This window comes from Pontibacter toksunensis, from assembly GCF_042686245.1.
Taxonomy (GTDB): domain Bacteria; phylum Bacteroidota; class Bacteroidia; order Cytophagales; family Hymenobacteraceae; genus Pontibacter; species Pontibacter toksunensis.
The window spans coordinates 57,672-115,159 of the sequence record NZ_JBHUOX010000003.1 but is presented as its reverse complement, the minus strand read 5'-3'; the positions used below and the strand labels follow the sequence as shown (position 1 = coordinate 115,159).

Annotated in this window: 54 protein-coding genes and 2 tRNA genes (2 of these 56 cut by a window edge); 36 read left to right on the top strand and 20 right to left on the bottom strand. The window is 49.1% G+C overall.

What is annotated here, in order from left to right; translation table 11 throughout:
* Both ACFS7Z_RS05370 and ACFS7Z_RS05365 read left to right on the top strand, forming a co-directional pair.
* Positions 1-682, top strand: partial view of an acyl-CoA dehydrogenase gene (locus ACFS7Z_RS05370; protein ID WP_377482022.1) — the 3' portion only. The gene continues 458 nt to the left of window position 1, outside the view; 682 of the gene's 1,140 nt are visible here — the last part of the coding sequence; its start codon lies beyond the left edge, outside the window; the stop codon is at positions 680-682.
* 159 nt (positions 683-841) lie between these two features.
* Positions 842-1,768, top strand: a complete 927-nt coding sequence (locus ACFS7Z_RS05365; protein WP_377482019.1) for an AraC family transcriptional regulator — start codon at positions 842-844, stop codon at positions 1,766-1,768.
* Here the strand turns inward: ACFS7Z_RS05365 and ACFS7Z_RS05360 are convergent.
* Genes ACFS7Z_RS05360 through ACFS7Z_RS05350 form a run of 3 tightly spaced genes read right to left on the bottom strand, consistent with a single transcriptional unit; the run spans position 1,751 to position 3,538 of the window.
* Positions 1,751-2,515 (bottom strand): geranylgeranylglyceryl/heptaprenylglyceryl phosphate synthase, encoded by a 765-nt coding sequence (locus ACFS7Z_RS05360; RefSeq protein WP_377482017.1) that lies wholly within the window; start codon positions 2,513-2,515, stop codon positions 1,751-1,753. The genes ACFS7Z_RS05365 and ACFS7Z_RS05360 overlap by 18 nt on opposite strands.
* The gene (locus tag ACFS7Z_RS05355; RefSeq protein ID WP_377482014.1) at positions 2,505-3,161 is read right to left on the bottom strand and encodes a hypothetical protein; all 657 of its coding nucleotides are present in this window, start codon (positions 3,159-3,161) and stop codon (positions 2,505-2,507) included. Before ACFS7Z_RS05355 ends, ACFS7Z_RS05360 begins: the two co-directional genes overlap by 11 nt.
* Entirely contained in the window at positions 3,158-3,538 is a 381-nt protein-coding gene (locus ACFS7Z_RS05350; RefSeq protein ID WP_377482011.1) for a phage holin family protein, read from the bottom strand. The genes ACFS7Z_RS05355 and ACFS7Z_RS05350 overlap by 4 nt, the downstream gene beginning before the upstream one ends.
* Before the next feature lie 193 nt (positions 3,539-3,731).
* Between ACFS7Z_RS05350 and ACFS7Z_RS05345 the strand changes: the two genes are divergently transcribed.
* Entirely contained in the window at positions 3,732-4,817 is a 1,086-nt protein-coding gene (locus tag ACFS7Z_RS05345; protein WP_377482008.1) for a DnaJ domain-containing protein, read from the top strand.
* Here ACFS7Z_RS05345 and ACFS7Z_RS05340 read toward each other — a convergent pair.
* The gene (locus tag ACFS7Z_RS05340; protein WP_377482005.1) at positions 4,814-5,320 is read right to left on the bottom strand and encodes a TlpA family protein disulfide reductase; all 507 of its coding nucleotides are present in this window, start codon (positions 5,318-5,320) and stop codon (positions 4,814-4,816) included. The genes ACFS7Z_RS05345 and ACFS7Z_RS05340 overlap by 4 nt on opposite strands.
* Before the next feature lie 451 nt (positions 5,321-5,771).
* Here ACFS7Z_RS05340 and ACFS7Z_RS05335 point away from each other — a divergent pair, with 451 nt between their 5' ends.
* Entirely contained in the window at positions 5,772-6,167 is a 396-nt protein-coding gene (locus tag ACFS7Z_RS05335; RefSeq protein WP_377482002.1) for a YybH family protein, read from the top strand.
* A gap of 521 nt (positions 6,168-6,688) precedes the next feature.
* On the opposite strand, the gene ACFS7Z_RS05330 is transcribed toward ACFS7Z_RS05335, so the two are convergent.
* Positions 6,689-6,761 (bottom strand) — tRNA-Phe (locus tag ACFS7Z_RS05330).
* Between the two features lie 167 nt (positions 6,762-6,928).
* On the opposite strand from ACFS7Z_RS05330, the gene ACFS7Z_RS05325 reads away from it, so the two are divergent.
* The 6 genes from ACFS7Z_RS05325 to ACFS7Z_RS05300 all read left to right on the top strand — a co-directional run bounded on the left by ACFS7Z_RS05325 (position 6,929) and on the right by ACFS7Z_RS05300 (position 14,125).
* Positions 6,929-8,302, top strand: a complete 1,374-nt coding sequence (locus ACFS7Z_RS05325; RefSeq protein WP_377481999.1) for a 4Fe-4S dicluster domain-containing protein — start codon at positions 6,929-6,931, stop codon at positions 8,300-8,302.
* A 193-nt stretch (positions 8,303-8,495) separates the two neighbouring features.
* On the top strand, positions 8,496-9,281 hold the full coding sequence (locus ACFS7Z_RS05320; RefSeq protein ID WP_377482545.1) for a (Fe-S)-binding protein: 786 nt from the start codon (positions 8,496-8,498) through the stop codon (positions 9,279-9,281).
* A 132-nt stretch (positions 9,282-9,413) separates the two neighbouring features.
* Positions 9,414-9,896, top strand: coding sequence for a hypothetical protein (locus tag ACFS7Z_RS05315; protein WP_377481996.1), 483 nt, complete (start codon positions 9,414-9,416; stop codon positions 9,894-9,896).
* An 83-nt stretch (positions 9,897-9,979) separates the two neighbouring features.
* Entirely contained in the window at positions 9,980-11,875 is a 1,896-nt protein-coding gene (locus ACFS7Z_RS05310) for an OmpA family protein (RefSeq protein WP_377481994.1), read from the top strand.
* Positions 11,876-12,021: 146 nt separating this feature from the next.
* A complete protein-coding gene (locus ACFS7Z_RS05305; protein ID WP_377481991.1) occupies positions 12,022-13,191 on the top strand; it encodes an AIR synthase related protein in 1,170 nt (389 codons plus the stop codon).
* 172 nt (positions 13,192-13,363) lie between these two features.
* Positions 13,364-14,125, top strand: coding sequence for a DUF4476 domain-containing protein (locus tag ACFS7Z_RS05300; RefSeq protein ID WP_377481988.1), 762 nt, complete (start codon positions 13,364-13,366; stop codon positions 14,123-14,125).
* A 107-nt stretch (positions 14,126-14,232) separates the two neighbouring features.
* Here ACFS7Z_RS05300 and ACFS7Z_RS05295 read toward each other — a convergent pair whose 3' ends face one another.
* Positions 14,233-14,733, bottom strand: a complete 501-nt coding sequence (locus tag ACFS7Z_RS05295) for a DUF4293 domain-containing protein (RefSeq protein WP_377481985.1) — start codon at positions 14,731-14,733, stop codon at positions 14,233-14,235.
* A gap of 267 nt (positions 14,734-15,000) precedes the next feature.
* Between ACFS7Z_RS05295 and truA the strand changes: the two genes are divergently transcribed.
* From truA to ACFS7Z_RS05275, 4 genes are all read left to right on the top strand, one after another.
* Complete coding sequence (truA, locus tag ACFS7Z_RS05290; RefSeq protein WP_377481982.1) at positions 15,001-15,759, top strand: tRNA pseudouridine(38-40) synthase TruA; 759 nt, start codon at positions 15,001-15,003, stop codon at positions 15,757-15,759.
* A gap of 303 nt (positions 15,760-16,062) precedes the next feature.
* On the top strand, positions 16,063-17,832 hold the full coding sequence (locus ACFS7Z_RS05285; RefSeq protein WP_377481978.1) for an ABC transporter ATP-binding protein: 1,770 nt from the start codon (positions 16,063-16,065) through the stop codon (positions 17,830-17,832).
* A complete protein-coding gene (locus ACFS7Z_RS05280; RefSeq protein WP_377481975.1) occupies positions 17,829-18,350 on the top strand; it encodes a GyrI-like domain-containing protein in 522 nt (173 codons plus the stop codon). The genes ACFS7Z_RS05285 and ACFS7Z_RS05280 overlap by 4 nt, the downstream gene beginning before the upstream one ends.
* Before the next feature lie 91 nt (positions 18,351-18,441).
* Positions 18,442-19,065 carry a TetR/AcrR family transcriptional regulator gene (locus tag ACFS7Z_RS05275; protein WP_377481972.1) on the top strand — a complete coding sequence of 208 codons (624 nt, stop codon included), beginning with the start codon at positions 18,442-18,444 and terminating at the stop codon, positions 19,063-19,065.
* Positions 19,066-19,142: 77 nt separating this feature from the next.
* Here the strand turns inward: ACFS7Z_RS05275 and ACFS7Z_RS05270 are convergent, their stop codons facing one another.
* Together ACFS7Z_RS05270 and ACFS7Z_RS05265 are read right to left on the bottom strand one after the other, a co-directional pair.
* Positions 19,143-19,553 (bottom strand): hypothetical protein, encoded by a 411-nt coding sequence (locus tag ACFS7Z_RS05270; protein WP_377481969.1) that lies wholly within the window; start codon positions 19,551-19,553, stop codon positions 19,143-19,145.
* Between the two features lie 137 nt (positions 19,554-19,690).
* On the bottom strand, positions 19,691-21,475 hold the full coding sequence (locus tag ACFS7Z_RS05265) for an ABC transporter ATP-binding protein (RefSeq protein ID WP_377481966.1): 1,785 nt from the start codon (positions 21,473-21,475) through the stop codon (positions 19,691-19,693).
* Positions 21,476-21,628: 153 nt separating this feature from the next.
* Between ACFS7Z_RS05265 and ACFS7Z_RS05260 the strand changes: the two genes are divergently transcribed.
* The 8 genes from ACFS7Z_RS05260 (at position 21,629) to coaE (ending at position 28,013) form a co-directional block, all read left to right on the top strand.
* Positions 21,629-22,729, top strand: coding sequence for a Glu/Leu/Phe/Val family dehydrogenase (locus ACFS7Z_RS05260; RefSeq protein WP_377481963.1), 1,101 nt, complete (start codon positions 21,629-21,631; stop codon positions 22,727-22,729).
* Between the two features lie 235 nt (positions 22,730-22,964).
* Positions 22,965-24,104, top strand: coding sequence for a transcription antitermination factor NusB (nusB, locus tag ACFS7Z_RS05255; RefSeq protein WP_377481960.1), 1,140 nt, complete (start codon positions 22,965-22,967; stop codon positions 24,102-24,104).
* Between the two features lie 87 nt (positions 24,105-24,191).
* Positions 24,192-24,497 carry a YtxH domain-containing protein gene (locus ACFS7Z_RS05250; protein ID WP_377481957.1) on the top strand — a complete coding sequence of 102 codons (306 nt, stop codon included), beginning with the start codon at positions 24,192-24,194 and terminating at the stop codon, positions 24,495-24,497.
* Between the two features lie 3 nt (positions 24,498-24,500).
* Positions 24,501-25,499 carry an isocitrate/isopropylmalate dehydrogenase family protein gene (locus ACFS7Z_RS05245; RefSeq protein ID WP_377481954.1) on the top strand — a complete coding sequence of 333 codons (999 nt, stop codon included), beginning with the start codon at positions 24,501-24,503 and terminating at the stop codon, positions 25,497-25,499.
* 25 nt (positions 25,500-25,524) lie between these two features.
* Positions 25,525-26,073 (top strand): DUF1573 domain-containing protein, encoded by a 549-nt coding sequence (locus ACFS7Z_RS05240; protein ID WP_377481951.1) that lies wholly within the window; start codon positions 25,525-25,527, stop codon positions 26,071-26,073.
* Positions 26,074-26,110: 37 nt separating this feature from the next.
* Positions 26,111-26,431: a preprotein translocase subunit YajC gene (gene yajC, locus ACFS7Z_RS05235; RefSeq protein WP_377481948.1), complete on the top strand. Its 321-nt coding sequence runs from the start codon at positions 26,111-26,113 to the stop codon at positions 26,429-26,431.
* 28 nt (positions 26,432-26,459) lie between these two features.
* A complete protein-coding gene (locus tag ACFS7Z_RS05230) occupies positions 26,460-27,404 on the top strand; it encodes a hypothetical protein (protein WP_377481945.1) in 945 nt (314 codons plus the stop codon).
* Positions 27,405-27,407: 3 nt separating this feature from the next.
* A complete protein-coding gene (gene coaE, locus ACFS7Z_RS05225) occupies positions 27,408-28,013 on the top strand; it encodes a dephospho-CoA kinase (protein ID WP_377481942.1) in 606 nt (201 codons plus the stop codon).
* A 179-nt stretch (positions 28,014-28,192) separates the two neighbouring features.
* Here the strand turns inward: coaE and ACFS7Z_RS05220 are convergent.
* Positions 28,193-28,267: transfer RNA gene (locus ACFS7Z_RS05220), tRNA-Val, on the bottom strand.
* A 187-nt stretch (positions 28,268-28,454) separates the two neighbouring features.
* Here ACFS7Z_RS05220 and ACFS7Z_RS05215 point away from each other — a divergent pair.
* On the top strand, positions 28,455-30,974 hold the full coding sequence (locus ACFS7Z_RS05215; protein ID WP_377481938.1) for an AsmA-like C-terminal region-containing protein: 2,520 nt from the start codon (positions 28,455-28,457) through the stop codon (positions 30,972-30,974).
* 371 nt (positions 30,975-31,345) lie between these two features.
* Here the strand turns inward: ACFS7Z_RS05215 and ACFS7Z_RS05210 are convergent, their stop codons facing one another.
* The 3 genes from ACFS7Z_RS05210 to ACFS7Z_RS05200 form a co-directional block, all read right to left on the bottom strand.
* On the bottom strand, positions 31,346-32,536 hold the full coding sequence (locus tag ACFS7Z_RS05210) for a mechanosensitive ion channel family protein (protein WP_377481935.1): 1,191 nt from the start codon (positions 32,534-32,536) through the stop codon (positions 31,346-31,348).
* A 9-nt stretch (positions 32,537-32,545) separates the two neighbouring features.
* Positions 32,546-33,772 (bottom strand): Glu/Leu/Phe/Val dehydrogenase dimerization domain-containing protein, encoded by a 1,227-nt coding sequence (locus ACFS7Z_RS05205; RefSeq protein WP_377481933.1) that lies wholly within the window; start codon positions 33,770-33,772, stop codon positions 32,546-32,548.
* A 71-nt stretch (positions 33,773-33,843) separates the two neighbouring features.
* Positions 33,844-34,917 carry an anhydro-N-acetylmuramic acid kinase gene (locus tag ACFS7Z_RS05200; protein ID WP_377481930.1) on the bottom strand — a complete coding sequence of 358 codons (1,074 nt, stop codon included), beginning with the start codon at positions 34,915-34,917 and terminating at the stop codon, positions 33,844-33,846.
* A 127-nt stretch (positions 34,918-35,044) separates the two neighbouring features.
* On the opposite strand from ACFS7Z_RS05200, the gene ACFS7Z_RS05195 reads away from it, so the two are divergent.
* A complete protein-coding gene (locus tag ACFS7Z_RS05195; protein WP_115566850.1) occupies positions 35,045-35,353 on the top strand; it encodes an ArsR/SmtB family transcription factor in 309 nt (102 codons plus the stop codon).
* 136 nt (positions 35,354-35,489) lie between these two features.
* Here ACFS7Z_RS05195 and hemA read toward each other — a convergent pair whose 3' ends face one another.
* Positions 35,490-36,764, bottom strand: coding sequence for a glutamyl-tRNA reductase (gene hemA / locus ACFS7Z_RS05190; RefSeq protein ID WP_377481926.1), 1,275 nt, complete (start codon positions 36,762-36,764; stop codon positions 35,490-35,492).
* Positions 36,765-36,876: 112 nt separating this feature from the next.
* Here hemA and ACFS7Z_RS05185 point away from each other — a divergent pair, with 112 nt between their 5' ends.
* Entirely contained in the window at positions 36,877-38,058 is a 1,182-nt protein-coding gene (locus tag ACFS7Z_RS05185; protein WP_377481923.1) for an ATP-binding protein, read from the top strand.
* Between the two features lie 63 nt (positions 38,059-38,121).
* Complete coding sequence (locus ACFS7Z_RS05180; RefSeq protein WP_377481920.1) at positions 38,122-39,057, top strand: GNAT family N-acetyltransferase; 936 nt, start codon at positions 38,122-38,124, stop codon at positions 39,055-39,057.
* Positions 39,058-39,133: 76 nt separating this feature from the next.
* On the opposite strand, the gene ACFS7Z_RS05175 is transcribed toward ACFS7Z_RS05180, so the two are convergent.
* From ACFS7Z_RS05175 to dusB, 3 genes are all read right to left on the bottom strand, one after another.
* Positions 39,134-41,128, bottom strand: a complete 1,995-nt coding sequence (locus tag ACFS7Z_RS05175) for a Na+/H+ antiporter NhaC family protein (RefSeq protein ID WP_377481917.1) — start codon at positions 41,126-41,128, stop codon at positions 39,134-39,136.
* 176 nt (positions 41,129-41,304) lie between these two features.
* Positions 41,305-42,144, bottom strand: a complete 840-nt coding sequence (locus tag ACFS7Z_RS05170) for a DMT family transporter (RefSeq protein ID WP_449301446.1) — start codon at positions 42,142-42,144, stop codon at positions 41,305-41,307.
* A 196-nt stretch (positions 42,145-42,340) separates the two neighbouring features.
* Positions 42,341-43,336 carry a tRNA dihydrouridine synthase DusB gene (gene dusB / locus ACFS7Z_RS05165; protein WP_377481914.1) on the bottom strand — a complete coding sequence of 332 codons (996 nt, stop codon included), beginning with the start codon at positions 43,334-43,336 and terminating at the stop codon, positions 42,341-42,343.
* A gap of 53 nt (positions 43,337-43,389) precedes the next feature.
* Between dusB and ACFS7Z_RS05160 the strand changes: the two genes are divergently transcribed.
* The 4 genes from ACFS7Z_RS05160 (at position 43,390) to ACFS7Z_RS05145 (ending at position 47,409) form a co-directional block, all read left to right on the top strand.
* Positions 43,390-44,367, top strand: coding sequence for a CPBP family intramembrane glutamic endopeptidase (locus ACFS7Z_RS05160; RefSeq protein WP_377481911.1), 978 nt, complete (start codon positions 43,390-43,392; stop codon positions 44,365-44,367).
* Between the two features lie 41 nt (positions 44,368-44,408).
* Positions 44,409-45,236 (top strand): phosphatidate cytidylyltransferase, encoded by an 828-nt coding sequence (locus ACFS7Z_RS05155; protein ID WP_377481908.1) that lies wholly within the window; start codon positions 44,409-44,411, stop codon positions 45,234-45,236.
* A 92-nt stretch (positions 45,237-45,328) separates the two neighbouring features.
* A complete protein-coding gene (locus tag ACFS7Z_RS05150) occupies positions 45,329-46,603 on the top strand; it encodes a Glu/Leu/Phe/Val family dehydrogenase (protein ID WP_377482541.1) in 1,275 nt (424 codons plus the stop codon).
* A 122-nt stretch (positions 46,604-46,725) separates the two neighbouring features.
* Positions 46,726-47,409: a phosphatidylserine decarboxylase family protein gene (locus ACFS7Z_RS05145; RefSeq protein ID WP_377481905.1), complete on the top strand. Its 684-nt coding sequence runs from the start codon at positions 46,726-46,728 to the stop codon at positions 47,407-47,409.
* A 181-nt stretch (positions 47,410-47,590) separates the two neighbouring features.
* Here the strand turns inward: ACFS7Z_RS05145 and ACFS7Z_RS05140 are convergent, their stop codons facing one another.
* On the bottom strand, positions 47,591-48,073 hold the full coding sequence (locus ACFS7Z_RS05140) for a GAF domain-containing protein (protein WP_377481902.1): 483 nt from the start codon (positions 48,071-48,073) through the stop codon (positions 47,591-47,593).
* A 69-nt stretch (positions 48,074-48,142) separates the two neighbouring features.
* Positions 48,143-49,186, bottom strand: a complete 1,044-nt coding sequence (ribD, locus tag ACFS7Z_RS05135) for a bifunctional diaminohydroxyphosphoribosylaminopyrimidine deaminase/5-amino-6-(5-phosphoribosylamino)uracil reductase RibD (protein ID WP_377481899.1) — start codon at positions 49,184-49,186, stop codon at positions 48,143-48,145.
* 200 nt (positions 49,187-49,386) lie between these two features.
* Between ribD and prmC the strand changes: the two genes are divergently transcribed.
* The 4 genes from prmC to rfbA all read left to right on the top strand — a co-directional run bounded on the left by prmC (position 49,387) and on the right by rfbA (position 53,469).
* A complete protein-coding gene (gene prmC / locus ACFS7Z_RS05130; protein ID WP_377481897.1) occupies positions 49,387-50,241 on the top strand; it encodes a peptide chain release factor N(5)-glutamine methyltransferase in 855 nt (284 codons plus the stop codon).
* 161 nt (positions 50,242-50,402) lie between these two features.
* Positions 50,403-51,437 carry a UDP-glucose 4-epimerase GalE gene (galE, locus tag ACFS7Z_RS05125; protein ID WP_377481894.1) on the top strand — a complete coding sequence of 345 codons (1,035 nt, stop codon included), beginning with the start codon at positions 50,403-50,405 and terminating at the stop codon, positions 51,435-51,437.
* A gap of 1 nt (position 51,438) precedes the next feature.
* Positions 51,439-52,488 (top strand): dTDP-glucose 4,6-dehydratase, encoded by a 1,050-nt coding sequence (rfbB, locus tag ACFS7Z_RS05120; RefSeq protein WP_377481891.1) that lies wholly within the window; start codon positions 51,439-51,441, stop codon positions 52,486-52,488.
* A gap of 120 nt (positions 52,489-52,608) precedes the next feature.
* Complete coding sequence (gene rfbA / locus ACFS7Z_RS05115; protein WP_377481889.1) at positions 52,609-53,469, top strand: glucose-1-phosphate thymidylyltransferase RfbA; 861 nt, start codon at positions 52,609-52,611, stop codon at positions 53,467-53,469.
* Positions 53,470-53,529: 60 nt separating this feature from the next.
* On the opposite strand, the gene chrA is transcribed toward rfbA, so the two are convergent.
* Complete coding sequence (gene chrA, locus ACFS7Z_RS05110; RefSeq protein WP_377481886.1) at positions 53,530-54,702, bottom strand: chromate efflux transporter; 1,173 nt, start codon at positions 54,700-54,702, stop codon at positions 53,530-53,532.
* 138 nt (positions 54,703-54,840) lie between these two features.
* On the bottom strand, positions 54,841-55,815 hold the full coding sequence (locus tag ACFS7Z_RS05105; protein ID WP_377481883.1) for an isopenicillin N synthase family dioxygenase: 975 nt from the start codon (positions 55,813-55,815) through the stop codon (positions 54,841-54,843).
* A gap of 103 nt (positions 55,816-55,918) precedes the next feature.
* Between ACFS7Z_RS05105 and ACFS7Z_RS05100 the strand changes: the two genes are divergently transcribed.
* Together ACFS7Z_RS05100 and ACFS7Z_RS05095 are read left to right on the top strand one after the other, a co-directional pair.
* Positions 55,919-56,764: a hypothetical protein gene (locus tag ACFS7Z_RS05100; RefSeq protein WP_377481879.1), complete on the top strand. Its 846-nt coding sequence runs from the start codon at positions 55,919-55,921 to the stop codon at positions 56,762-56,764.
* Between the two features lie 209 nt (positions 56,765-56,973).
* On the top strand, positions 56,974-57,488 hold the 5' portion of the coding sequence (locus tag ACFS7Z_RS05095; RefSeq protein ID WP_377481876.1) for a redoxin family protein. 604 nt of this gene lie beyond the right edge of the window; 515 of the gene's 1,119 nt are visible here — the first part of the coding sequence; its start codon is at positions 56,974-56,976; its stop codon lies off the right edge, out of view.

The following is a 57,488-nucleotide window of genomic DNA, read 5'->3' as shown; positions in this document are numbered from 1 at the left end:
CAAGAATTGGATCACAAACGGCAGTACCGCTTCTGTGTACATTGTAATGGCGCAGACAGACACGGAGAAGAAGCACCGTGGAATTAATGCTCTGATTTTGGAGCGCGACATGGAAGGTTTTGTAGTCGGCAAGAAAGAGAACAAACTGGGCATACGAGGTTCCGACACACATTCGTTGATGTTTACAGATGTGAAGGTGCCGAAGGAAAACCGCATCGGCGAAGACGGCTTCGGGTTCAAGTTTGCGATGGCGACACTGGCTGGTGGCCGTATTGGTATAGCCGCGCAGGCGCTTGGTATTGCTTCTGGTGCCTATGAGCTGGCGGTTAAGTATGCGCAGGAGCGCAAGGCATTTGGAGTGGAGATTGCAAAGCACCAGGCAATTCAGTTTAAGCTGGCGGAAATGGCGACCAATATTGAAGCTGCCCGTTTGCTGTGCCTGCAGGCAGCCTACGACAAGGACACACACCAGGATTACACAAAATCTGCCGCTATGGCGAAGCTGTTTGCATCCAAGGTGGCCATGGAAACTACGGTGGAGGCAGTGCAGGTGCATGGCGGTTATGGCTTTGTAAAAGAGTACCATGTGGAGCGCTTAATGCGTGATGCTAAAATTACACAAATCTATGAGGGAACTTCAGAGATACAAAAAATAGTAATTTCAAGAGAACTGCTTAAATAAAAAATGTGTTAAATAGCTGTACGTCTGTTGTTTATGCTTAAAATATGCTTTTTCTAATTAAAATTTAATTTTTAAAATTTTTTGAATTTTATCTAGATTAATCTTAGCTTTAGGCCAAAATAAAGGATAAACAGTATAAAAGTTAGTTGGTAAACATACATGGAAGATTATAATAAAATTATTGAATCGCTTGGGGTGCGGTTCATTAAAGCTAAGAATCTGGTGTTGCAGCAGCCTTTTACGGTGCGTAACTACTACGATGTTGGTAACAATTTGATTCTGCTCCATAAGGGCAGCATCTTTTTTGGCAATGAGGAACAAATGGTAGAAGAAGGGGAACTTCTATTTATTCCAGGCGGCCGAAGTACAAAAGTTACCTATGGTCCATCAGGTGAAGGCAAGTCCATCACAAATGATGACCTGATCACAAACAGGGAAAAGTTCTTTAAGAGCAACAACGATCTGGATTTGATCGGTGATGCAGAAGAGAGTCATAGCTATGTGAGCTTCGAAGCAAAAGTATTCGACTCCGTTAACTTCTTTGCCTCTCTGGATCTTCCTGCGTTCCTTATATCTAACAACAGCAAGTTAGCTAACCTTGTTATCAAGGTAGTGGAAGAGAACATGCAGGAACTGCCAGGTAAAGAGCGCCTGATCAACCTGTACACAGAGCAGATTGTAGTGGAGATTGTGCGCCACATCCTGCGCAACAGAATGTTCGTGGAGCAACTGGCAACAAACAGCACCTACTTTAAGGATCCACGCCTCATCGACCTGTTCAACTATATCAAGGAGAACATTGGCGGCGACCTGTCAAACAAGGTTCTTTCCAATGTAGCGAATGTGTCTGAAGACTATGTAGGGCAGTACTTCAAAATGCTAACTGGCATCAATCCACAGGACTACATCGAATACCAGCGTATGGAGCGTGCCGTATTCTTACTGCGCACCACCAAGAAAAGCATCCGAGAGATTGGTAAGGAAGTAGGATACAAAGATACCGCTTACTTCTGCCGTCGCTTTAAGATGATGTTTGGTATACCTGCCGGTAAGATGCGCCGCCGTGAATCAGCGGTGAACATCTAAGGCAACATTATAAGAAGAGACAAGACTAGAAACCTCGGCCAAAAAGCCGGGGTTTTTTTCTATGTGGTTGCCTACCACAATTACATCGGCGCCAGCCTCCAGCGCTGCTTTCGCCTTGTGTGTTGTGTTGATGCCGCCACCTACTATCAAAGGAATGTCCACGGCCTCACGCACCGCTGCAATCATTTCTGAGGCAACTGGCTTGAGGGCGCCACTGCCGCCATCCAAGTAAATATAGCGCAGGCCCAATAGTTCGCCAGCCATGGCAGTGCAGGCGGCTATAGCTGGCTTATCGTATGGGATAGGGGTTGTACTGCTCATGTAAGAAGCGGTGGTCTGGCGGCCGGAGTCTACTAAAATATAACCGGTAGGGTACACCTGCAGCCTGCTTGCCTTTAGCGCCGGAGCAGAAACCACATGCTGGCCAATAAGAAATTCAGGGTTACGGCCGGAGATGAGAGAGAGCAGCAAAATGCCATCTGCCTGCTTGTCTATATGCTGGCCGCTGCTTGGGAAAAGTATGATGGGTGTGGCCGAATTCTCTTTCAGTAACCGGATGATGTGAGACTGGTTATCAGTGGTAATCAAGCTGCCACCAACAAAAAAGAAATCTATGGGGTGAGACGCGATTACGTCAAGAAGGTTCAGGCAGGAAGCCTCCGTCAGGTTGTCGGGGTCGAGCAGAACTGCGAAATGCTTCCTGCCTGTTTTTGATTGTTGTTTTTGTTGATGGTTGTTAAATGGCATCCTCTTTTGGAACGATATACTCCGTTGTCTCTATCTCAGTAACCTCTACTACAGGCGTAGCTGCAATATCGTTATTTTCAGAGACACTGTGTAAGTATTCTTCCAGCTTTTTGCCCGCATAAATCAGCAGAAAAGCAACTGCCTGCTGTGTAAGCATTTTGCCCACCCCAGACTTTGTCAGCCCTTTAGATTTTTGTTTAGTCTTCTTTTTTCCCTCTTCGTGCGTGGTATGCTCGTTCGTGGAGTAGATGTGTTCGGCATGCGGCGTACGCTCAGAGGAGATAGTGTACTCATCCTCCTGCTCATGCATAAGAGAGTCATAGTCAATAATAGGCGTGGAGGACGGTATGTCAATCACATGCCTTTGGTCTGGCGCGACAGCCTTGGCAGCCCTCTTCTTCTCTGCCTTTTTCTTCTTCTTTTCAGCCTTTATGGACTTTACTTTGCTTGCACCGCCACTAATCATGCGTTTGAGCAGGTAACCAGCCAATAAAACCCCGCCAGCCATGGCTGCTTTCTTGCCATACTCCTGTCCCTGGGATTTTATATGATCAACATCACCCATCAGGGCGTTTTTATACTCTTCTTTCTGTCGTTCTAAAAACTCCCGCTCATTGTTAAATAAAGGATTGGATAACTCGCTCATACGTGTGGTTCTCTTTTGTCCGATTTATATATTGTGTTGTCAAAGGATTTGTCCGCTATGCTTTGGAATGCCTTTTTATCTAGGCCTACTAGTAGTATAACCAGAATGATGATGTAAAGGAGGGCTACAATGCCAAAACCCCAGAAAGAGCTGTCCAGCAGTTCGTTCAGGAGCAGGCCCAGAAAAAGGTTAAGGAAGATGAAGCACATGAACGCAATAATACCAAGCAAAGCAAAATGAAGTGTGCTGACGAAAGCAGCTTTTAACTTTTCCTGGATCTCCAGCTTGATGATGTCAATCCTGGTATCAATGTACCCCATCAGGTTCTCTATGAGGTTGGGATTTCGGTCCCGTGTTTCGTTGTCTTGTATTGCCATAGTTTGTTCTAGCTTTTTTTACGCTTAACCTGTATACGAGGGTGTAAGCAAAAATTTACGTAAAGTATAATTAAGTTAAAGTACGTAATGCGTATATAATGTTTATAAGAAGTTAAAAGTGTAGTACGGATTTTGCGATATCTTGTCCGGATTTAGTTAAATTTAACATCGACTTTCTTAGCCTTACACCTGCTTGGAGTACAATTTATATAACGTTTTAGGTATAAGCCCGGAAGCCTCTCTTAAAGAGGTGAAAGTGGCCTACAAGCGGCTCGCGCTCAAGTACCATCCGGACCGCAATCCGGGGAACGCGCGTGCCGAGGAGCTGTTTAAACTCGTGAACAGTGCCTACCAAACGTTGTCGAACCCCAACAAGCGGGCCCGCTATGACATGCGCCTGCAGTTCCAGCGCCAGCAGCAGCGTGCGGTGGTGAAATATGAGGATCCGCGTTTTGCCCGGACACGGCAGCCAGCAGGTGTGTCGGAGCGCCATTACCGAAATATCAGGCGCGACGACAACAAGTTCTCCCGCAAAGACTGGTACATTACGTTTGGTTTTGTGGCCGGGCTGCTGTTCTTTAGTCTGCTGCTGAAGGTAGCCATGGATCATATTACGGGCGAAGACAAGTATAAAACAGCCTTAACCTACATAGAAGACGGCAAGTACAGCAGTGCGCACAGCCTGCTGTCGGATGCAATAGATTTCATGCCAGAGAACGCTGCCGCTTACGAGGCAAGGGCTAAAATAGAGCTGAATGTGTTCGACAACTACTCCTCTGCTCTGCGTGACTTAAACAGGGTAATTGCATTGCGGGAGCGGCCATCGGCGCAGGTGTTCTACATGCGCGGGCGCAGCTACCAGCAGCTGAAGAAATATGAGCAGGCAGAAGAGGATTTAACGAGGGCAATAGCGTTGAACGACACACTTTGGAGCGCACACCTGGCACGGGGAGAGGTGCGGCTGTTTTACCTGAACAAGTATGCGCCGGCCATTGCCGATCTGTCCCTATACCTGCATAACAGCAGCAACAAAGCGGATGTAGTGGCGGCACTGACTTACCGTGGCTTTGGATACTACAAACTGGGAGCGTATGATATGTCGGAGCAGGACTACCGTAGGGCTCTGGCCAGGGATAAAGGAAACGGCCGCGTTTATTACCTGTTGGGGCGCACAGAGATAGAGCAGCAGTCTGACTCAGCGTGTGTGCATCTTTATCAGGCTTACCAGCTGGGTTATTCGGCAGCACTGCTGGAACTGGAGGCCAATTGCCAGAACTAATTCAACTGCAATAACTTCTTCTGTATTTTGGGGCTGTTCCAGTCTAGGGCTCCTAAATAGACAGCCTCCACATCGCCATCCGGAGAAAGTAGATAAGTCATAGGGTACACGGTCAGCGACTGCTCTGCAAGTGGCGTGTTGGCCTTAATAAAGCTGAAGCTATAGTTGTAGCGGTTTCTGAACTTCCTGAGTTTGTCCACAGCTTCGTCTGAAACAGTAAGAAGAGCCAGTTTATCAGGGTGCTGCTGTTGCAGTTTGTCCATGGTAGGCATTTCCTGAATACACGGCTTGCACCAGGTGGCCCACACATTTACCAGCAATACTTTGTCTTCATAATCTTTCAGTGAAACAGCTTTCCCTTGCAGGTCTGTTAGCTGCAGCGCTTTCCAGTCAACGTTTTGTGGCACCAGTTTGTGCAGCATCGTTAAGGAGAAAACTGCAATGATGCCCGCAACCATAAAGCCTGTTGCATAGGCCATCCAAAATATCCTTCTTCTGCTCATGCCAGGTCTAAAGTTGAATTTTCATGAAAAAGAAAAAATAAAGCAGGGTGAGCACGAGCACCGTGCCGATACCCGCAGCCATGCCAGCAAAAATAGCGCTCCATCTAAGTTTATCCATCTCGTTCTTGTTTCTGGTATAACCTGAAATAAACTGAGAAAATTCAATCTAAACCCGTGGCTCAACCAGCGTTAGAAGCACGTAATCTGTGTATTTTATCTATACACTCTGTTTTAATAACAAATTTTTGTGATTTAAGTACTAAATAGAAGAAAAGATGGTTATTCAGCATATAAGTAAAAGCCGATGGCTGAAACTGCACTTTCCCATGGCGGTATGCGCTTTATGATGTGCAGTCATAGAAGTCAATAAAATGTAATTACGTTTTTTAGCTGGCGTCGTGAAGCTTAAAAAAATAACTTATTCAACAAATAGAAGAAAGGAAACTAAACGATGGAGAACGATTCAAACGGTATTCGCAGTGAAATCGAGCGGGCTAACCAGAAGTTCATGGAGACCTTCCGTAGCGGAGATGCTGCGGGCATGGCAGCACTTTATACTGAAAATGGAATGGTGCTGCCTCCAAATGATGGCTTTATAGAAGGCCGCGAGCATATCCAGAGGTTCTGGCAAAGTGTGATGGACAAGGGAGTTAAGTCAGTAGAACTTCGGATACGGGAGGTGGAGCAACTCGGCGATACCGCGTACGAGGTAAGCCGCGCCACTCTTGCACTCGAGAATGGACAGGTGATAGACCAGTCGAAGTATGTGGTTGTCTGGAAGCGCCAAAACGGAGAATGGAAATTGCACCGCGACATCTTTAACAGTAACCTGAAAGCAGAGGGGTAAGCTTTCACGGCTTGCTGGTATGTTGCCTGCATGTTTTGGCTGATGCTTAAGAAAGTACTCGCCTAAGCTGGTTCTTGTATGAACCACACCTGCACGTATAGGGAAGAACGATGCATTCCGCTGCATCAACTATCCATATCGATGCTATAACTTGCTTTCAATTTTATATAGTTCTGGATAGCAGCATATCCTTCTTGTGTATTCACCTCTTAAAGGACCTTTAAGCTGGCCTTTCACTTTCTGCTAACCAGCACTTTCAATAAAACACAACTGCGCCTGCATGGTATCAGCGTAGCGTTGCTTCGGCTGTACGGGTAATATTTTGTCTTCATGTGAGGCGCCCAGAGCTACAGGTAACTTTTCTTGTATGAACAGGTTTATATGCTACTGTGTGGGCAAAGCAGGGAGAATACGCCTTGTGCAGCTTTAGGCAACTAGAGGGTTAGAGGTTGCTTTCCTAAAAGGCACTTGTTCCTTTCAGGAAAGCAAAAAACCCATGCCATTTCTGACAGGGGTTTTCGTGGTGATGAGTGGAATCGAACCACCGACACAAGGATTTTCAGTCCTTTGCTCTACCGACTGAGCTACATCACCAGCTCTAGTTGTGCCCCCTTGTTCCGTAAGGGTATGCAAAAGTAGTAAGGAACTTTTAAGTAGCAAATATTCTGGCGAAAAATATTTTAAAAATGCATCCAGCGTACATTATTCTCAGTATTTGCTATCTTTAGATATAAATTAGTATGTATAACGAATAGTTTGCCGTGATAGGAATAGAGAATATTATCTTTTTGATTGTGGCTGCCATTGGCATAGGTCTGTTTATCTGGCAGATCCAAAAAATCCGCAAAAACGTGTTGATGGGGCGGGATGTAACGCTAAATGACAACCCTTCGGAGCGTATCAATAAGACCTTGCTGGTAGCCTTCGGGCAGCAGAAAATGTTTAAGCGCATGCTGCCTGCTGTGCTGCACCTGTTTGTATATGTGGGCTTTATAGTAATCAATATAGAAGTACTGGAGATTCTGATTGATGGTATTTTCGGCACGCACCGTGTACTTGGTTTTGTGGGGCCACTTTACAGCGGCCTGATGGCCCTGAATGAGATTCTGGCGGCGCTCGTAATCATTGCCTGCGTTATGTTCCTGTGGCGGCGTAATGTAACAAAGGTGCCCCGCCTTTGGAATGGTGTAGAACTACGTGCATGGCCAAAAATAGACGCGAACATCATTCTGGTGACGGAGATTGTGCTGATGTTCGCGCTGTTTGTCTTCAACACGGCAGACATGAAGCGCGTGCAACTGACAGGTGGCGAAGTGGTAGGCTACTACCCCGTCAGCCAGCTCTTTGTCGGGCTGCTCGGAAACGACCCGGAACAGCTTTATGTGATTGCAAAAGTAGGTTGGTGGTTCCATATCTTGGGTATTCTGGCGTTCATGAACTACCTGCCAAGTTCCAAGCACTTCCACATCATCATGGCTTTCCCGAACGTGTACTACTCCAACCTGAAGCCGAAGGGAACATTTTCCACAAACCCGGCTATCACGCATGAAATCAAGGCAATGCTGGACCCGGGCTACCAGCCGCCGGCCCCGGAGGTGGATGCAGAAGGCAACCCGATTATCCAGCGCTTCGGAGCCAAGGATGTGGAAGACCTGACGTGGAAGCAGTTGATGGATTCCTACACCTGCACCGAGTGCGGCCGCTGCACCTCTGTTTGCCCGGCTAACATAACAGGTAAGCTGCTTTCCCCGCGCAAGATTGTAATGGATACCCGCGACAGGATGGAGGAAAAGGGAGAGCATCCGGCAATCTTTGCACCAAACCACTACAAAGAATTAGGCGAAGAGCGGGTTGACGTGACAGATGAGAAAACGCTGTTGCGCGGCTATATCACACCAGAGGAACTCTGGGCCTGCACTACCTGCAACGCCTGCGTGGAGTCCTGCCCGGTAAACATCGACCAGCTGTCCGTTATCATGGACCTGCGCCGTTACCTGGTGCTGGAAGAGTCTGCTGCGCCGGCTTCGCTCAATACCATGTTCACCAACATCGAAAACAACGGCGCCCCTTGGGCTTTCTCTGCTGCAGACCGCTTTAACTGGGCGGAAGAGATTTATGTGCCGAGCAGAAACTAAATGGCTGTATTGCTAAATGGTTAAATTGTTAAGTCCTGTAAAATACTAAAACAGCCATTTAACAATTTAACTATATAACCATTGAACAATCAGCAATAAACAATCAACAACAAACCAAGCAGCGGCGGCTGCAAAAAGTAGATAGATTTCCCTTCAGATGGAAGATAACAAGAGATTAGTGAAAGTGCCTACCATGGCTGAGATGGCTGCAAGTGGCGAAGAGCCGGAAATCCTGTTTTGGGTGGGCTGTGCAGGTTCTTTTGACGACCGTTATAAAAGAGTAACACGTTCCTTTGTACAGATTCTGGAGCATGTAGGTATAAAATACGCTGTGCTGGGTACAGAAGAAAGCTGCACCGGCGATCCTGCCAAACGTGCCGGCAATGAGTTTCTGTTCCAGATGCAGGCAATTACCAACATCGAAGTGCTGAACGGCTATAACGTGAAGAAAATCGTGACGGCCTGTCCGCATTGCTTTAACACCATCAAAAACGAGTACCCAAACCTGGGTGGTAACTATGAGGTTATTCACCACTCTACGTTCCTGCAGCAGTTGATTAACGAAGGCAAGGTACATGTAAAGGGGGGAGAGCCTTTTAAAGGACGCCGCATTACGTACCACGACTCCTGCTACCTGGGCCGCGCCAACGATATTTACGAGGCGCCGCGCGAGGTACTAGCGGCCCTGGACGCAGACCTGGTAGAAATGAAGCGCGTACGTGCAAACGGCCTCTGCTGTGGTGCCGGGGGAGCTCAGATGTGGAAAGAACCGGAGCCAGGCAGGAAAGACGTGAATATAGAGAGAACAGAAGAGGCACTGGCTACTTTAGGTACTGCCGGAAACAGTGTAATTGCCACAGCCTGTCCTTTCTGTATGGTCATGATGAACGATGGCGTAAAGAACAAGGATCAGGAAGAAAACGTACAAGTTTTCGACATTGCCGAACTGATTGCACAGGCAGAAGGGCTTAGTAAATAATTGATGATTGTGAATCGTTAATTGTTTAACATTTGAACTATTAAATTGCTGCTAATATTTCAACCATTAAACAATGCAGCCATTTAACCATCAAGCATTTTAGCAATCATCAAACAACAATCATCAATAAAAATGTACATTCCGTTTAACGAACTGCCACCACATGCGCGCCTTTGGATTTACCAGGCTAACAGGCCCTTAACGGAGGCGGAGCAGGATAAAATAAAACCGATGCTGCAGCGTTTTGCAGAGGAGTGGAGCAGTCATGGGACTGGCCTTCAGGCTTCTGCTGAGCTGCTCCACGGCCAGTTTCTAGCGCTGGCCAATAACGAAACCGCTGCCGCTGCCAGTGGTTGCTCCATAGATAAATCAGTGAACTTTGTGCGGGAACTGGAGCAGCAGCTTCAGGTTTCCTTTTTCGACCGTACCCGGCTGGCGTTCCTGAAAGAGGGGGAGGTAGAACTGGTGAGTATGCAGGAGTTGAAAAACAAGGTAGCGGCTGGCGAGATTAGCAAGAATACATTATACTTTGATACACTAGTAAATAATTACGGAGAGCTACAGGAATCCTGGCCACGGCATGCCGGCAACAGCTGGCTTTCCCGCTATTTCTGATCCGGCAAAACCCTAACCATACTTTGTTCATGCATCAAATGCTGAAATTAAAATCCATAGCGCATCAACTCAGATTCACCGGTATGTTGTTGCTACTCATGCTGGTACTTGGCGGCTGCGGCGCAAGCCAGTACCTTAGCAAAGGCGACAAACGTTTTGAGCAGGAGCAGTTTGAGCGTGCCATAGAATTCTATAAGCAGGCGCTGGCAAACACCAACAACCCTGGAGAGGTAAATTATAAAATAGCGGAGGCTTACCGCCTGTCTAACCGCATAGCAGAAGCAATGCCCTATTACAAGGCAGCGCTCGATGGTAATTTCCGCAGAGAGGATGCCTATTACTATTATGGCCTTGCCCTGAAAGCGAACGGGCAGTATGAGGAGGCGCTGCGACAGCTACAGGACTATGTGCGCGTAGGCACCAGCCCGCAGCTAAAGGCGCTGGCAGCCCGTGAGGTAGAAACACTTGGCACCCTCAGCAACATTTTACGCCTGACCTCGCCTTACAAAGTTGCTAACTTGGAGGCCCTAAACACGGAAGCATCAGAGTTTGCGCCTTATGTACTGAACAATGAGTTGGTATTCTCCTCCACACGTGGCCCTGGAAAGGAATACATGGGCAACGGAGAAGGCTTCCTGAATCTTTATGCCACTACGCTAACAGATTCTGCCGCTGAAATGGGCGGTGCTGTGCGTCCGTACGAAAACATCAACGCAGAGGGAATTCATGATGCCTTGGCCACCTTCACGAATGAGGGACGCACCATGATATTTGCCCGTGGCAATGAAGGCACAAAGAAAGGTCGCCAGAACGTGGACCTGTTTATTTCTAACTTCCGCTCCGGCGCCTGGACAGATCCACAGCTGCTCAGCATCAACGACCCACAGGCTTGGGATTCTTCCCCAGCTTTCTCCCCAGACGGCAAAACACTATATTTCTCCTCAAGCCGCAGGGGTGGCTTGGGCGGAAACGATATCTATAAAACAACCCTTGACGATAATGGTCGCTTCTCAAAGCCGGAGAACCTCGGGCCGGATATCAACACGGCAGGTAACGAAAGCTTTGTGTCTGTAGGGCCGGATGGTACGTTGTATGTTGCTTCTGATGGGTTGCCGGGTTTAGGTAACCTGGATCTTTTCCGCATTGAGAAGGGGAAGCCGGTGAACATGGGGCCACCCATCAACTCGCCAGGCGATGATTTCGGTATCTACATCGGGATGGGCAACATGGGCTTCTTCTCCTCTAACCGTGAGGGCGGCAAAGGAGGCGATGACCTGTACCGTTTTGTGAAGAGCGGCCGCAAGCAGGTTAACTTCTTTGTAGATGGCACACTATACCAGCAGACTGAGGGCACTGGCCAGCGAACGGCAGTACCAAACAGCACAGTAGTGCTGCAGGATGCAAGCGGTCAGAGGTTGCGCACTGCAACAACGGATGCGAACGGGCAGTTTACGTTCGTCCTGGATTCTGCCTCCACCTATTCATTGGTAGCGGAGAAGCCTGGTTTCTTTACAGCCCGTGAGCAGATAACCACAGTAGGGAAAATACCTCCGCAGGATGAACTAACAGAGGAAAATAACGAAGTACGGTTGACAGCTACCCTGGTGCTGAACGAAATAGTGCGGGAGAAGGCGATTGTGCTGGAGAACATTTTCTACGACTACGATAAAGCGAACATTCGCCCGGATGCAGCAGAAGAATTAAACAAACTGGTGCAGATACTGAATGATAATCCAGGTATTTCTATTGAGTTGAGCTCTCACACGGATGCCCGTGGTAGCGATGCTTATAACTTGGACCTGTCGCAGCGTCGTGCCGAATCTGCTGTGGAGTATATTATTACGCAGGGCATTGACCGCTCGCGCATCACAGCCAGAGGTTATGGTGAAAACCGCCTTGTGGTGCCGAACGCCACTACAGAGGAAGAACACCAGCGTAACCGGCGTACCGAATTCAAAGTGGTACGTATACAAGAGTAATCAGTGTAGCGCTACAAACGAGCAGCATGAGGGTAGCCTCATGCTGCTCGTTTTATTTAAATCGAAGCTTCTGTTTTTTGAATTTATACTTTCCGCTGCCGCTAATCTAAAAGCCTTTCTTAAATTTGTAAAAACTACCCTGAGCTATGGAAAACAGATATCTACGCCGTGGCGTTTCTGCCTCTAAAGAAGATGTGCACAACGCCATCAGGAATATCGACAAAGGACTTTTCCCGAAAGCATTCTGCAAGATTATCCCCGATATACTGTCCGGTGACCCGGAGTACTGCGCCATCATGCATGCCGATGGTGCGGGCACAAAGTCGTCGCTGGCCTACATGTACTGGAAAGAAACCGGTGACCTGAGCGTGTGGAAAGGTATTGCTCAGGATGCCGTGGTGATGAACACTGACGACCTGCTATGTGTGGGCGCTACAGATAATATCCTGCTGTCCTCTACCATTGGAAGAAATAAAAACCTGATACCGGGTGAGGTGATTGCAGCCATTATCAACGGTACAGAAGAAGTACTGCAAATGCTCCGCGACAATGGCGTTGGCATCTACAGCACTGGTGGCGAGACGGCCGACGTGGGTGACTTGGTGCGCACCATCATAGTAGATAGCACGGTGACGGCCCGCATGCGGCGCGATGAGGTGATCTCAAACCATACTATTCAGCCCGGAGACGTGATTGTGGGGTTTGCCTCTTATGGGCAGGCAACTTACGAGGACGAGTACAACGGGGGTATGGGCAGCAACGGCCTAACCTCTGCCCGGCACGATGTGTTCCATAAGTACCTCTCTGCCTCATACCCTGAAAGCTATGACCCGGAACTGCCGGTAGACCTGGTATATTCCGGCAACTACAGGCTGACAGACGTGAACAAAGAGACAGGCCTGGAAATGGGTAAACTGGTACTGTCTCCGACACGCACCTATGCACCTATTGTGATGGAGATACTGAAGGAGCACCGCCAGCACATACATGGCATGGTGCACTGCAGTGGCGGTGCGCAAACCAAGGTGCTGCACTTCACTGAGAAGGTGCATGTTGTGAAAGATAACATGTTCCCGGTGCCGCCGCTGTTCCGCATTATTCAGGAGCAGAGCCGTACTGACTGGAAAGAGATGTACAAGGTCTTTAATATGGGCCATCGCCTGGAGATTTACCTGCCGGAGCAGTATGCGCAGGATTTGATTGCTATTTCAAAATCTTTTGGCGTAGAGGCGAAGGTTATTGGCCGGGTAAGGAAAAGCGACAGCAATGAGCTTACCATTCGCAGCAGGTATGGCGAGTTCCATTACGAAGGGTAAAAGCGAGCAAGATAAATTCGATAGCCACAGGTGCACAGCCTGTGGCTATTTTTTTGTGAGGCACATCGCGGGTGGAACGTCCTAACATATCGGAGGAGTAAAATTAGGGGATAGTAATATTCTGGCACAAAACTTGGTTTATCGAAAGTATAAGCTAAAATCTATACTTCCAATGAAAAGAATTCTGCTTCCGCTCCTGCTTGTACTACTGGTCATGCCGGTGATTGCACAAGCTTCTGTTCTTACTTTCAGCGCCGAAAGAGGTGAAGTATTTTATATCAAGCTAAACGGCAAAACAATAAACCATACGCCCACTAATTTTGTGCGCATCAATCACCTGCAACCAGGCAAGCATTATGTGGAGGTAAGGGTCAGGAGCAGACACGGCGTGTACCAGGCTGGGCAAAGGGTACTGGTGCCAAATGGGGTAGAGGCCAACTATGGCGTGCGCACCAGAGGCCGTAAAGCTTACCTGCGCCTTATAAGAGAAATAAGGGTAGTGCCGCCTCCCGTAGTCGTGACCCCTGTACCGCCCCTGCCTCGCTACGATGACCGCTACGAAGAGCGATATGATGGCTATGACCGCGACGACCGGCGGGAACCGCAACAACCACGCTACGACGACTACAATAACAACTGCCGCAGTCTGCTGACGGCACAGGAACTGGACCGGGTGATACAGGCCATGAGCAGCCGTGATTATGAGAGCACTAAGTTGAGCATTGCCAGGGAAGCGGTGCGGAGCGGTAGTGTTTTAGCAGAAGACCTGAAGCGCCTGTTGCAGCAATTTGAATATGAAAGCTCGCAGGTAGAGTTTGCTAAGTTCGCCTATGATTACCTCTGTGACAGAGAACACTTCTATTACATCTACGATGTCTTCCGCTTCGACAGCAGCGTGCAGGAACTGGAGCGCTATAGCAGTGGCCGTAGGTGATTTTAAAATAAAAGAATTAGAAAGTTGAAAGCCGCTCCCGGACATTGTATCTGGCAGCGGCTTTTAACTTTCTAACTCTTAACTTCCTAACTTCCTAACTTCCTAACTTATCGAAGTCTGTCTACCGACCTTACCAGGTCTTCATCCCGCTTGATGAAGCGGTTTGCCAGGGCATTGAATAGCAGTGCGAATACGGGCATAAAGAACCCGGCATGGTAGGAGCCATTGCCGTCAGCCTCTACCATTTCAGCACCAACATAAGTAGAATAGTAAAAGGTAGTACCCAGCAAAGCGGCCAGAAGAAGCGTGTTCAGCAAGCCCAGTTTCATTTGGTTAAGGCGGCTCCTGAACTGGAAAATCTCGTAAGTAGCAATCATTGCTGCTGCAATAGCCAGTAAGCCAATGCCGATGGTACCTTGCTGAGGAAGCGTTCCTGCCCCGGTAGGGTCACCTTCCTCATTCAGAATAACTGATTTGAGGTTCCAGGCAGTTAGCACAACAGTTTCTCCTGTGATGGCATCTGTCTTGGACCAAAGCGGCAGAAACAACATCGACACCACAGCCACGATAAGCAGTAACAGAAATACGGTTTGAATTCTTTGTATCATAAAGGTTTTTTTTACTCGTAAAGAGATGCAAAATTAGACAAAGACCTGTAAAACAAAAATTAGATGCGCAATGCGTATACGCTTAGGCTACCAACCCACCGGGAGGAAAGGTATTTCGGCAGCTTCAGTTAAACAGACCTACAGCATTTCACGTGAAACGCAGGGATATGCCCAGGAACTCGCAGCGTGCACAGTTGCTGGGAGTGTCTGCTGTACAAGTGCGGTAAGCCTGATGCGCCAGCCTTCAGAATTTTATACCTTTGCCGCATGCGTTATTTTTTAGAGATAGCCTACGACGGCACCCGGTTCCACGGCTGGCAGGTACAGCCCAACGCGCTGTCGGTGCAGGAGGTGCTGGACGATTGCCTGAGCAAGGTGCTGCGACAGCCTATAAGCTCTACCGGGAGCGGCCGTACTGATACAGGCGTACATGCGAGCCAGCAGTTCGTGCATTTCGATGTGGAGGAGGAACTGGATACACAGCAGTCCGTGTACCGCTTCAACCGCTTGCTGCCAGCCGATGTGGTGGCGAAGCAACTGTACCTTGTGCCAGACGATGCCCATGCCCGCTTTGATGCCTTTGCCCGCACATATCACTACCATATCTCCCTTGTAAGGAATCCCTTTAAACGCCTTTACGCCTACCATCACAGCCGCCCGCTGGATGTGGAGAAGATGAGCGAAGCTGCCGCAGTGCTTTTGAAGTATGAAGACTTTACCACCTTCAGTAAAGTAAAAGGCGACACCAAACACTACCGCTGTGATATGTATGAAGCCGTGTGGCGGCAGCAAGGGGAGGAGTTGGTGTTCACCATTCGCGCCAACCGCTTTCTGCGCGGCATGGTGCGCCTCATCGTCGGCACGCTGGTGGATGTAGGCCGCGGCAAATTAACGGTGGCGCAGTTCGAGCAGGTAGTGGCAAGCCAGGACAGACGCCAGTCGAGCGGAGCAGCACCGGCAGAGGGTTTGTATCTGGCAAAGGTGGAGTATCCGGAGACAATTAACCTCACCCCAGCCCTCTCCTAAAAACAGGAGCGGGAGTTCTGTTCTCCGAGCGACTGCTCAAAAGACCTCGAAGCGTGCGCAGCTCCTGCGAGTGTCTTAGTCAAGCCTTCGGAATACTTTGAGGATAGAAAAGGGAAGCACAATCACCGAATCAACTTTCACGTTAGTATAGCGGTACCATTTGAAGCCGTACTGCGTAAATCCTGTACATCATACAAATCCTGAAAATCCTGCTCCAAAACCATTAACTTTACAGACGGTTAAAAGAAGGCATGGCTTCGGCTGCGCCTTCTCATCCCTAACCTATAGCGACTTTAAACTACTTTGGAAGATAAACAGAAAAACAGTGGTATAGTATTAGACTCTGATGTGCTGAAGCGGCTGTTCAAGTTTGTGACGCCTTACCTGAGGACCTTTTACTTTATCATTTTCTTAACTTTTGCCTCCGCTATCCTGGCCGCGGTACGTCCTTTCCTGATTCAGTATACCGTAGATAATGATATCCTGAACAACGATTGGGAAGGACTGAACCGCATGTTCGTGATACTCGGCGTGCTGTTGGTGGTGCATGCCATTGTGCAGTACCTGCATACCTATTTCGCCGGCTGGTTGGGGCAAAACGTAGTGCGCGATATACGCATCAAGTTGTATCGCCACATCCTGAACCTGCGCCTGAAGTTCTTCGACAGAACCCCAATCGGTACGCTGGTGACACGCAATGTCTCGGATGTGGAGACACTCTCGGATGTATTCAGTGAGGGGCTGGCAGCCATGATTGGTGACATTCTGCAACTGGTGTTCATCGTGGGCTTTATGTTTTACATTGATTGGGAACTGACGCTGGTGAGCCTTTCAACCTTCCCGATCATGATCATCAGCACCTACATCTTTAAAGAGAAGATAAAAGGCACCTTTCAGGAGGTACGTACGGCGGTGGCAAAGCTGAATTCTTTTGTTCAGGAGCACATCACCGGCATGAGTATCGTGCAGATCTTCAATAATGAGGAGCGCGAGATGGATAAGTTCAAAGAGATAAACAAAGAGCACACCCGCGCCAACATCCGCTCTGTACTGTACTATTCTGTCTACTTTCCGGTGGCGGAAATTATTGGTGCGGCTGGTCTGGGCCTGCTGGTGTGGTATGGTGCCCACGGCGTAATTGAAGACGAAACCTCGCTGGGTACGCTGATGGCCTTTATCCTCTATATCCAGATGTTCTTCCGACCAATCCGCATGATTGCTGACCGTTTTAATACCCTGCAACTGGGTGTGGTGAGTACAGAACGCCTCATGCGCCTGCTCGACAGCAAAGAGATGATTCCGGATAACGGGAGTTATGCACCAGAAAAAATACGCGGCAATGTGACATTCCAGAATGTATGGTTTGCTTATAAAGAGGAAGATTGGGTGCTACGCGATTTAACGTTTGAGGTAAAAGCCGGGCAGACCGTCGCTTTTGTGGGTGCCACCGGTGCAGGTAAAACATCGGTTATTAACCTGCTGAACCGTTTCTACGAAATCAACAAAGGACACATTATTATAGACGGACACGACCTGCAGGAGTATGATTTGAGCGTGCTGCGCCACCATATTGGCGTAGTGCTGCAGGATGTGTTCCTGTTCTCCGGCTCTATTGCTGATAACATTACGCTGGGGAATAAAACTATTACGGAGGAGCAGATCTGGGAGGCCGCAGATTTAGTGGGAGCACGTAAATTTATTGAGCGCCTGCCGGGAGGACTGCACTACCAGGTAATGGAACGCGGAGCCACTTTGTCGGTGGGGCAGCGGCAGCTAATCTCCTTTGTGCGGGCGATGGTATACAGCCCTGAGGTCATTATCTTGGACGAAGCCACTTCCAGCGTGGACTCAGAAACAGAGGAGCTGATTCAGTACGCTATCGACCAACTGATGCATGGCCGTACTTCTATTGTTATCGCGCACCGTTTGTCTACTATTCAGAAAGCAGATAAGATAATTGTGCTGGACAAGGGAGAACTGAAAGAGGTGGGCACGCACGAAGAACTGCTGGAACTGAACGGCTACTATGCACAATTGCACAAGATGCAGTACAAGAACATGATCGACTTATGAAAATATTCTTCTATATAATGGCCGGTTTCGGCATTATCATGCTGGTGCTGTACACGTACATTGGCGGCTTCACGGCTCCGGAGGTTGTTGTAATCACCTCTGAAACAAAGTATGTGGCAGGGCAGCCTTATGAAGGCTCCATAGAAGATGCGGCTTTGAGCAAAGCTTTTCAGCGGGCGGCTGAGGTACTGGAGAAGAAGGAACTGGAGGGCATGCTGGGCAGTATCTACTACAACGATCCGGATAAAAGCGGCGACAGTCTAAAAGCTTTTATTGGCATCATAGTGCCGGATACGAATAACATCACTTTGCCTGCAGGGTATGAACTGCGCACGGTGCCGGGAGGAAGAAAAGTAGTACATGCCGAGGTAACCGCCAACGTAATAGTGGCTCCAAAGAAACTGTACGCCGCTGTTTTTGATTATGCCGAGGAAGAAAACCTGAAGTTGGAGGATTTCTATGTGGAGTGGTTCCCACAAGAGGACATAGGGGTAGTAGAGGTGCCAGTGAGGAAGTAATGTTTGACCTCACAAATAAGGGAAAAGTATATCTTTGATAAACGCAGTAACCGTAACATCAATACGTCGGGCAACAACAGCAAAATATACTTTGGGCAAAAAAGCAGAAGCTAAAAAAGAACAGATACTGCAGTCAGCGAAAGCAGTGTTTGGCAGGTTGGGCTACAGCAAAGCCACGCTAGACGATATTGCCGAGTCTATCGGCATGAAAAAGCCATCCCTGTACTACTACTATGAAAGTAAGGAGCTGCTGTTTATCGAGGCTTTTTCGCAGGAGTGGCGGGAGAGCCTGTCGCGCATCAAGCGTATTGCCGACCAGGAACCAAACCCGCACGATCGCCTGCTGCTCTACATCCGGTCATCGTTGCGCTATTACCAAGAGATTGTGACGCAACACACTATTTCTATCCGCGTGCTGATTGAAACGCGTGTTACCTTTCAGGAGCTGTTCCGGGAGTCGAGGGGCAAAGAATCCAATTACTATGCCTCCGTTATAAAAGAAGGTATCAGTAATGGCGTATTTCTGCCGTGTGAGGCAGAACGGGTAGGCTACTCTATAATGGTCATAAAGGACCTGATCCAGTTTGAAGAATTCCAGCGAGCCGACTTCCACAAACTTCCTTTCATCGACTTTGAGAAAATCGAGCGGGATGTGCTGTTTACTATCTGCCTCATGCTTAATGGAATCAGCAGGGAAAAGTATGTTGATTGCTGAATAGTTAAGAAGGAGGTTGTGAAGGTCCTTCCTGTATTATGATTCAGCAATCAACAGTTGACATCAACAGCCAACACTTAATGTGTGGCCTTGTACTCGTCTAGTTTTGCTTTTAATGCCTCTACATCGGCATGGTGCCCTTTAGCTACCTCTGCGGCATCTAACTCGAGCAGCATATCTTTCATCTGACCCAGGTAAGCAGCCCTGTCTTTTTTTAGACATCCTTTCTGGCCGTCTTTGCAGGTGCCATCTTCGCTCATCGGTTTAAACATGCTGCCCTCGCCGTAAATGAGCCACTGGGGGTTCAGGTCTTCAAAATGTTTTACAATGGCCACCAACTCATCCAAAGCGTAGTTCTGACCGCATATGATGTTAGAAAGGGTTGTTTCGTCGCTGCCAGTCATAGATTTCAACTGCTCCATTTCCAGCTCTTTCAGATTGGTGTAAAACCGGAATCTCTTACCGATTTGTTGTAAGTCAACAGCCATATGTAAAGGGGTTTTAGGTTATTTTAAACTTGCTATACGTGCATATAACAGAATCTGTCCCAAAAAAATCCCTCAAAATGCTTTCCGTTGCCTATGCTGCTTCTGCAAGGGTAAACGGCAGTAAATAAATGGCAAAGCTATTCTGTGTCCTCCGACTGCAGCTGGCGCTCATACAGTACTTTATACAGGCCTTCCTCGTTTATCAGTTCCTCATGCGAACCGTGCTGCACTATTTCCCCGTCTTCCATCACTAGAATACTATCTGCCAGCTTTACCGACGATACCCTGTGCGAGATGATGATGCTGGTGCGGTTGTGCATGATGCGGCGCAGGCTATTGAGAATGGCGTTTTCCGTTTTTGTATCTACCGCTGAGAGGGAGTCGTCGAGGATGAGGATGCTTGGCTCGCGCACCAGGGCCCGCGCAATAGATACACGCTGCTTCTGCCCTCCTGATAGTGTTATGCCGCGTTCTCCCAGCTTCGTTTCGAACTTATCCGGAAAGCGCACGATGTTCTCATACACATCAGCATCTTTGGTAGACTGTACCATCTGCTCTTCTGTGATCTCCGGCAGGCCAAAGCCAATGTTGTTGCTGATGGTATCAGAAAACAGGAAAACATCCTGCGGCACATAGCCAAACTGGCTCCGGAGGCTTTTGATGTTGTAGTCTCGCACATCTATGCCGTCAATCAGAATGCGGCCAGCGGTTACATCGTACATGCGCGGCAGCAGGTTTGCTATGGTGCTTTTCCCGGAGCCAGTGTTACCGATAATAGCCAGGGTCTCGCCATGGTCTATGCTGAATGACACCCGCTTCAGCGCGTGAATATTGGTATCTGGGTAAATGAAGTCTACATTCTCAAACACAATATCGCCCTTAATCGGCTTGCTGATGTTCTTGCGCGATACAATATCATTCTTGGTATCGAGGAACTCGTTAATGCGCTGCTGCGATGCCGCCGCCCGCTGCACCAGGCTGGCTGTCCAGCCCAGGGAGGTAACCGGCCACGTGAGCATGTTCACGTAAATGATGAACTCCGCGATGTTACCTGTAGTAATACTGCCGTTGATAACTTCCTGCCCACCAATATATACCGTAATAATCGTGCTGAGGCCCACCAGGAACAGCACCAACGGGAAAAACAGCGAATTCACAAAGTTCAGCTCCAGCGATTTGTCCCGGTACTTGTTGCTGGCGGTGGTGAAGTTATTATGCGAATCCTCCTCGCGCACAAAAGACTTCAGTACCCGGATACCGGAGAAAGCCTCCTGCACAAAAGTAGTGATGCCGGAAAGGCTTTTCTGTATTTCGTCTGATTTGCGCTGGATAATGTTGTTGACGTAGTAAATGCTGATGGCCAGGATAGGCAGCGGAATGAGCGTGTATACGGTCAGCTTCACGTTCACAGACAACATATACGGAATCACCATGATGAACAGGATAACCAGGTTAACCCCATACATAATGGCAGGGCCAAGGTACATCCGCACGCGGCTCACATCCTCCGAGATGCGCGACATCAGGTCACCGGTATTGTTTTTGCGGTAGAAGCTGAGCGGAAGGCTCTGGTAGTGCGCGTAGATGTCGTTCTTCAGGTCGTTCTCGATCAGGCGGCTCATTACAATAATGGTTTGCCGCACAAAAAACAGGAACACCCCACGCAGCAAAGCCATCACCAGTATAATGATGCCGTACATGAGAATGCTGTTAGCGAAAATATCATATACCAGTTCCTGCTGGTCCAGCCCCTCATACAACCCGTACAGGTTAATGCCCTCCCGTATAAGGTTAAAGGCATGGCGAACCACCTGGGCAGGTAAAATCTGGAAAAAGTTAGAAACAATGGTAAATACAATGCCCAGAATGAGCCTGTATTTATACTTGAGTAGATATTTATTGAGGTAACGTAATGATTTCACAGTATAGATTTGAAGCCTTAGGGCTTTTACGTAGTCTTACAAAGTACTAATTGAAATACAAAAAAAAGAATTAATTTCGCAGCGCGAAGAGGGGGTGGGGTATCTGGTGCCTCATACGCAAAGATAAAACAACCTGTAATCTTATCTTACTAAATGGTCGCATCAAAAGAAGTTAAGTTGAGGAAAGATAAATCGGTCTTTGACCTGGTTTCAGAACACAATCATGAGAAGGTTGTTTTTTGCCACGACAAAGATACTGGTTTAAAGGCCATTATTTGCATACACAACACGGTACTGGGGCCCGCTTTGGGCGGTACGCGCATGTGGTCTTACACTTCTGAGGCGGAGGCGCTGGAAGATGTGCTACGCCTTTCGAGAGGTATGACATACAAGGCGGCTATCTCCGGCCTTAACCTGGGCGGAGGAAAAGCTGTGATCATCGGGGATGCCAAGAAAGATAAGAATGAGGCCCTGCTTCGCAAGTTCGGCCGCTTTATTAAGAACCTGAACGGCTGTTACATTACCGCCGAGGATGTGGGCATGACCACAAAGGACATGGAGTACATCCGGATGGAGACAGAGCACGTGTCTGGTTTGCCTGAGTCTATGGGTGGCAGCGGCGACCCTTCTCCGGTATCGGCCTATGGTACCTATATGGGTATGAAAGCTGCTGCCAAGAAAGCTTTCGGCTCAGACTCACTCGAAGGCAGGAAAGTTTCTGTGCAGGGTGCCGGCCACGTAGGCGCCTACCTTATAGAACTGCTGAAGAAAGAGAACGCCGAGATCTACGTTACAGATATCTATGAAGACCGCCTGCGGGAAGTCTCAAAGAAATTTGGTGCCAAGGTGGTAGGCATGGAGGAAATCTATGACCTTGATGTAGACATTTACTCGCCCTGCGGCCTGGGCGGTACCATCAACGACAATACCATTGATCGCCTGAGGTGCAAGGTTATTGCCGGCTGCGCAAACAACCAGCTGCGAGATGAGCAGGTGCACGGGTCTGCTTTGATGACGAAAGGCATCGTGTACGCGCCTGACTTCCTAATCAACGCAGGCGGCCTGATAAATGTGTATTCGGAGCTGATAGGCTATAACCGCGACAATGCCTATGCACAGACAGAGCGCATTTATGGGTATACCCTGGATATCTTTGACCTGGCCGAGAAAGAAGGAATGCACACCCAGCAGGCAGCCATGAAAATGGCAGAAAAGCGCATCGAGAGCATTGGCAGGGTCCGCTCCACTTTCTAAGAGAAAGCTGCGCCTGTTGCAGAGAAGTAATAGAACCTGAAGTGCTGCCACATCAGCAGCGCTTTTCTTTGTACAGGATCCTGGTTTAACCGGAACTATAGCGGGCTTTCTTTTCTTTAGAAGAAAGCCGTTAAATAAAATTGCCGGGCCGTGACAGCCTGTTTTTAATAGAGATTTTTACCCAATATACGTTCTTTCAAATATGCTTAACCGCAGAACACTACGAATTAAGGCGATGCAGGCTATATATGCCTATAAACAAGCTGTAGGTTCCGATTATCTTCTGGCCTTGGACCAGATAGGCGAGGACTTTGCTCCGGACCTGAACTCCATGGAGGTACAAGACAGAAAGCTGCTGGAAGGCAGAAAGCAGATTGCCATCCTGCTCTTTAAAGAATGGTATGAGACACAGCAATTCGAGACAGAGGAGTCGGACAAGGAGACGATTGATGCGGTAAACAGAGCTATTGTATATTACCAGAACCTCCTTAAAAAGGACTACACGTATTACGGAAACCAAATGCTGAGTGCAGTGGAGCGTATTTACGACCACTACCTGGGCACACTGCAGATACTGGAGGTGCTAGTAAGCCTGATAGAGGAGGAGGAAGAAAAGAAAGCACAGCGCTTTACGGCTGCAACTGGCCCTGATGTAAAGAAGTTTCTGCAGAACCGCGTGGTGCAGCGCCTGCTCCAGAATAAGTCGTACCAGCAGCACATCATCCGTCGCAACATCAGCTGGGGTTCGGATATCAGCGAAATTAGGACTGTTTACAAGAACATTCTGAAGCAGGATGAGGCGTTTCTGAACTACCTGGCACTGCCGGAACCGACCCTTGAAGACGACCTGGAGGTAGTGAAACATATTTTCAAAAACATTATCTTTAAAGAAAAAAACTTACAATCTTTGTTTGAAGAGCAGGATCTGAACTGGGTTGAGAACAAAGCAATTGTAAAGAGTCTTGTAAATAAAACCATCAAGATTTTCGGCGAAGAGGCAGAAGGAGAAGTGCAGTTACTGGACCTGTCAGCCAACTGGGAAGACGACAAAGCCTTTTTTGAGGACCTGTATTTCCAGACCGTGCAGGAGGAGGACAAGTATGAGGCCATGATCTCCGAAAGCGTGAAGAATTGGGATGTGGAGCGTGTGGCAATGCTGGACAAGATCATTCTGAAGATGGCACTTTGCGAGATGCACATTTTCCGCAGCATACCGGTTAAAGTAACCATCAATGAGTACATCGAAATTTCAAAGCTGTACAGCACACCGAAGAGCAAGCAGTTTATCAACGGGGTGCTGGACAAGATGGCACAGGAACTGACCACAAGTGGTGAGATCCGTAAATCAGGCCGTGGCTTAATTGATAATAAATAGCGCAATCAGGGCAAGAGTGACCTCTGCACCGGAATTGCCGTAAGTAAAGGAGAATTCGTCCCTGACGTTAAAAAGCATATACAAACTATGAGTAAAAAGACAACCGTATTAGTGGCTTTCACATCGGGTGCGGCCGTAGGTGCCGTGGCTGGCATCCTTTTTGCCCCTGAGAAAGGAAGAGAAACCCGCTACTGGCTAAGCTACCGCTTAGAGAAATACCGCGACACTTTGGCTGACCTGACGCAACAGCTGATGGCTAAAACTGACAACCTGCCAACCAACGCCAAGTCAGAAGGGCAGCGGGTAATACAGGACGCGAAAGACAAAGCTGAGAAATTACTTGGAGATGTGGATTCCCTTATCAACGAGATCAACAGCCGGAAAGAACTATAAAGCATGAAGCAAATAACCCTTATACCCGGAGACGGGATAGGCCCTGAAATTACAGAAGCTGTAAAAGCTATTTTTGAAGCTGCCAACGTGCCCGTAACCTGGGATGAAGAAAACGCCGGGCAGACAACTTTTGATGCTATCGGTGAATTGATTCCATCCACGCTGATAGCCTCTCTCAAAAAAAACAAAGTAGCTTTAAAAGGACCTATCACCACACCGGTGGGCAAAGGCTTTAAAAGCGTGAATGTGCAGCTACGCCAGATGTTCGAACTATACTCGAACGTAAGGCCTGCCAAAACCACTCCGGGCGTAAACACACGCTTCGAGAACGTGAATTCTGTGCTGTTCCGTGAAAACACGGAAGGCCTTTACTCTGGCCTAGAGATATTTGATGAGCGCCTGCAGATAGCGGACTCTATTTCCCGCGTTACCCGCGAAGGCTGCGTAAAAATTGTGCGTGCCGCATTTGAGTATGCCACCCGCCATGGGTGCAAGCGCGTGACAGCGGTGCACAAGGCAAACATCCTGAAGCACGCAGGTGCCTTGTTTCTGAGCGTGTTCAGAGAAATCGCGAAGGATTATCCAAATCTGCAGGCTGACGATATCATTATCGACAACATGTGCATGCAACTGGTCGTGAAGCCGGAGCAGTTTGATGTGATAGTTACCACTAACCTGTTCGGTGATATTCTGTCAGACCTTTGCGCTGGCCTGGTAGGTGGGCTTGGTGTAGTGGCCGGTGCCAACATAGGCGATGAGATGGCTATCTTTGAGGCAGTACACGGATCAGCTCCTGATATTGCTGGCAAGGGAATTGCTAATCCTACAGCGTTACTGCGCTCTGCCATTATGATGCTGCACCACATCGACCTGAAAGACGAGGCAAACCGGATTGAAGCGGCGCTGGAGGCAACTTTAGTCAACAAAGAGGAATGCACCGGTGACCTGGGCGGTAAAGCGAACACTATGCAGTTTGCGCAGAACATCATCGCAAAACTATAATTACAGAACCCATTACTTTATTTATATGAAAAAGAGCCTGATTTTAGCAGCAAGTTTAGCTGTAGCTGTTTTCACAACGAGCTGCGATAACTCCGCAGGAAACGACACAGTAACAAATAATGAGGCTACAGCTTCACAAGCTGTAGTGCAGTCTCAGCCAGTAGAAAACCCTAACATTGCCACAGAGGGCGAGGTTGCAGCAGCGCCGTCAGAGAATGCGCCGGTAATGAGCTTTGAGCAAACCGAGTATGACTTCGGTACGGTAAAGCAGGGCGAGGTGGTAAACCATACGTTTGAGTTCACAAATACCGGCAGCACGCCGCTCATCATCGAGAATGCCTCCGCAACATGCGGTTGCACCGTGCCAGACTGGACACGTGAACCAGTGGCGCCAGGTAAAAAAGGGCAGATTGCGGTTCAGTTTAACACCACTGGTAAAATGGGGCAGCAAAACCCTACTGTAACAGTGCGTGCCAACACACAGCCGGATATTGTAAAAGTATCCATGAAAGGTAACGTAGAGACCAGCAGCATACCGACTGCCGGTGCCGACGGACCTGTACGCCGCAACTAAGCTTAGCACCGCTCTCCAGGAGCACACACACGTTTATATGAAAAATGTATTATTGCAGGCACCAGATGCGGGCATGCTGCCACAGCTGCTCATGTTTGGTGCGATTATTCTTGTTTTCTATTTCTTCATGATCAGGCCACAGCAGAAAAAAGCCAGTGACCAGAAGAAGTTTCGTGAAGAGCTTACCAAAGGCATGTATGTGGTGACAATTGGTGGCATGCACGGCAAATTGGTAGCAATAGAAGGCGAAACAGTAACGATAGAGGTAGACAGAGGTGTACGCTTACTATTTGATAAAGCTTCTGTTTCGATGGAAGCTACCATGAAGATGCAAAAACCTAAAGACATTGCCGGTTGAGAAAGCAAAAAATATAGTTGGATGGTTTATGAGGCCATTTCAGCCACGAACAAAGCAATACTGGCGAATAGTATTGCTTTGTTTTGTGGCGGCCTCTACCTTTTGGTTGCTCAACGCGCTGAACAAAAGCTACTCCACACAAACCACCTATCCCGTCCGGTTTGTATATGATCAAAAAAAACTTGTTCCTATAAAGCCACTGCCAGAGGAGGTATCTATAAACGTGACCGGCAAAGGCTGGAAACTACTGCGCAAGACGCTGCGTCTGGAACTGCAACCAGCAGAAATCTATATCAACAGAGTGCCACGGAATAACTTTCTGCCGGGCTCTGCCTTACGTCCCGCTTTAGTGAACGCCCTCGACGGCCTGCAGCTAAACTTTGTGGTGACAGATACCATCTATTTTGATTTTGATGCCCGGGTGAGTGAGCGGATTCCGCTTCGCATAGACTCAACCCAGTCTCTGACAGATGAAAACCATGTTGTTGTCGGTCCGGTGCGTGTCTCACCTGATTCTGTCACTTTCACAGGACCCTCCTCACTTATAGATAGCCTGCCGAACCCTTTTATGCTGAGCCTGCCGGAAAAGACGGCATTAACAGAAACCTCCACCATCTCCGTACCCATCGAGTATAACTATGAGTCGCTTATAAAATCCAGCGTAGAGGAAGCAGAAGTAGCCGTAACGGTGAAGACCTTGGTGCAGGAAGAGCGGCAGGTAACCCCGGAAGTGATAAATGTGCCGAGAGATGCGCGGCTTTCAATAAGGCCGCCGCTTGCCATGGTGCGCTACCAGGTGCTGCAGGATTCCATGCCGCTGCTAAACCGAAATCTTTTCAGGGTGATTTTAGACTACAGCAAGATCAATCCAAAGGATTCTACCATTGTACCGGAACTGGTTCAAAAGCCTACCGGCACCCGCCGCGCAGTGCTTTGGCCGGAACGGTTTAAAGCAGTTGAGGTAGAAAAATAAAGTATGCTGAAGATAGGGATAACCGGGGGAATGGGTACAGGCAAGACAGTTGTCAGCCGTGTATTTGCGCTTTTAGGCGTACCTGTCTACGATTCTGATGCACGTGCCAAATGGGTGATGCGTCACGATGAGGAGCTTCGGCAGGAGCTTATTTCTGCATTTGGAACTGAGGCATTCACAACTGAAGGGGAACTGAACCGGGCCTATATCTCATCCATCGTTTTCAATAACCCGCAGCGGCTGGAGCAATTGAATGGCCTCGTGCACCCGCACGTGCGCAAGGACTTTACAAAATGGGCCGCTTCGCATACTGATAAACCCTATGTGCTCAAAGAAGCAGCCCTGATGTATGAGTCGGAGGCCTGGAAGCAGATGGACCAGATCATTACCGTGTTTGCGCCCATGGAGACACGCCTCAAGCGGCTGCTGCGCCGCGATACCCACCGGACAGAGGAGGCTATCCGCGCCATTATTAGCAAACAGCTGAGCGAGGAGGAGAGAATGTCCCGTGCAGAACACATCATTTACAACGACGATCAGCAACTGATCATCCCACAGGTGTTAAAGCTGCATGAGCAGCTAAAGTCATCAGCTATCATCAAAAAATAAATTCGCTTTCAGGGATTGCAGTATCCGAGGTGGTATTTAGCGGAGCATCAATACTATTGCCTTCTTACCGGCGTTGCCTTAGTAGTGCTGTGGCTGAAGGAACGGGAATTATGGTGTGCAAAGGGATGCACAGAAAAGAGCGGACATAAAAAAAGGACAACTTTGCAGTTGTCCTTTTGTGGGGCGTACTGGATTCGAACCAGTGACCCCCTGCTTGTAAGGCAGGTGCTCTGAACCAGCTGAGCTAACACCCCGTTTTTTCTTTCTGAAGACCTGTTGTCCCCGTTTGATGATGCAAATATGGGGCATAAATTTTTAACTGCAAAACATTCGCGAAAAAAATCTTGAAATTTTTTTCAGGGCCTGGCACCTATTGTTCGCGTAATATAACTGCTGTACCTTTAGCTTTTATAAGGTGCTATAAATCTGAACTTTCACTTGGTGAGAAAAGGAGTTGTTAAAAAAGTGCTATTCTATGCGGCTGTCGGAGTGGTGGCCGTTATGGGCATTGCGTTGGCGCTGGTGTATACTTATCAGGACAAAATCATTGAGCTTTTTGTAACAGAGGCCAACAAGCACATCAAAACAAAAGTGGAGGTAGAGCAGATCTCGCTCTCTCTGTTCGATAAGTTTCCGCATGTGGCTGTTAGCCTCGACCAGGTAAACGTGCACGAGGGCCTGCCGGAGAGCAAGGAGTCGCTGGCGCGGGCAGATAAGCTGTACTTCACCTTTAGCCTGTTAGATGTAATACGCGGTAAATATACTGTCAAGCAGTTTTACATGGAGAAAGGGGAAGTGTACGTAAAGGTGCTGCCCGACGGAAGTGTGAATTACCAGGTGTGGAATGCCGACACAACCTCCGCTGGAGATGAGGATTTCTCTTTCGACCTGGAGAAGATCAACCTCAACGAAGTGGCCGTGCATTACATTGACCAGCAAATGAAGCATACGTATGAAGTTGATGCCCACGCGCTGGAGGCAGCCATGGCCCTCTCTTCTGAAACAATAGACATTGAAGCTAGCGGTAACACTACCATTCACACCGTTAAAGTGGGAACAGGAGAGTACTTTAAGGGCAAGAAAGTAGACGTAGCCACAGCGCTGACAGTAGACCGTGCCGCCAGCGTTATCCTGCTGCAGCCATCTGCGGTGCTGATAGAAGGCGCTGCCTACGAAGTGGGCGGCACCGTGGGTTACGGCGGCACCACGACAGTAGATTTAAAGCTGGACGGTAAAAACACGAATGTACAGTCGCTGCTGTCGTTATTGCCGCAGGATATCACGCAGGAGTTCCGGCAGTACCGCAGCGAAGGCGATATTTATTTCAATGGGTCCGTGAAAGGCAATGTGTCAGCAAAAGAGACGCCGCTGATTAGCTTTAACTTTGGTGCTCGTAACGCATCTTTTTACCACCCCGATGTAAAGCAGCGGGTAGAAAAGATAAACCTGACAGGCAGCTTCACAAATGGCGAAAAACAAAAAGCCGCCACATCAGCACTGGAGCTGAAAAGCCTGAGTGGCGTGCTGAATGGCAGGCCTTTTAAGGGAAACCTGACCTACCGCAACTTTGATAACCCGAGCATTGCGTTTGATGTGCAGGGTATGCTGGATGTGGGGTATGTGCTGGGCCTGGCAAAAATGGAGCAGGTGCGGAGCGGCAGCGGTCTGGCAGATGTGCGCATTGCCTTCTCGGGTAACCTGAATGAGTTTAAAGCGCGTCCCGGCAACAGCACGCTCAACACCACCGGAGACATTACACTACATAATGTGTCGCTTAATATGCAGGATCTGCCTATGCCAGTCACGAATCTGAGTGGTAACCTTATGTTTAAGCGCAACGATGTAGCGGTCTCGGATTTCAAAGGAAAGTTGGGGGATTCGGATTTCGTGGTGAACGGGATGTTCAAGAATATGATGGCCTGGCTGCTCTTAGAGCGGCAGCGGCTGTTGGTGGAGGCGGACTTTAAGAGCAGTTACCTGAACTTTAACCAACTGCTGAGCGAAGAGCTGAACACGGCAGAGGCCGACAGAACAGGCAGTAGCGACAGCTATAAGTTTGCCATTTCCCCGAATATCGCCTTTGATCTGAGCGCTTCTATTGACCGATTGCGTTTCAGGCGGTTCAGGGGCAAAAACGTGCAGGGAGAGGTTAAACTGCGCAACCAGGTGCTGTCTACTCCCAACATCTCTTTCAGGGCCATTGGCGGTGACTTCGCTGTTCGCGGAACACTCGATGCCCGCACCCGTGACCACATAAAAGTGAGCACCGCCACAAAGCTCAACAACATGAGCGTGGACAGCCTTTTCTATGTGTTCGAGAACTTCCACCAGAACTTTATAGAGGAGCGCCACCTGCGGGGCCAACTCACCGCCAACATTGTGTCGGATGTATTCTTCGACAGTCAGCTTAACCCGAAGACAAACCTGCTGCAGGCAGAAATAGACGCCACCGTGCGTAACGGCCAACTCGTTAACTTTGCCCCAATGCAGAAGATGTCTGCGTTTGTGAAGCGCTCTGAGTTGGCTAACATGCGTTTTGCGGAACTGCACAATAGCTTCTGGATACAGCAACGCACCATCTATATTCCTGAGATGGATATACGCTCCAATGTTTCGGCCGCGCCTGTCGTGTCCATCTCCGGTACCCACACCTTCGATCAACTGATGGACTACAAGATAAAGCTGCCGGTGCTCAGCAGCCGCCGGCCAGATAAAGATGCCGTATTCGGTGTGGTGGCTGAAGACTCGGATGCTGGTAACAGCAGCCTCTTTCTGACCCTGAAAGGCAACGAAAAAGACTTTAGAATTGCCTATGACAACGAGCGGGTGCGCCAAAAAGTGAAAGCGGATCTGAAAGAGGAGGGGCAGGAACTGAAAGATTTGCTGCGGGGAAAGAAGCCTAAGACAAAGGAAGAGAAAAAAGTAGAGTTGCAGGAGGGGGAATATTTTGACTTCAACTAACACAACAACAAAAACAACAGAGGTGGCTTCATGAAGCCGCCTCTGTTGTTTTATAACCTTTCTGGCGGAGAATCTACTACATCTTATTTTTTGTGTTTAACCTACACTTGCTGTTATAGGTCGTTCACGTTAAAATTAGCACCCTAACAAGGAAAATACTAGTTTACTTGTAACTGTGCTATAATAAGGTCGTTAAAGAAATCAAAACTGCAATAAAGAAGATGTGCAGTTAAAAGGGATTAAGGTTTGAGAAATTAGAGATTCAAAGAAAATTGTACGAAAGCTATCTGATATAGCCGTAGAATTTGAAGGAATCTAAAGAATATAAGGGTGAAAAAAAGCCGGAGCTTCTCCGGCTTTTTTATTTCCCCTTACTCTAGGTCAGATTTTTTGTAGTAGGGATGGTTATCAGATGCAGCGGCTTCCAATCTCTTTGGATCTGCGCGATGCAGGTGTAGCGTCTGAGTCGGGAAGGCAAACTCTGCCCCATGCCTTTCCACTATGTCCACAATCTTATAGTTGATTTCTTCCTTTATGTCAATGAACTCGTTCCAGTCCATGGTGTCTACAAAGTAGAGCACCATCACATCTTTAGAGTGCGCCCCCAGGTTCAGGAAACGGATGCGCCCGTCCTGATTTGTGCGGGGGTGCTGATCAATGAATTCCTGGATGTCCCGCGTAATAGCACGTATTTGCTCAGAGGTTGTATCATAGGTCAGATTGATGTCAAACTTGGCGCGACGGAAAGTCCGCAGCGTCAGGTTGTCGAGTGGCTTATCGATCATGTGCTTGTTTGGCAGCGTGACAAAGCTCTTTTCCAGTGTCCGGATGCGTGTGCTCCGGAAGCCGATTTTTTCCACAATGCCTATGATTTCACCTACCTGCACCAGGTCTCCTACCACAAAAGGCTGATCTAAGAAAATAGTAAAGGATGCCAGCAGGTTCTCCAGGCTTTCTTTGGCGGCAAAGGCAATAGCTAAACCACCCACTCCCAAACCAGCAACCAAGCCTGCTACGTTCACGCCGAATACAGCTCCCAGCATCGTCAGGAAAGAGAAAATTACGATCAGCACTTTGGCGAAGTCCTTGAAAAAAGGCACCAGTTGGTCATCCAGCTTAGAGGAGGTTCTCTCCGTGCGGAGTTTGAATACCATCCCCACAAAATCAACAAAGCGCATAATAACCCACGTCAGGGCTACAATCACGAATACTTGATAGGTGCGAAAGGCAAAGGCCTTCAGGAAGTGGTCACCTTCGCGTATTTCGGTAGGGTCCAAAGGGTAGTCCAGCACCAGGAAGGCGAAGTACAGGAACACCAGCAGGAGCAGCACTTCCAGTGGCTGTAGCAGCAGGCGTTTAAAGGCTGGCTGGTTATCTTCGTCTGTAAAGCGATCTACGAGCTTGTACAGGATCCGGGACAGCAGCCTCGACAGTACTGTTTTGAAGAGGAGGCCAGCCAGCAGGATGCCTACAAAGATTAGAAACTCCGCTACTGTGTTTCCTAAAAATTCATATGCGAGAATCTCTTTCCAGTTCATGTAGAAGATTTCTCTCCAGTTCATATAATCCATTTATAGAAGCTGACTCAGTGCTATTTCAAAACAAGTTTTTGCGATGTCTGTTTTCTGTGCATGCTTTTCGTGTGCCTTTTCCAAGGCGTTGCGAATAGTGGCAGAGATGTCAGTAAAGATAGCCTCATCCGTTATTTCTACTTCACTCTCCATCAGGTAGGCAAACACCCGGGCCATGCCGCAGTTGGCAATAAAGTCAGGGATCACGGCCAGTTTGCTGTCAGCAAACTCACCGGTCGGGCCGAAGAAAATCTCTGGGTCCTGGAAAGGTACGTTGGCACCGGAAGATATCACTTCCATGCCGCTGCTGATCATCTGCTCTACCTGTGCGCGGGATATAAGACGGGAGGCAGCGGCAGGCACAAATATCTCGGCGGGCACCGACCAGATACGTTTGTTCACCTCCTCAAAAGAAAGTAGCCCCTCTGGATTTAGGGTGTTGCCCTGGCGACTCAGGAAGATTTCCGTGATTTCCTCAAGAGAGAAGCCCTCTGCCCTTATCAGTCCGCCAACCCTGTCGATGATGCCGACAATACGGGCGCCCTTGGAGGAAAGGTAATAGGCCGCCGATGCACCTACGTTCCCCCATCCCTGTATGATAGCTCTCTTCCCCTCAAACTGGCCTCCCCAGATAGTATAGAAATGACGTACAGACTCCGCAACCCCGTAACCCGTAATCATGTCGGCGATGGTATACTTGCGGGCGGTGGACGGGGAATAATGAGGATCCTCAATTACTTTTACTACGCCCTGGCGCAGCTGCCCGATCTTATTTATTTTCTGCGGCTCGGTAGCATTGAAATGACCGTTCACAATACCCTCCTGCGGATGCCAGAGGCCATAGTCCTCTGTAATCGGGATGACCTCGTGTATCTCGTCCACGTTCATGTCGCCGCCTGTGCCATAGTAGTTCTTCAGCAGTGGAATAACCACTTTGTACCAGCGCTCCAGCACGCCGCGCTTTCTCGGGTCGGCAGGGTCGAAATTAATGCCTGATTTGGCGCCGCCGATAGCAGGCCCGGACACAGTGAATTTGACCTCCATCGTTTTGGCCAGCGACTCCACCTCGCGTTTATCCAAGCCCTTGCGCATGCGGGTGCCTCCACCTGCTGCACCTCCCCGTAAAGAGTTTATTACGACCCAGCCTTCCGCTTCTGTTTCAGAATCTTTCCATTCAAAAACAATCTCAGGCTGTTTGTTTTCAAACTTTTCAAGTAAGTCTTTCATGTGTTCTGTTCGTCTGTGCTAACGTTTCGCAAAGGTACGAAATAAGATCAGAGCGTACAGGTAAAGGTAGTTTAGCAGAGGTAGATAGCTCCCCCGATGTTGTCCTGGGAGGCACCCGTTACACTGCGGAGGCAGTTGTGCTCTCCGCGCCAGCGCAGGGCTCCCAGGAAGGCAAATATCAGGGCTTCTTTAAAAGACACCACCTCCGGCTCCGGAACCTCAACCTTGTACTGCTCACCGAGGTGCTCCTGCAGTAATGTTACCAGATATATGTTAAAGGCGCCGCCACCTGTTAGCAACACCCTGTGCTGCCCTTCATGCAGCTTTGGCAGCGCCTGCTTTATCTGAACGGCAATGTGGTGGCAGGTAGTGTGCAGCTTATCCGGTACAGGAGCCTCATGGGCTGCCAGAGCTTTTAGGCTATGTTCCAGTACCCACTCCTTCCCCAATGACTTTGGAGCCGGTTCAGAGAAATAAGCCGGGGCATTCAGCTGCTGTAGCAGGTCCGGCTGCAGGGTGCCAGCCTCTGCCATCTCCCCGTTGTTATCATAGGCGCTCCCAACACTATTTGCCAGTGTGTTTAGCAACATGTTACAGGCACATATATCAAATGCCAACCGCTTGCCGTTTTGATTGTAAGAAACATTGGCAATGCCTCCAAGGTTAATACAGTAGTCGTATTCGGGGAATAGCAGCGCATCACCGATGGGTACGAGCGGAGCGCCCTGACCACCTAGGGCAATGTCCAGTGTCCGGAAGTCACTGACTACGGGCAGCCCGGCATTGGCAGCAATGTAAGCTCCGTCTCCCAACTGGAAAGAGATGTGCTTTTCCGGCTGATGGAAAATAGTATGACCATGGGAGGCAACAAAATCAGGCCGGATTTCGTGTTGTTGTACAAATCTTTGAACTTGTAGTCCTATATACTCTCCGAAGGAATGGTGTAGCCGTATGAGTTCCAGGGCATTGGAATTCTCAATATCACGGAGAGATTCAATTAAAATATCTGAATATGTTAATGTATTAGTATGTAGTATTTTATATATCCAATTTTCGTCGTTATACGTAAGCGTACAATATGCAATATCGAGCCCGTCCAGGGAGGTGCCCGACATGAGACCGATAACTTTGTATGAAGTGTCCATTATCAAAAGTAGTAAATACTATGTACTGTATGTCAGCTAAATAGCGTAGGCTTCGTATATATCTGAATATGAATAAGAACTAGAATGTAAATCGATTTATAGAAACTGTAAGGTATAATTATTAATTATGAAAAGTTTATTATCAAGAGTAGAATCTAAGAAGATAGATAAGGCAGCGGCCATGCTGAAGGTGTTGGCCCACCCAAAGAGATTGGCGATAGTAGATTTGCTTGGAAAGGAAGATAAAATGACTGTTACTGAGATATATAAACAGTTAGATCTGCCCCAGGCTATTGCATCGCAGCACCTCATCACGCTGAAAGACAAGGGCGTTTTGTCCTCGTTTAAGGTGGGAACGAAAATTTATTACTCACTTGCAATCCCGAAACTGATCGATGTGATCGACTGTCTGGAAGAGTGCTGCGTTGATATTTAGTAGCTGACTACTACATATGGTTGCAGCCATGGCATGTATAGTAAAAGCCTAAGGCCTCCGCATCTAACTTAAACATGAAGTTTGCGGGGGCCTTAGGCTTTTATTTTAACTAAGAAAAAGGGGCTGTTCACCCAATTTATTGATTTGAGTCTACTGGCTGGTTCTCCAGGTTAAACAGGTCGTTCAGCAGGTCGATCAGTGTCTCTGCCTCGCCGCGCTTACAGGCCGCTTTGAGTTGCAGCACCGGGAGCTTTATGATTTTCTGCATCATAGATTTTGTGATGCTATCTACGAGCTGGGTCTCCTTCGGGCCTAGCTTTTTCATGTAGCGCGCCATCTCCTCCTGCCGGATAGTTTCCAGGGCGCTCTTCAGGCGGTTGATGGTTGGAGACACCATCATCTCCTTCGACCAGTCGTTGAACTGGTCGATAGACTCTGTTATGATTTCTTTCACCTTCGGGACAGCATTGATGCGAAGCTGCAATGCCTCAGAAGCCTTGTTCTGTATGGTGTCGATGTTGTACACCAGCACACCAGGCACTGTTTCTACCTCTGCTTCCACACTGCGCGGCACCGACAGGTCAATAAAGAACTTGAACGACAGTACATTGAGGCGCTTCACCATCTCCTTGGTAAAGAAAGGCGTTTCGCGGGCAACAGACGAGATAATAACATCTGCCTCCTTCATGCCCTGCACAATATTCTCAAACGGCACCACTTCCATTTCGCACTCTTCTGCCAGCGCTTTCGCCTTTGCCTGCGTACGGTTGGTGATTTTTACTTTCTTAAAGCCACTGGCCTTCAGGTTGCGGCACACATCGGCGCCAATTTCACCTAAGCCTACTACGAGTATACTTGGCTCAGCCACATCTGCAGTCAGTTCCTCAATCAGTTCAATGGCGGCATAAGAGGTAGAGGCAGCACCATCACGGAAGGAGGTTTCCTGCACTACGCGCTTGTTCGTGAAGAAGATCGTGTGCATCAGGCGGTGGAGGAACGGGCCGGCAGTTTCATTGTCGGCAGCCCACTGGTAAGCCTGCTTCACCTGGTTAGAGATCTGCATGTCGCCCACCACCTGCGACTCCAGCCCCATGGATACATCAAACAGGTGCTGTACGGCATCATCGTGCTCTGTCAGGATGGTGAAGTAGTCTAAATATTGGGAGATGTTTTCCATGCCTTTGGTGATACCCAGCAGCTTTACAATCTCTGTGCTGTGGTCATCGTCGGCATTATAATAAACTTCGGTGCGGTTGCAGGTAGAAAGCACCAGAATGTCAGAAGCCTGTATAAAGCTTTTGAGCGTCTGTAGGAATAGCCTGCAGGAAGTTTCATCTAAGGCAATCAGTTCCCTGATATCCAGCGGTGCTTTTTTATAAGACAAGCTGATTGCTTTGAAATTCTGAAGCATAATAACGTGTGTCTACTGGAGTGCAAAGTTACGCTTCAATTGGTTAAAATAAAACTTACTTGCACTCAATGTCTAATTTATACTAATTTCAAATAAATTTCGTGTAATCTGCATGATTCCCATTTACTCCCAGAAGAACAGGATAAAGCTTATTTTTGTTATCATCGCCCTTATTATTGGTGCAGCTACTATAACGTATACCAATATTCTGGTCAGCAGGCTGTCGGAGCGGGAGCAGGAACTTGTCCAACTTTATGCTAAGGGCCTGCGCTATATGATCAATGCGCCCAGCGATGATAATATTGTGTTTATTGAAGAGGAGATCCTTTCCTCCAACAACACAGTGCCTGTTATCCTGACAGACGAGAATGAGAATATCCTTGATTCTAAGAACATAAATATTCCGGAAAACATTTCGGGAGATACAGATAAAATAAATGCACTGCTGCAGCGCGAAATTGAGAAAATGAAAACGCAGCATGCACCCATTGTGGTGCCCTGGGACGAGGGGTCTGTCAACTATGTATTTTATAAAGATTCAGCGCTGCTCTCCCAACTCCGCTACTACCCCTACGTGCAGCTCATCGTTATTGCCTGCTTTGCCTCTATGGCTTACTTCGCCTTCAGCTACTCCCGCCGTGCCGAGCAGAACAGGGTATGGGTAGGGCTGGCCAAAGAAACAGCGCACCAGTTGGGCACGCCGCTGTCCTCGTTAATGGCGTGGTACGAATACATCAAGTCAAGCCCGAAGTTCGAGAATGAGCCTATTATAGATGAACTGGGCAAGGATGTACGGCGGTTGGAGATAATAACGGAGCGTTTCTCCAACATTGGTTCAGTGCCGCTGCTCCGCGATGAAAATCTGCTGCAGGTAACGGAAAACGCTATCAACTACCTGCAGAACCGCATTTCCCGCAAGGTTATTTTTTCCGTCACTTCTTCTTTCTCTCCGGACATTACCGCCAAGGTGAACGTTTCGCTCTACGATTGGGTGATTGAGAACATCTGCAAGAACGCCGTGGATGCTATGGAAGGCAGAGGCAATATAGATATACACCTTTCCTTGCTGGGGAAAAGCAGCATTGCCGTGGATATCACCGATACGGGCAAAGGAATTCCTAAAAGCAAAATAGATACTGTTTTCCTGCCGGGTTTCACAACTAAAAAGCGTGGCTGGGGACTGGGGCTGGCACTGGCAAAGCGCATCATCGATAACTACCACGAAGGCAGGCTTTATGTGAAATGGTCGGAGGTTGGTAAAGGCACCACGTTCAGGATTGTGCTGAACCGATAGGAGTTAGAAAGTAATGGTTTCTTTAGTCCTTTGTCTTTCATCCAGTAGCGCCTTTTCTGAAGAATGGTTGAAGTAATAAAGTATAGTTCGGAGTACAAAGCTGTCTGGAATGCCTTTGTGGCAGGTTCCCGGAATGGCACCTTTCTGCTGCACCGTGATTATATGGAGTATCACGCCGACAGGTTCACGGACCATTCGCTGCTTTTTTACCGCAAAGGCAGGTTAATTGCTTTGCTTCCCGCCAACGAGGTAGGGCAGGAGGTACACTCGCATGGCGGCCTGACCTATGGGGGAATCATCAGCGATAACCGCATGAAGGTACATGTAATGCTGGAGGTGTTTGAGGCGGTGAAGGTATACTTGAAGGCAAGGGGATTTGAGCGGATGCTGTACAAGACGATTCCCCACATATACCACCAAGTGCCGGCAGAGGAGGACCTATATGCCTTGTTCCGTTGCAATGCCAAGCTGTACAGGCGCGATGTCAGTTCGGTGATAGAGCTGGCGCAGCCTGTTGGCTATAACAGGCAGAGAAGATGGGAGGCAAAGAAGGCAAAGCGGGCGCAATTACAGGTACAGGTGTCGCAGGATTACAGCCAGTTTATGCAGGTAGAGCAGGAGCTGCTTCAGGAGAAGTACAATAAATTACCAGTGCATACCGCAGAAGAGATGGCACTGCTCTCTTCCCGCTTCCCGGAAAATATTAAACTGTTTGAGGCTCGTCAGGAGGATGTGATGGTGGCAGGCGTTATCCTATATGAAACAGCTACTGTGGCACACTGCCAGTATATGAGCACTACGGCTAAAGGCAGGGCCTTGGGTGCAATGGATGCGCTGGTTGACCATTTGCTAACAGAGGTATACCCACACAAAAAGTATTTTGACTTTGGCATCTCCACTGATGAACAGGGGCAGTACCTGAACCAGGGTCTGGTTCGGAATAAAGAAAGCTACGGTGCCCGCACAGTGGTGCATGATTTTTATGAGCTGATATTTTAGCTGTAGATATTACAAGCTTAAGATATTATAAAAAGAAAGGCTGCTCTTGTATGGAGCAGCCTTTCTTTTTGTCTGCTTAAACCACTTCTGCTTCTGCGGCAGGTACTTCTTTCACTTCGTTTTTCTTGCCAAATAACCTGATAAAACCCCAGAGTATGCCAGCCCCTATAAGGTAAACCAACAGCCAGTGCACACCTAGTGTCGATAAGTTCGTGCAGACGATGTTTGCAACAAGGGCTACAGTAACAGCATATGGCAACTGTGTTTTCACGTGGTCAATGTGGTTGCAGCCGGATGCCAGAGAGCTTAGTATGGTGGTGTCGGAAATAGGGGAGCAGTGGTCGCCAAAAACAGAACCCGCCAGCACAACAGAGATAACGTTGTAGATAATCGGCATCGTTTCTTCCAGTGTAAAGCCCTGCATCTGACACACATACCAGGCAGCAGGCAGCATCAGCGGGTACAGGATGGCCATAGTGCCCCAACTGGAGCCGGTGGAGAATGCGATAATAGCTGCTAAGAAGAAGGTTATCTCGGGCAGGAAGTACGGGGAAATATTACCAGAGAAGAGAGAGGTCAGGTATTCGGCTGTATAAAGCTGTTGTGTTACCGCTGCTAAAGACCAGGCCAGCACCAGGATAAGGATAGCAGGGAGCATCGTTTTAAAGCCCACCACTAAAGACTCCATTGTTTCCGTCAGGCTCATGATACGCTGGCTCACCGTCAGTATAACCGCCACAATAACACCGGAAAGTGATGCCCAGATAAGGGCGACATAAGAGTTAGAGTCTCCAATGGTAATAGAGAGTTTCCTAATAAAGCCAAGGCCAGGGTCAGCCCATGTGTCGGGGTTGTAGCCTGTGTAAAGCAGCCCCGCGAGCGTTCCAAAAATAACCACCAGCACAGGCAGCAGGGCATTCACGGCACGTGTGCGGGTTGCGTCGACCGGCTCAAACTCTGCCATCTCCTGCTGTTGCCGTGCTTCGCCTTTTGTGTCTGTGCTGGCAGAGGTAACGGCGCCGGTGGTGCGGGCGCGTACTTCTGCACGGTGCATGCTGCCGAAATCACGGTTCATGAGAATAAGCATCAGCATAAATACCAGCGTCAGCACCGGGTAATAAGCATACTCCAGCGAGTGAAAGAACAGCGAATAGGCTCCTTCTTCTATACCCAGCGATGTGGCGGCATCCTTAATGTAGCCTAACTCTGCGCCCACCCAGGTGGTTACAAAAGCAATGGCTGCTACCGGGGCCGCCGTGCTATCTACAATATAAGCCAACTTCTCGCGCGATACTCTGTGGCCGTCCGTAACCGGGCGCATTGTGTTTCCTACAATAAGAGTGTTGGCATAGTCGTCGAAGAAGATAGCCAATCCCAACGCCCACGTCACTACCTGAGAGCTTTTGGCAGATTTAGCATACCGGGAAAGCAGGTTCACAATGCCAGCCATGCCGCCGTTTTTAGAAATGATGGCTACCATGCCGCCAATCAGCATTGAAAATAAAATTACTGAAACGTGGTCACCGTCTGTGAGCGCTTCCATCAGAAAAGTGTCGCCAACAGCCAGCAGGCCAGTAAAAAGAGACTTGAAGGTTAAGCCATAGATAACAAAGCCGCCTACCCAGATACCGGCAAACAATGCCAGCAGTACTTCCTTGAAAATGAGCGCCAGCACAATCGCGATGAGCGGAGGAAGAATAGACAGCCACATTGGGAATTCACGTAATCCTCCGTCAGCTTCTGCGTCCAGTTTGTAGAGTCGGGCGATGGTGTGGGTGCCTAAGTTAGCGGTTACCTGTACAAGGGCAGCGGCCTTGGATAGTGCAAGCACGGTTTCGCCTTCGACAAAAGCTACTTCCTGCAGTTCCCCGTTCATTCGGAGCGGCAGCACACCTGTATATTTTACCAAATTGCCTACCTCATTGGTGGTGCGGAGGGTAAAGGCAGTGTCGTTAATTGCCTGCAGGGTGAGCTCTTCAATCGCGGCCTTGTCTATTGGTTCCTGCGCCTGCGCCTGGAAACACAACAGCAGGAGCAGCATCAGGCTCAAGAGGGGCTTATATAGCTTCATTTATGGGCATACCGTGTTTTACAAACCTTCAAGTAAGTAAATATTTCCGACATTAGGAAACGGGCTGCCTTGCAGCGGAAAGGGAAACAGGGGCTCTTTGGGGACCTGCTTACGAAGACGTGCTAATCGGAATAGTGTTTTCAAAAGAAACAGCCCCTGCAGTAATGCTGCAGGGGCTACTTAGCTCTGTTTACAATAAACACGCCTGCCAGTATAATGACCATGCCGATGTAGTGCCATAACTGAATCGTCTCGCCGTCCAGCACTCCCCACATCAGCGCCACAATAGGTATAAGGTAAGTGGTGGAACTGGCGAAGAGGGTGGTGGAGATATGGATGAGCTTGTTGAAGAGCACCAAGCCAACAGCGGTACTGAACACAGCGAGTATCGCAATGTATAGCAGTGCTTCCCAGGCACCCGGCGTATGTTGCAGTTTATCAGCCGCATTAGTGGTAAACAGGTATACAAAAGCCACAGGCCCTACCGTTAACAGCGCCAAGCTCGACATAGCAAAGGGCTTCATACCCTGTAGCCTGTGCTTGATGATGTTCACGCTGCCGCCGTAGCAGATAGTGGCCAGCACAATGTACAGGCCATAAAAGGTATTGTTGAAATCGGCGCGGCCACTGCCCGAGAAAATAAGAACAGCTGTGCCCGCTATGCCTATCAGGATGCCGAGCATGCGCATCCAGGTAATGCGCTGGCTGAAAAAGAAAGCACCAATAAGCAGAGTGAAAAGGGCGGTAAGAGAATTCAGGACGCCTGCCAGGCCACTGGCCAGGTGCGTTTCGGCATAGGCAAAAAGAAAAGCAGGAAATAAATTACCCAGCAAGCCGCTGCCAAACAGGAACTTCCAGTGGCGTGGCTCCGCCTGCCGCAGGTGCCTGAAAGCCCAGGGCAATAAGCTCAGGCAGGCAATGGAAATACGCAACGCTCCCAGCTCATCCGAAGAAAAAACAACAAGCCCTTTCTTTATCAGAATAAAAGAGGTACCCCAGATTAAAGCCAGGATTATGACCAGAAACCAGGCAAGCGCAGGAATGGTCGTGTTTTCCTCAGCAGGTTTTGTGGCAGTTTTGATATGAAAAGCGATTATGTGTGGGAAAGTAAATAGGTGAAGGCAAAAGCCTACAAAGCCCGGTGCAAATCAAGAAGGGCTGGAGAGTCCAAAAAGTAAATCAGAAACTCCGACCCCTTAATTTGGAAACTCTCTAGCCCGCAACTTCGGCGTAGCTCATCGTCTGCGCAATCTCCTCCAGCGTGTCATAGATCTCATTGATGTCTTCAGACTGCACCAGGCGCATGCGCAGCGGCTTAAAGTGCGGCAGCCCGCGGAAGTAGTTTGTGTAGTGGCGGCGCATCTCAAAAATTCCTAGCTTTTCGCCCTTCCACTCCAGCGAGTGCGTAAAGTGCTGGCGGCAAACCTCCACGCGCTCCTCCAGCGTTGGCCCCTGCAGCACCTCTCCCGTATTCATGAAATGCTTGATCTCGTTGAAGATCCAGGGATAGCCGATGCTGGCGCGGCCAATCATAATGCCGTCTACGCCATACCTGTTGCGGTACTCGAGCGCCTTCTGCGGTGAGTCAATGTCGCCGTTGCCGAAGATAGGGATCTTCATGCGCGGGTTATTCTTTACTTCAGCAATAAGACTCCAGTCAGCCTCGCCTTTGTACATCTGCACGCGGGTGCGGCCGTGTATACTAAGGGCCTGTATGCCAATGTCCTGCAGCCTCTCGGCGGTTTCCACTATATATTTAGTTTCTTCGTCCCAGCCTAAGCGCGTTTTAACGGTTACCGGCAGGTGCGTCGCCTTCACGATCTCCTCCGTCATCTTCACCATCTTCGGAATGTCGCGGAGCAGGGCAGCGCCGGCACCTTTGCAGGCCACATTCTTAACCGGGCAGCCATAGTTAATGTCTATCAGGTCGGGGCCGGCCTGCGAGGAGACAATCGCTGCCTCCCGCATCGACTCAATATCGGAGCCGAATATCTGGATTCCAACTGGCCGCTCATAGTCGAAGATGTCGAGCTTCTGTATGCTTTTTGCCGCATCACGAATCAAACCCTCCGATGATATAAACTCCGTATACATTAAGTCTGCGCCATTCGCCTTGCACACCTTCCGGAACGGCGGATCACTCACGTCTTCCATTGGTGCCAGCAGCAGCGGAAACTCACCCAACTCTATGTTCGCTATCTTTACCACAGCTAAATCTATTTTTTCGCGTAAATTTACGTCAATTAAACCTAATCTTCTGTATGAAAGGTTTCATCTCCAAAGGTCTGCACCCATTTTGGGTAATATTACTGCTGCTGGCATTTATGATAGGAGGTTACTTTGTGGCCACCTTCCTCGTTACGTTGCTTGCCGACTGGTTCTTTGGAGTTGGTATTTTTGAGCTGATGGATGTGGCTGCTAACCCTGCCTCGCATCCGCAGGGGCCGAACGTGATGCTGCTGCTGCAAGGGGTGCTGCAGTTCATCTCTTTTATCATAGGTCCACTTATTCTGCTCAGAGTCTTGGGGTACGATATCAGCAGTTACTTAAGCTGGAAAGTTTCTCCGTCCTTTCTACTGGTGTTGCTGAGCGGCCTGCTGGTTGTTCTCATCATGCCTGCCAACTCCGCTATCATCAACTGGAACGCCAACCTCAATTTCCCTGACTTTATGGAAGGATTTGAGCGGTGGGCACGCGAGCAGGAAGATAGCCTGGCGGAAGTTATGAAGCTCATCACACGGTTCGATACTGTGAGCAGCCTGCTGATAGGCCTGGTGGTATTTGCCGTTATACCCGCTGTTGGCGAGGAACTGGTGTTCCGGGGCATTGTGCAGCGGCAGTTTCTCAGTTGGTTAGGGAACCCGCATGTAGCTATCTGGCTGGCGGCTATTATCTTTGGCGCTATCCATGTGCAGTTCTTCGGGTTCTTTCCGAGGGTTTTGCTTGGTGCCTTGTTCGGGTACTTATATTTTTGGTCGGGCCGGATCATCATCCCAATCGTGGCGCACTTTGTGAACAACGGCTTCACCGTGTTCATGCTGTACCTGAACCAGACCCGCACCATAGAGGCCGATATAGAAAGCACGGAGGCCATGCCTTTATATGCAATAGCGATTTCCTTGATTTTGAGTGCAGCTGTAATATATTTTCTGTACCAGCGGTTCTCCGGCTTGCCGGTTCGTCCGGAAAGTGCAACAGAGGTCACGGAAGAAGAGCAGAGCCACCACTATAACTCCTAAACAAAACACGAGCTGTCGCCCCGCCGGCACAAGAGCAATTCATGAGAAAAAAGGTAGACACCCTCAGTAATTTAAGTCAACGTATCATTGTCGGGGTGCTGGGTGCCGCGGTTTTCATAGGGAGTATCTGCTATAGCGAATGGACTTTTTTTCTGCTTTTCCTGGGGCTCACGCTCCTGGGTATAGCGGAGTTTTACAAGATGGTGCACGTGCAGGGCATACATGCTAACCGTGGCATCGGGTTCGTGCTGGGCGGTTTGTTCTTTGTGTCCATGTTTCTGGTGCAGGCAGAGCTAATGCCGGGCGAACTGCTGTACCTGTCGCTGCCGGTGCTCTTTTTAATTTTTATCTATGAGCTTTACCGCAAGCGGCCACAGCCATTCACCAACATTGCCTTTACTATAGTAGGCGTGGTGTATGTGGCGGGCCCGTTCGGGCTGCTGCACCTGCTGGCTTACCTGGAGGGAGAATATACCTGGCAGCCTATTCTGGGCCTGATGCTGCTGATCTGGGCATCCGATACGGGTGCCTACATAGCTGGTAAGAACTTCGGGAAACACAAACTATTCGAGCGCATCTCGCCTGGTAAAACCTGGGAGGGATGGATTGGCGGCACGCTCTTTTCTATAGGAGTAGGCTATGTGCTGTCGCTGTTCCTTTTAGACCTGCAAGTGTACCAGTGGGTAGGCGTAGCCATCATTGTTTCTGTGTTTGGGGTGCTGGGCGACCTTTCAGAATCCATGCTGAAACGCAGCTTGGGCGTAAAAGACTCCGGTACCCTGCTGCCGGGCCACGGTGGGCTGCTGGACCGCTTCGACAGCCTCTTAATGGCAATCCCCTTCATCATTGCCTTCCTTAAAATCTTCTAAAAAAATTGCACGCGGCCTTTAGGAGGTTGCAAGTAATATTATCAACTTTGCCGCATAATTGATTACTCACTATAAATTATACATAGTAGATGATGCTATATAAAGAGCCTGCACCGATCAAGGACAGAGAGAATCCGTTTGAGTCGATGATGTCGCGTTTTAACGTTGCAGCTGAGGTACTGGGGCTGGATGAGGAAGTATATAACGTCCTGAAATCGCCTACCCGCCAGGTAATTGTAAATATTCCTGTCACGATGGATGATGGGAAAGTGCGTGTATTCGAAGGTTTCCGGGTGATGCACTCCAACATACTTGGCCCCTCAAAAGGTGGTATCCGCTATGCGCCGGACGTGTTCCTGGATGAGGTGAAAGCCCTTGCTGCCTGGATGACGTGGAAGTGTGCCGTGGTAGACATACCTTACGGCGGTGCCAAAGGCGGTATCATCTGCGACCCTTACTCGATGTCTGCCGGTGAGATAGAGCGCTTAACCAGAGCTTACACGAATTCACTTATAGATATTTTCGGCCCGGATCGTGACATTCCGGCTCCGGATATGGGTACGGGTCCCCGCGAGATGGCCTGGCTAATGGACGAATACTCTAAAACAAGAGGCTCCACTGAACACGCGGTGGTTACAGGAAAACCGCTTGTACTGGGTGGGTCACTAGGCCGCGTAGAGGCTACAGGCCGTGGCGTAATGGTATCTGCCATGGCTGCCATGGACAAACTGGGTATGGATCCAAGTAAATCTACTGCCGTGGTACAGGGCTTCGGAAACGTAGGGGCATGGGCTGCTAAACTAATGGCAGAACGCGGGGTGAAGATTTTGGGTATCAGCGACGTGAGCGGAGCCTACTGGAACGACAACGGCATTGACATTGAGGAGGCCATCGAGTATAAGAACGAACATAATGGCCGCCTGGAAGGTTATAAAGGCGCTGAAATGATGGATCCCAATGAGCTGCTGACTGCCAAAGTGGATGTGCTGGTGCCTGCTGCCGTAGAAGATGTTATTACCATTCATAATGTGGACAAGATACAGGCCCGCCTGATAGTGGAGGGTGCCAACGGCCCGACATCTTATAAAGCCGACAGCATCATCAACGAGAAAGGCATCATGGTGGTGCCGGATATCCTGGCGAACTCTGGTGGTGTAACAGTTTCTTACTTTGAGTGGGTGCAGAACCGCATGGGCTTTAAGTGGACGTTGCAGCGCGTAAATGAGCGTGCCGAGCGCATCATGAACGAGGCCTTTGAGCGGGTGTATGCCGCTTCACAGAAATATAACGTACCCATGCGTATAGCCGCGTATATCGTAGCAATCGATAAAGTGGCGATGACGTATAAGTATCGTGGTGGATTCTAAATATTAAATTTTTATAACAATAAACGTAAGTTTATTATTTTTGGAGCAGGATAATAGCCCATCCACCAAAATGGATGGGCTATTGTTAAATAGACAGTGCCTGCGGATAACCCAAAATACGGATGAAGATTCATAAAGAAGGACGGAGAATTTTATTTATTACCTTGTTGGTTTTAGTAGTGCTCAACCTGTTGCTCTACTACTTCAACGCTGGGAACAGTACCTTTAACAAAATTTTCTCAGCTGTTTCTGCCGTGCTTTTTCTGCTGATTCTCCAGTTCTTCCGTAGCCCTTACCGCAACCTGCTGCTGCACGAAGATTTGATCACGGCTCCTGCCGATGGTAAAGTGGTGGTAATTGAAGAGGTAGAGGAGCCGGAGTACTTCCAGGGCAAGCGCAAGCAAATATCCATTTTCATGTCGCCGATAAACGTGCACATCACGCGGAACCCGGTTTCAGGCATCGTAAAATATTTCAAGTATCACCCCGGCAACTACTTTGTGGCCTGGCACCCGAAGTCGAGCACGCAGAACGAGCGCACCACAGTGGTGGTAGAATCTACTGCCGGACCTGAAGTACTCTTCCGCCAGATTGCCGGAGCGATGGCGCGCCGCATTGTGTGGTATGTAAACGAAGGAGATGAAGTAAGCCAGGGCGAGGAGTTCGGCTTTATCAAGTTCGGCTCCCGCGTAGACGTATTCGTGCCCCTTGATACTGACATCAAAGTAGAACTCGGCCAAAAAACCAAAGGCGGCCAGACGGTTATCGCCCAGTTGAAGACCGAGCCGCCGACTTTCTTTGGGTAAGCGAGCTTTTGCGTATCCCGTATCACGACATACGTATCACGATAAAAAGGAAGGCCGCTACAGACATGAACTGCAGCGGCCTTCCTTTTATTTCTACTTGTTTCTACCGCAAGCTACGCTACGCAAAACCTGCGAGAGGTAACATTGCGAATAACGAGCAACGAAAAACGATTAACAAAATCTAATACCAGCCTTCCACCAGCTTCATCAGTTGCTCCAGGTACTTCTGGTCTGTTTCGTCAAAGTCGTTGAGTTTGTCACTGTCTACATCCAGCACCAGCTTTACTTCCCTGTCTTTAATAACAGGCACCACAATCTCTGACTTAGAATCGCTGCTGCAGGCAATATGGCCGGGAAATGCTTCAACATCAGGTACCAGTATTGTCTCCTGGCGGGTGTAGCAGGCGCCGCACACGCCTTTGTTATAAGGTATACGGGTGCAGGCTACTGGTCCTTGAAAAGGGCCCAGCACTAACTCTCCCTCTTTGTTAAAGTACACGCCTACCCAAAAGAAGCCCATGCCCTGCCGAAGGGCAGCCACCAGGTTTGAGATGTTTGCAATGAGATCTGTTTCGCCTGTTACCAGTGCTTCGATTTGTGGTACCAGTGCTTTATATTTTTCCTCTTTGCTGAGGTTTGCATCAACTAAAAGTGATTCTGCCATAGGTGAATTTTAAATAACTGAATTTTGATTGACTGAATGATCAGAAGTATGAAGTGAGGTCATCTCCTGTTAAATGGTAAATGAATTATTGCGGTAGCGGAACAACTGATCAGGGCCTAAAGTTTGAATGTCCTGTAGTTGCCCATAAGCCATACCCGGAGCCTTTATGCCAGCAGGCAGCGTTTTGTGCAGGCTCTTAAAAACCAGAGCCTCATCCCAGAGGTTAGCCTGCAGCAGGCTTTCGAGCAAAAACGTGCCGCCTTCTACCATCACCGACAACACATTGCGCTGGTGCAGGTCCTGCATGATTTGCGGAAGCATGGGTTCCTGGTCCTGTAACTGAACATAATGTAGGTTCTCCTGCTCTTCCTGCTTCTGATAATTATACACCACCGTTAGCTGGGTTTTATCGAACAGGTGCAGGTGCTCGGGTAGCAGCAGGTTTTTATCTATCACCACCCGTAAAGGACTTTTGCCAGCCCAGAGGCGGGTGTTCAGCCGCGGGTTATCGTAGAGTGCCGTACGGCTGCCGATGAGGATAGCCTGCTCTTCAGAACGCCATTTGTGCACCAGCCGCTGTGCCTGTTTACCGCTAATCTGCTCCTGTTTATAGTTGGCGGCAGCTATGAAACCGTCAGCTGTCTCTGCCCATTTCAGTAGGATGAACGGCCGCTTGTGGCTGAGAAAGGTAAAAAAACGTCTGTTCAGCTCCAGGCCCTCCTCCTCCAGTACTCCTACTTTTACCAGCGCTCCGGCGTCAAAAAGCTTCTTGATGCCGCGGCCCGACACCAGCGGGTTCGGGTCAGTATTGCAAATCACCACATCTTTCACGCCACTGCTCACCAGCAGGTCGGCGCAGGGAGGTGTTTTGCCGAAGTGCGAGCAAGGCTCCAGCGTCACGTACACCCGGCTCTTCGGCAGCAGGCTTTTGTCTTCCACTGCGGCAATGGCATTCACCTCCGCATGTGGCCCTCCATATTGCTTGTGCCACCCTTCACCTATAATCTGCCCCTCGTGCACCACCACGCACCCTACCATCGGATTCGGATAGGTAAAGCCGCTGCCCAGTTTGGCCAGTTCAAGTGCGCGGCGCATGTACAGTTCTTCAGACATGATTTAAGTTAGAAAGTTAGAGAATTGTTTGAGCGTGAAAGTAAAAACTGTTTTAGTTGGAAAGCTAGAGAGTGCATGAGGGCAAGTTTAGACTACGAAATATATCTCCAGTATTCACTCTTTAACTTTCTAACTTTTTAACTCTCTAACTCAAAAGAATTACTTTTGCAAAGATACCAAAATCCAAAGAAAGCATATCTGTGGCCACTATCCAGGAAGTTCAGCAACTTATACGGCAAAAGATACGTGATGCCTATCCGGAACCTGAAGCAGGGGCCATTGCACAGCTGGTGCTGGAGCATGTGCTGCAGAAGTCCCGCTTACAGCTGAGCCTGCAGCAGCAGGAGCCGGTAAACCCGGAGCAGGAGGCGAAGGTGCAGGAGGCAATAGTGCGTTTGCAACAGCAGGAGCCTGTGCAGTATGTGCTGGGAGTGGCGCATTTTTATGGTCTGGAACTGCAGGTAGACGAGCGGGTGCTGATTCCGAGGCCAGAGACGGAAGAACTGGTAGACCTGGTGCTGAAGGAGCATAAGGGGCAGCAGGGACTACAGGTGCTGGACATCTGTACCGGGAGCGGCTGCATACCGCTGGCGCTGGTGGCGAACCTGACGGCGGTAAAAGCGTATGGGCTTGAGATCTCGGTTGGAGCGCTGGAAGTGGCAAAAGCCAATGCTGAAGAATACATGCTGCCGGTAGAGTGGCTGCAGCAGGATGTCTTTGAGCCGGTGCAGGGTATAGCTGCCGGGTCTCTGGATGTCATCACAAGTAACCCGCCTTATGTGCTGGAAGAAGAAAAGCAGCTGATGCGCCCGAACGTGCTGCAGTACGAGCCGCACCTTGCGCTGTTTGTACCTGACACAGATGCGCTGAAATATTACAGAAGAATAACAGCAGTAGCAAAAGAGCTACTGAAGGAAAAGGGTAAATTGTACTTTGAAATAAATGAGCGCTATGGAAAGCTGGTACAGGAACTGCTGCTGGAGGCTGGATTTGCAGAGGCAGCGGTGGTGCAGGACCTCTTTGGCAAAAACCGCATGGTGCGGGCTGTGAAATAATTCGTGGCTTAATGTGCATGAGGAGTAGTGAGTTGTATAAAAAGTGCAAATATGTACCTTTGCAGGAAGAACCTACGTAGTTAGCCCGTCTGTAAGGTAAAAGAGCCTTTAATAACAATGGCGATAATAGTGAATCAAGCTTTAACTTAAAGAATAGTACTTTGGCAAAAGAAAAAATACTTGTTACCGGAGGTGCGGGTTATATAGGGTCGCATACGGTGGTAGAACTGGTAGAGGCAGGTTACGAGCCTGTCATCATAGACAACTTCTCCAATTCAGAGGAAAGCGCCCTGGCAGGCATCGCGGCAATAGTGGGCCGCAGTGTGCCGTGCCACCGCATCGATTGCACGGATGTTGCCGCACTGCGAGACGTGTTTGAGCAGGAGCAGAACATTGCGGGGGTTATCCACTTTGCAGCATACAAAGCGGTAGGGGAGTCGGTGGAGCAGCCGCTAAAGTACTACCACAACAATGTAGGCTCTCTTATGGCGCTGCTGCAGGTGATGGGAGAGTTTAAGGTAAGCAACCTCGTGTTCTCTTCTTCCTGCACCGTATATGGCATACCAGAAAGCCTGCCGGTAACCGAGCAGACACCGGTGCAGAAAGCAAACTCTCCGTACGGTAACACAAAGAAAATCTGCGAGGAGATCCTGACAGACCTGGCCAACAGTGGCAGCAGTATCAGGAGCATCGCTCTGCGCTACTTCAATCCTATCGGAGCACATCCGTCAGCTAAAATAGGCGAACTGCCGCTGGGCGTTCCAAGCAACCTGGTGCCATTCATTACCCAGACAGCCGCAGGTATCCGGGAACAATTAACTGTTTTTGGCGATGACTACGACACACCGGATGGCACCAACATCCGCGACTACGTACATGTGGTGGACCTTGCCAAGGCACATGTGGTGGCAGTAGAAAGAATGCTGGAAGGTAAGGTGGCGTCTATAGAGTTCTTTAACGTAGGCACAGGCCAGGGAAACACCGTGCTGGAGGCTATAAAAGCTTTTGAGCGCGCAAGCGGCGAGAAGCTGAATTATAAGATTGGCCCGCGCCGTGCCGGTGACGTGCCTAAGATTTATGCCGATGTAACCAAAGCCACTGAAGAATTAGGTTTCAAGACTACCAGCAGCCTCGATGAGGCCATGAAGAGCGCCTGGGACTGGCAGCTTTCCCTTCAAGATAAATCTAAAAAATAGCATGAAAATATTAATTACGGGCGGTGCCGGTTTCATCGGCTCTCATGTGGTGCGCTTGTTTGTGAACAAGTATCCGAACTACCAGATTTTTAACCTCGATAAGCTGACGTATGCCGGTAACCTGGCAAACCTGACGGATATAGAGGACAAGGAGAACTATACCTTCCTGAAGGGGGATATTGTGGATGCCGCCTATATAGATGGGATTTTTGCAGAACATCAGTTTGATGCCGTGGTTCACCTGGCGGCGGAGTCGCATGTGGACAGGTCTATCACAGACCCGCTGGCTTTTGTATACACCAACGTGATCGGCACAGTAAACCTGCTGAACACAGCCCGTAAGCAGTGGGCGGACAACCTGCAGGACCATGTGTTCTATCATATCTCTACTGATGAAGTGTATGGCTCATTAGGCGAAGAAGGCTTGTTTACAGAGGAAACAGCTTATGATCCACGCTCACCATACTCTTCTTCCAAGGCAAGCTCAGACCATTTTGTGCGGGCGTATTACCACACCTATGGCCTGCCTGTTAAAATATCGAACTGTTCGAACAACTACGGCCCGAACCACTTCCCGGAAAAGCTGATTCCGCTGGCTATAAACAACATCCGCAACGAGAAGCCTGTGCCGGTATATGGCAAGGGTGAGAACGTGCGCGACTGGCTGTACGTAATCGACCATGCTCGCGCCATAGACGTGATTTTCCACGAAGGAAAAGTAGGGGAGACCTATAACATCGGCGGCGTGAACGAGTGGAAGAACATTGACCTGATAGAGTTGCTTTGCGACCAGATGGATGAGAAACTGGGCCGGGAGCAGGGGCATTCGCGCAGGCTGATAACGTATGTAAAGGACCGTGCCGGCCATGACCTGCGCTATGCCATTGACTCTTCTAAACTGATGAGCGAGCTGGGTTGGAAACCATCTGTAACCTTTGAGGAAGGACTCAGCAAAACGGTTGACTGGTACCTGCAAAATACGGACTGGTTGGAGAACGTAACTTCCGGTAACTACCAAAGCTATTACGAGGATCAATACGATAACCGCTAAGGCCGCATAAGATAGGAATTGTTAATTGTTCGAAGAGCAATTAACAAATGATATAAGTATATAGATGTTGATAGTTGATAACTTTAAAACAATCAACTATCAGCAACCAACAAAAAAAGCATGAAAGGAATTATACTTGCCGGGGGCTCCGGTACACGTTTACACCCATTAACCATTGCGGTTAGCAAGCAACTGATGCCGGTGTATGATAAGCCGATGATTTATTATCCGCTGTCTACGCTCATGCTTTCTGGTATCAGAGATGTTCTTATTATCTCTACACCGCACGACCTGCCGCTGTTCGAGCGCCTGCTGGGGGATGGCAGCCAGATTGGATGTAACTTCAGTTATGAAGTGCAGGAAGTACCAAACGGGTTGGCGCAGGCCTTTGTGATTGGAGAGGACTTCATAGGGCGTGATAAAGCGGCATTGATACTGGGCGACAATATTTTCTACGGCTCCGGCATGAGTAAGCTGCTGCAGGCCAACAACGATCCGGATGGTGGTGTGGTGTATGCCTATCATGTACAGGACCCGGAGCGCTACGGCGTGGTAGAGTTCGATGGGAACAACAAGGCTATCTCTATTGAAGAAAAGCCGAAGCAGCCAAAGTCACACTACGCTGTGCCTGGCCTGTACTTCTACGATAATGATGTGGTAGAAATAGCGAAGAGCCTGGAGCCAAGTGCCCGCGGCGAATATGAAATCACAGACGTGAACAAAGAGTACCTGCGCCAGGGCAAGCTGAAAGTGGGCATCCTAGACAGAGGCACTGCCTGGCTCGACACAGGGACTATTGTTTCGCTGATGCAGGCTGCTACGTTTGTGCAGGTCATAGAAGATCGGCAGGGGCTGAAAATCGGCAGCATTGAGGAGGTAGCCTACCGCATGGGTTTTATAAATGCGGAGCAACTGCAGCGCGTAGCGGAGCCATTGCGAAAGAGCGGCTACGGCGAGTACCTGCTTAATATTCTGAAGTAAGCATCATCAACAGGTTAAACAGAAACGCCCGGCTGAGGAAACTTAGCTGGGCGTTTCTGTTTAATATATTATGATTCCAAGTAAAAGGCCTGTCAGGATGAGCACGGGTGCCGGTATCTTTGTGAACAGGAGCAGGCAGAAAGTGGCTACTACAATGCCGAAGTTCAGGGGCGTGTTTTCAATGGGGTGATACAGCTGTATGGCTGCTGCCACTACCATGCCGGAGCTTACGGCGCTGATTCCCTCCAGCGAGGCCCGCACCACCCTGTATTTCTTCAGCTCGTCCCAGAACCGAATGACAAAGAAGATAAGAAAGGTGCCCGGTAGAAAAATGCCGACGGTAGCCACAAAAGAGCCCAGCAATTGACCTGACACCCCATACTGCCGCATCGCCAGGCTGCCCACAAAAGAGCAAAAAGAAAAAGTAGGTCCTGGCAGCGCCTGCACAATGGCGTAGCCGGACAAGAACTCTTCACCGGTGAGGTAATGCTTAAAGTCAACGAACTCCGTGTAGAGCAAGGGGATAAGCACCTGCCCGCCTCCAAATACGAGGGTGCCGTTCCGGTAAAAGTTCTCAAAGAGCCGCACGGGCAACGAAGTAGTAGCTGCCCCTAACACCGCTGCCGTTACCAGCACTCCTACAAACAGGATAAAGTTAGCCCACTCTATGCGCAGCTGCTTGTTTTCCTCCATGGGCTGTTGCCTGAAACGCAAGGCTGTAACAGCGCCTCCTACAAGTAGCATAACAGGAAAAACCCAGGGTGACGAGAAAAAGTAAACAAGTATAGCGGAAATGACCAGGAGCACAATAGCTGTTTTTGTATGCACCACTTTCGTACTGATCACATAGGCAGCGTAGGCCACAAAGCCCACGGCCATGGGTAAGATAATCCGCAGGAAATCGAGCGATATGCCCTGCTCCTGCAGGTAGGAGATTCCCAGTGCCGCCAGCGCCATGATAGTGGCAGCAGGTGTAATCCAGACAAACAGGGTGAGGTAGGCCAGGTTAGGGCCACCAATCCGGAAGCCTATGGCCGTAATGGTTTGGGTAGAGGTGGGGCCGGGCAGAATCTGGCATAAGGCATTGAGTTCTATCAGTTCCTTCTCCGTTATGTAGCGGTGCTTGTCCACGAGCAGCTTGAACATCATAGCAACATGCGCCTGCGGCCCCCCGAAAGCAGTGAGGGCCAGAATCAGAACATCTCTGAGAAAGATATAGTAGCGCAAACTCATGTGGGCATAAAAGTAAAAAAAGAGAGACAGCTTTTAACTATCTCTCTTTTTAATATTGCTTTTTTACTTTTATAGATGGCTAAACTTCATCTTCTCCGCCTGTAAGGTGCCTGTCAGAAGATGAAATTTATAATAAGCTTAGACTTTCTTCAGGCCAAGCTCAATAAGGCGCTCGTTCAGGTATTCTCCTGCAGTGGCGTCAGGATACGCCTTCGGATTTTGGGCATCTATACAGCTCTCCAGACAAGTCAGGTCCATTTCAGAACGCGGGTGCATGAAGAACGGAATAGAGTAGCGGGAAGTGTTCATCAGTTCGCGCGGCGGGTTCACCACCCGGTGGATGGTAGACTTCAGCTTGTTGTTCGTCAGGCGGGCCAGCATATCGCCCACGTTTACCACCACCTGCTCGGGCAGGGCAGTTATCGGAATCCACTTGCCGTCGCGGCGCAGCACCTGCAGGCCGTCGGCACTGGCGCCCATCAGCAGCGTTATCAGGTTAATGTCACCGTGCTCGGCCGCGCGAACGGCATCAGCCGGCACGCTGTCCGGGTCTTCGATAGGGAAGTAGTGGATAGGGCGCAGTATGCTGTTGCCATTGTGCACCTTTTCGTCAAAGTAATTTTCCTCAAGGCCAAGGTTCAGGGCAATCGCCTTCAGCACCTGCTTGCCGGCTGCTTCCAACTTGCGGTAAGCCTCCAGCGTTACTTCTTTGAAGTTTGCTACCTCCTCCGGGAAAATGTTGTCCGGATACTCCTCTTTGATAGGGTCGTTGTCTGTTACCTCCTGGCCTACATGGTAAAACTCCTTCAGGTCGCCGGTATTGCGGCCTTTGGCATGCTCTTTTCCTTTGCCCACATAACCGCGCTGTCCTGCTAGCTCAGGTACCTCATATTTTTGCTTTACCTCATCCGGAAGCGCAAAAAACGCCTTGGTCGCAGCATACAGTTTCTGGGTTAACTCATCACTTAAACCGTGGTTGCGTAGCGCTATGAAGCCAATATTCTGGTAGGCATCGCTTAGCTGATTCACAAAACGAGCCCTTCTTTCCGCGTCACCAGATGTAAAATCTGCCAGATCCAGCGAGGGCACCTCGTCAAACAAAATTTCGCTCATATAGTAAGAACTGTATACTTTTTAGTGATATTTACGTAGTTCGCAATATACGAAAAAATAAAATCGCTAAATTAGCCCGATAGCTAAACCAAACTACAATTAGATGAAAAAAACGTACTTACTGCTGGCGTCAGCGCTTATGATGGGCTTTACAGCCTGTGATACTGCCCGTCAGACACAGGATACTGAATCTCCCACAGCAGCTACAACCCCAATCAGAGGTGGAGGTCCGGTACCTGTAGGTGCTGTTATGAGCAAGGGAGGCCTGCGGGTTTTTGCTTTCAACAACTCACAGAATTACCCGGAGTCGATGCTGCGCCTGAACGTGCCGCCTGCAGGAGGAGTGGTAGAGCCAGGCCCGGTGCAGTTTGACTACGACCTTTCGAACTATCAGCTTACCCGTATGACGCCGCACTCCAACGCGGATCACCTGGCAAACTCACAGCAGGGGCAGCACATTCATAACATCGTGGACAACGAGCCTTATACCGCCCACTATGATACAGAGTTTCAGAAAGAGCTGACAGAGGGTGACCATGTTATCCTGTCATTCCTGTCACGCTCTTACCACGAGAGCCTGAAGCACAAAGGTGCTTATGATTTGCGCGTGGTAACAGCAGGCAAGCCTACGGAGCGACTGAATTTCGATACCAATGCTCCGCACATGTTTTACAGCCGCCCGAAAGGCGAGTATGTAGGAAAAGATACAGAACAGGTAATGCTGGATTTCTACCTGGTGAACACAAATCTTTCTGCCTCCGGTAACAAAGTGCGGGCTACCATTAACGGTACTGAGTTTATGCTGGACCGCTGGCTGCCGTACATCATGGAAGGCCTGCCGATGGGTGAGAATACCATTAAGCTGGAACTGGTAGACAATGCTGGAAATGTACTACCGGGGCCGTTTAACAGCGTAACCCGTACGTTTACACTTAAGCCTGCAGCATAGTCCTGAAGCTTAACAAAAGCAAAAGCCTGCGCCGAATCGTTTTTCGGAGCAGGCTTTTTGCTTTTAGGGCTGGCTGTTCTTTTGCTGTGTAACATATTGTAGTAGAAGATATAAACCTGCCTAAGCTTGGTGCAGGAGTATAATTGTAATATATTCCATTGGAAACTCAGGAGTTACCTGAGTTAAGAAGTTGCCAAACAGGAATGAATATGATACGATCTAATTTAAAAAAGGGCCTCCTGCTGCTTTGCCTGCTGCTGGTTTCTGCTCACAGCTTTGCAGCCGATCCGAAGCCGCTGGAAATAGGTGCACCGGCGCCGGACTTCAGCCTTCCGGGAACTGATGGCAAGACCTATACTTTAAAAAGCTTTGCCGATGCGAAAGTGCTGGCGATAATCTTCTCCTGTAACCATTGCCCTACAGCGCAGGCCTACGAAGACCGCATGAAGGCTTTGGCGGCAGACTATAAGAACAAAGGAGTAGCGGTGGTCGTAGTTTCCCCTAACGATCCGGAGGCAGTAAGCCTGGATGAACTGGGCTACAGCGACATGGGCGATACCTTTGAAGAAATGAAAACCCGGGCGAAGGAAAAAGGCTATAACTTCCCTTACCTCTACGACGGCGAAAACCAGAAAATGTCGATGGCTTACGGGCCGGCAGCCACACCGCATGCTTTTGTTTTTGACAAGGAGCGCAAACTGCGATATAACGGCAGGCTTGACTC

Coding starts and splice junctions, on each gene's coding strand:
- ACFS7Z_RS05365 (WP_377482019.1), top strand. CDS start 842: ATGGAAGATTATAATAAAATTATTGAATCGCTTGGGGTGCGGTTCATT.
- ACFS7Z_RS05360 (WP_377482017.1), bottom strand. CDS start 2,515: ATGCCATTTAACAACCATCAACAAAAACAACAATCAAAAACAGGCAGG.
- ACFS7Z_RS05355 (WP_377482014.1), bottom strand. CDS start 3,161: ATGAGCGAGTTATCCAATCCTTTATTTAACAATGAGCGGGAGTTTTTA.
- ACFS7Z_RS05350 (WP_377482011.1), bottom strand. CDS start 3,538: ATGGCAATACAAGACAACGAAACACGGGACCGAAATCCCAACCTCATA.
- ACFS7Z_RS05340 (WP_377482005.1), bottom strand. CDS start 5,320: ATGAGCAGAAGAAGGATATTTTGGATGGCCTATGCAACAGGCTTTATG.
- ACFS7Z_RS05335 (WP_377482002.1), top strand. CDS start 5,772: ATGGAGAACGATTCAAACGGTATTCGCAGTGAAATCGAGCGGGCTAAC.
- ACFS7Z_RS05320 (WP_377482545.1), top strand. CDS start 8,496: ATGGCTGAGATGGCTGCAAGTGGCGAAGAGCCGGAAATCCTGTTTTGG.
- ACFS7Z_RS05315 (WP_377481996.1), top strand. CDS start 9,414: ATGTACATTCCGTTTAACGAACTGCCACCACATGCGCGCCTTTGGATT.
- ACFS7Z_RS05310 (WP_377481994.1), top strand. CDS start 9,980: ATGTTGTTGCTACTCATGCTGGTACTTGGCGGCTGCGGCGCAAGCCAG.
- ACFS7Z_RS05305 (WP_377481991.1), top strand. CDS start 12,022: ATGGAAAACAGATATCTACGCCGTGGCGTTTCTGCCTCTAAAGAAGAT.
- ACFS7Z_RS05300 (WP_377481988.1), top strand. CDS start 13,364: ATGAAAAGAATTCTGCTTCCGCTCCTGCTTGTACTACTGGTCATGCCG.
- ACFS7Z_RS05295 (WP_377481985.1), bottom strand. CDS start 14,733: ATGATACAAAGAATTCAAACCGTATTTCTGTTACTGCTTATCGTGGCT.
- truA (WP_377481982.1), top strand. CDS start 15,001: ATGCGTTATTTTTTAGAGATAGCCTACGACGGCACCCGGTTCCACGGC.
- ACFS7Z_RS05280 (WP_377481975.1), top strand. CDS start 17,829: ATGAAAATATTCTTCTATATAATGGCCGGTTTCGGCATTATCATGCTG.
- ACFS7Z_RS05270 (WP_377481969.1), bottom strand. CDS start 19,553: ATGGCTGTTGACTTACAACAAATCGGTAAGAGATTCCGGTTTTACACC.
- ACFS7Z_RS05260 (WP_377481963.1), top strand. CDS start 21,629: ATGGTCGCATCAAAAGAAGTTAAGTTGAGGAAAGATAAATCGGTCTTT.
- nusB (WP_377481960.1), top strand. CDS start 22,965: ATGCAGGCTATATATGCCTATAAACAAGCTGTAGGTTCCGATTATCTT.
- ACFS7Z_RS05250 (WP_377481957.1), top strand. CDS start 24,192: ATGAGTAAAAAGACAACCGTATTAGTGGCTTTCACATCGGGTGCGGCC.
- ACFS7Z_RS05245 (WP_377481954.1), top strand. CDS start 24,501: ATGAAGCAAATAACCCTTATACCCGGAGACGGGATAGGCCCTGAAATT.
- ACFS7Z_RS05240 (WP_377481951.1), top strand. CDS start 25,525: ATGAAAAAGAGCCTGATTTTAGCAGCAAGTTTAGCTGTAGCTGTTTTC.
- yajC (WP_377481948.1), top strand. CDS start 26,111: ATGAAAAATGTATTATTGCAGGCACCAGATGCGGGCATGCTGCCACAG.
- ACFS7Z_RS05230 (WP_377481945.1), top strand. CDS start 26,460: ATGAGGCCATTTCAGCCACGAACAAAGCAATACTGGCGAATAGTATTG.
- coaE (WP_377481942.1), top strand. CDS start 27,408: ATGCTGAAGATAGGGATAACCGGGGGAATGGGTACAGGCAAGACAGTT.
- ACFS7Z_RS05210 (WP_377481935.1), bottom strand. CDS start 32,536: ATGAACTGGAGAGAAATCTTCTACATGAACTGGAAAGAGATTCTCGCA.
- ACFS7Z_RS05205 (WP_377481933.1), bottom strand. CDS start 33,772: ATGAAAGACTTACTTGAAAAGTTTGAAAACAAACAGCCTGAGATTGTT.
- ACFS7Z_RS05200 (WP_377481930.1), bottom strand. CDS start 34,917: ATGGACACTTCATACAAAGTTATCGGTCTCATGTCGGGCACCTCCCTG.
- ACFS7Z_RS05195 (WP_115566850.1), top strand. CDS start 35,045: ATGAAAAGTTTATTATCAAGAGTAGAATCTAAGAAGATAGATAAGGCA.
- hemA (WP_377481926.1), bottom strand. CDS start 36,764: ATGCTTCAGAATTTCAAAGCAATCAGCTTGTCTTATAAAAAAGCACCG.
- ACFS7Z_RS05185 (WP_377481923.1), top strand. CDS start 36,877: ATGATTCCCATTTACTCCCAGAAGAACAGGATAAAGCTTATTTTTGTT.
- ACFS7Z_RS05180 (WP_377481920.1), top strand. CDS start 38,122: ATGGTTGAAGTAATAAAGTATAGTTCGGAGTACAAAGCTGTCTGGAAT.
- ACFS7Z_RS05175 (WP_377481917.1), bottom strand. CDS start 41,128: ATGAAGCTATATAAGCCCCTCTTGAGCCTGATGCTGCTCCTGCTGTTG.
- ACFS7Z_RS05160 (WP_377481911.1), top strand. CDS start 43,390: ATGAAAGGTTTCATCTCCAAAGGTCTGCACCCATTTTGGGTAATATTA.
- ACFS7Z_RS05155 (WP_377481908.1), top strand. CDS start 44,409: ATGAGAAAAAAGGTAGACACCCTCAGTAATTTAAGTCAACGTATCATT.
- ACFS7Z_RS05150 (WP_377482541.1), top strand. CDS start 45,329: ATGCTATATAAAGAGCCTGCACCGATCAAGGACAGAGAGAATCCGTTT.
- ACFS7Z_RS05145 (WP_377481905.1), top strand. CDS start 46,726: ATGAAGATTCATAAAGAAGGACGGAGAATTTTATTTATTACCTTGTTG.
- ACFS7Z_RS05140 (WP_377481902.1), bottom strand. CDS start 48,073: ATGGCAGAATCACTTTTAGTTGATGCAAACCTCAGCAAAGAGGAAAAA.
- ribD (WP_377481899.1), bottom strand. CDS start 49,186: ATGTCTGAAGAACTGTACATGCGCCGCGCACTTGAACTGGCCAAACTG.
- rfbB (WP_377481891.1), top strand. CDS start 51,439: ATGAAAATATTAATTACGGGCGGTGCCGGTTTCATCGGCTCTCATGTG.
- rfbA (WP_377481889.1), top strand. CDS start 52,609: ATGAAAGGAATTATACTTGCCGGGGGCTCCGGTACACGTTTACACCCA.
- chrA (WP_377481886.1), bottom strand. CDS start 54,702: ATGAGTTTGCGCTACTATATCTTTCTCAGAGATGTTCTGATTCTGGCC.
- ACFS7Z_RS05105 (WP_377481883.1), bottom strand. CDS start 55,815: ATGAGCGAAATTTTGTTTGACGAGGTGCCCTCGCTGGATCTGGCAGAT.
- ACFS7Z_RS05100 (WP_377481879.1), top strand. CDS start 55,919: ATGAAAAAAACGTACTTACTGCTGGCGTCAGCGCTTATGATGGGCTTT.